Annotated in this window: 48 protein-coding genes (2 of these 48 running past the window's edge); 23 read left to right on the top strand and 25 right to left on the bottom strand. The window is 72.5% G+C overall.

Going from position 1 to position 57,671, the window contains the following annotated elements:
* The 3 genes in view from MF672_RS47660 to MF672_RS47650 are tightly spaced (at most 48 nt apart) and all read left to right on the top strand, a layout consistent with a single transcriptional unit that may run on beyond the window.
* Positions 1-1,340 carry the 3' portion of a glycosyltransferase family 2 protein gene (locus MF672_RS47660; RefSeq protein ID WP_242371970.1) on the top strand. It extends 106 nt beyond the left edge of the window, so the window shows 1,340 of its 1,446 coding nt (coding positions 107-1,446); the start codon falls outside the window, past its left edge; its stop codon occupies positions 1,338-1,340.
* A 48-nt stretch (positions 1,341-1,388) separates the two neighbouring features.
* Entirely contained in the window at positions 1,389-2,252 is an 864-nt protein-coding gene (locus tag MF672_RS47655) for a CDP-alcohol phosphatidyltransferase family protein (RefSeq protein ID WP_242371969.1), read from the top strand.
* A gap of 21 nt (positions 2,253-2,273) precedes the next feature.
* Positions 2,274-3,314: a sulfotransferase family protein gene (locus MF672_RS47650; protein WP_302893420.1), complete on the top strand. Its 1,041-nt coding sequence runs from the start codon at positions 2,274-2,276 to the stop codon at positions 3,312-3,314.
* Positions 3,315-3,333: 19 nt separating this feature from the next.
* On the opposite strand, the gene MF672_RS47645 is transcribed toward MF672_RS47650, so the two are convergent.
* From MF672_RS47645 to MF672_RS47605, 9 genes are all read right to left on the bottom strand, one after another.
* Positions 3,334-4,392, bottom strand: a complete 1,059-nt coding sequence (locus MF672_RS47645; RefSeq protein ID WP_242371967.1) for a glycosyltransferase — start codon at positions 4,390-4,392, stop codon at positions 3,334-3,336.
* Entirely contained in the window at positions 4,389-7,019 is a 2,631-nt protein-coding gene (locus MF672_RS47640) for a bifunctional glycosyltransferase/CDP-glycerol:glycerophosphate glycerophosphotransferase (protein ID WP_247815797.1), read from the bottom strand. Before MF672_RS47640 ends, MF672_RS47645 begins: the two co-directional genes overlap by 4 nt.
* A gap of 90 nt (positions 7,020-7,109) precedes the next feature.
* Positions 7,110-7,904 carry an SRPBCC family protein gene (locus MF672_RS47635; protein ID WP_242371964.1) on the bottom strand — a complete coding sequence of 265 codons (795 nt, stop codon included), beginning with the start codon at positions 7,902-7,904 and terminating at the stop codon, positions 7,110-7,112.
* Between the two features lie 81 nt (positions 7,905-7,985).
* Positions 7,986-8,840, bottom strand: coding sequence for an FAD binding domain-containing protein (locus MF672_RS47630; protein ID WP_242371962.1), 855 nt, complete (start codon positions 8,838-8,840; stop codon positions 7,986-7,988).
* The gene (locus MF672_RS47625; protein WP_407654830.1) at positions 8,837-11,182 is read right to left on the bottom strand and encodes a xanthine dehydrogenase family protein molybdopterin-binding subunit; all 2,346 of its coding nucleotides are present in this window, start codon (positions 11,180-11,182) and stop codon (positions 8,837-8,839) included. Before MF672_RS47625 ends, MF672_RS47630 begins: the two co-directional genes overlap by 4 nt.
* A gap of 53 nt (positions 11,183-11,235) precedes the next feature.
* Positions 11,236-11,718 (bottom strand): (2Fe-2S)-binding protein, encoded by a 483-nt coding sequence (locus MF672_RS47620; protein WP_242371959.1) that lies wholly within the window; start codon positions 11,716-11,718, stop codon positions 11,236-11,238.
* A 77-nt stretch (positions 11,719-11,795) separates the two neighbouring features.
* Entirely contained in the window at positions 11,796-12,014 is a 219-nt protein-coding gene (locus MF672_RS47615; RefSeq protein WP_242371957.1) for a hypothetical protein, read from the bottom strand.
* Complete coding sequence (locus MF672_RS47610; RefSeq protein ID WP_242371955.1) at positions 12,004-12,915, bottom strand: cell wall-active antibiotics response protein; 912 nt, start codon at positions 12,913-12,915, stop codon at positions 12,004-12,006. The genes MF672_RS47615 and MF672_RS47610 overlap by 11 nt, the downstream gene beginning before the upstream one ends.
* Before the next feature lie 4 nt (positions 12,916-12,919).
* Positions 12,920-13,759 carry a PspC domain-containing protein gene (locus MF672_RS47605; protein WP_302893419.1) on the bottom strand — a complete coding sequence of 280 codons (840 nt, stop codon included), beginning with the start codon at positions 13,757-13,759 and terminating at the stop codon, positions 12,920-12,922.
* A gap of 113 nt (positions 13,760-13,872) precedes the next feature.
* Here MF672_RS47605 and MF672_RS47600 point away from each other — a divergent pair, with 113 nt between their 5' ends.
* The 3 genes from MF672_RS47600 to MF672_RS47590 all read left to right on the top strand — a co-directional run bounded on the left by MF672_RS47600 (position 13,873) and on the right by MF672_RS47590 (position 16,836).
* Positions 13,873-15,087: an ATP-binding protein gene (locus tag MF672_RS47600; RefSeq protein WP_242379041.1), complete on the top strand. Its 1,215-nt coding sequence runs from the start codon at positions 13,873-13,875 to the stop codon at positions 15,085-15,087.
* Positions 15,084-15,716 (top strand): response regulator, encoded by a 633-nt coding sequence (locus MF672_RS47595; RefSeq protein WP_242379040.1) that lies wholly within the window; start codon positions 15,084-15,086, stop codon positions 15,714-15,716. Before MF672_RS47600 ends, MF672_RS47595 begins: the two co-directional genes overlap by 4 nt.
* Before the next feature lie 121 nt (positions 15,717-15,837).
* A complete protein-coding gene (locus MF672_RS47590) occupies positions 15,838-16,836 on the top strand; it encodes a L,D-transpeptidase (protein WP_242379039.1) in 999 nt (332 codons plus the stop codon).
* A gap of 63 nt (positions 16,837-16,899) precedes the next feature.
* Here the strand turns inward: MF672_RS47590 and pcrA are convergent, their stop codons facing one another.
* On the bottom strand, positions 16,900-19,137 hold the full coding sequence (gene pcrA / locus MF672_RS47585; protein WP_242379049.1) for a DNA helicase PcrA: 2,238 nt from the start codon (positions 19,135-19,137) through the stop codon (positions 16,900-16,902).
* A gap of 136 nt (positions 19,138-19,273) precedes the next feature.
* Here pcrA and MF672_RS47580 point away from each other — a divergent pair, with 136 nt between their 5' ends.
* Positions 19,274-19,993 (top strand): PIG-L deacetylase family protein, encoded by a 720-nt coding sequence (locus tag MF672_RS47580; RefSeq protein WP_242379037.1) that lies wholly within the window; start codon positions 19,274-19,276, stop codon positions 19,991-19,993.
* 16 nt (positions 19,994-20,009) lie between these two features.
* Here the strand turns inward: MF672_RS47580 and MF672_RS47575 are convergent, their stop codons facing one another.
* The 5 genes from MF672_RS47575 to MF672_RS47555 all read right to left on the bottom strand — a co-directional run bounded on the left by MF672_RS47575 (position 20,010) and on the right by MF672_RS47555 (position 24,293).
* Positions 20,010-20,714: a CPBP family intramembrane glutamic endopeptidase gene (locus MF672_RS47575; protein ID WP_242379036.1), complete on the bottom strand. Its 705-nt coding sequence runs from the start codon at positions 20,712-20,714 to the stop codon at positions 20,010-20,012.
* Between the two features lie 81 nt (positions 20,715-20,795).
* Positions 20,796-21,056 (bottom strand): WhiB family transcriptional regulator, encoded by a 261-nt coding sequence (locus MF672_RS47570; protein ID WP_242379029.1) that lies wholly within the window; start codon positions 21,054-21,056, stop codon positions 20,796-20,798.
* Between the two features lie 94 nt (positions 21,057-21,150).
* Positions 21,151-21,771, bottom strand: a complete 621-nt coding sequence (locus MF672_RS47565) for a neutral zinc metallopeptidase (protein ID WP_242379028.1) — start codon at positions 21,769-21,771, stop codon at positions 21,151-21,153.
* Between the two features lie 140 nt (positions 21,772-21,911).
* Positions 21,912-23,375, bottom strand: coding sequence for a glutamate-cysteine ligase family protein (locus MF672_RS47560; RefSeq protein WP_242379027.1), 1,464 nt, complete (start codon positions 23,373-23,375; stop codon positions 21,912-21,914).
* 120 nt (positions 23,376-23,495) lie between these two features.
* Positions 23,496-24,293 carry a hypothetical protein gene (locus tag MF672_RS47555; RefSeq protein WP_242379025.1) on the bottom strand — a complete coding sequence of 266 codons (798 nt, stop codon included), beginning with the start codon at positions 24,291-24,293 and terminating at the stop codon, positions 23,496-23,498.
* Positions 24,294-24,583: 290 nt separating this feature from the next.
* On the opposite strand from MF672_RS47555, the gene sucC reads away from it, so the two are divergent.
* The 3 genes from sucC (at position 24,584) to MF672_RS47540 (ending at position 28,549) form a co-directional block, all read left to right on the top strand.
* Positions 24,584-25,765, top strand: a complete 1,182-nt coding sequence (sucC, locus tag MF672_RS47550) for an ADP-forming succinate--CoA ligase subunit beta (RefSeq protein ID WP_242379021.1) — start codon at positions 24,584-24,586, stop codon at positions 25,763-25,765.
* A 3-nt stretch (positions 25,766-25,768) separates the two neighbouring features.
* A complete protein-coding gene (sucD, locus tag MF672_RS47545; protein ID WP_242379018.1) occupies positions 25,769-26,644 on the top strand; it encodes a succinate--CoA ligase subunit alpha in 876 nt (291 codons plus the stop codon).
* 267 nt (positions 26,645-26,911) lie between these two features.
* Positions 26,912-28,549, top strand: a complete 1,638-nt coding sequence (locus MF672_RS47540) for a cell division protein PerM (protein ID WP_242379016.1) — start codon at positions 26,912-26,914, stop codon at positions 28,547-28,549.
* Positions 28,550-28,561: 12 nt separating this feature from the next.
* Here MF672_RS47540 and MF672_RS47535 read toward each other — a convergent pair whose 3' ends face one another.
* Entirely contained in the window at positions 28,562-28,981 is a 420-nt protein-coding gene (locus MF672_RS47535) for a hypothetical protein (RefSeq protein ID WP_242379013.1), read from the bottom strand.
* Between the two features lie 75 nt (positions 28,982-29,056).
* Here MF672_RS47535 and purN point away from each other — a divergent pair, with 75 nt between their 5' ends.
* The 3 genes from purN (at position 29,057) to MF672_RS47520 (ending at position 31,552) form a co-directional block, all read left to right on the top strand.
* On the top strand, positions 29,057-29,686 hold the full coding sequence (purN, locus tag MF672_RS47530; RefSeq protein WP_242379011.1) for a phosphoribosylglycinamide formyltransferase: 630 nt from the start codon (positions 29,057-29,059) through the stop codon (positions 29,684-29,686).
* Positions 29,683-31,233, top strand: coding sequence for a bifunctional phosphoribosylaminoimidazolecarboxamide formyltransferase/IMP cyclohydrolase (gene purH / locus MF672_RS47525; RefSeq protein WP_242379009.1), 1,551 nt, complete (start codon positions 29,683-29,685; stop codon positions 31,231-31,233). Before purN ends, purH begins: the two co-directional genes overlap by 4 nt.
* Positions 31,234-31,375: 142 nt before the next feature.
* Entirely contained in the window at positions 31,376-31,552 is a 177-nt protein-coding gene (locus MF672_RS47520; RefSeq protein ID WP_242379007.1) for a hypothetical protein, read from the top strand.
* 682 nt (positions 31,553-32,234) lie between these two features.
* Here MF672_RS47520 and MF672_RS47515 read toward each other — a convergent pair.
* From MF672_RS47515 to MF672_RS47505, 3 genes are read right to left on the bottom strand one after another with little or no spacing between them, the layout of a single operon-like run.
* A complete protein-coding gene (locus tag MF672_RS47515; protein WP_242379005.1) occupies positions 32,235-33,146 on the bottom strand; it encodes an ROK family protein in 912 nt (303 codons plus the stop codon).
* The gene (locus tag MF672_RS47510) at positions 33,146-34,084 is read right to left on the bottom strand and encodes a DUF7158 domain-containing protein (RefSeq protein WP_242379003.1); all 939 of its coding nucleotides are present in this window, start codon (positions 34,082-34,084) and stop codon (positions 33,146-33,148) included. Before MF672_RS47510 ends, MF672_RS47515 begins: the two co-directional genes overlap by 1 nt.
* A complete protein-coding gene (locus MF672_RS47505) occupies positions 34,081-38,307 on the bottom strand; it encodes a glycoside hydrolase family 38 N-terminal domain-containing protein (RefSeq protein WP_242379002.1) in 4,227 nt (1,408 codons plus the stop codon). The genes MF672_RS47510 and MF672_RS47505 overlap by 4 nt, the downstream gene beginning before the upstream one ends.
* A 307-nt stretch (positions 38,308-38,614) precedes the next feature.
* Between MF672_RS47505 and MF672_RS47500 the strand changes: the two genes are divergently transcribed.
* A complete protein-coding gene (locus MF672_RS47500; RefSeq protein WP_242379001.1) occupies positions 38,615-39,478 on the top strand; it encodes a bifunctional methylenetetrahydrofolate dehydrogenase/methenyltetrahydrofolate cyclohydrolase in 864 nt (287 codons plus the stop codon).
* A 743-nt stretch (positions 39,479-40,221) separates the two neighbouring features.
* On the opposite strand, the gene MF672_RS47495 is transcribed toward MF672_RS47500, so the two are convergent.
* Both MF672_RS47495 and MF672_RS47490 read right to left on the bottom strand, forming a co-directional pair.
* Positions 40,222-41,097, bottom strand: a complete 876-nt coding sequence (locus tag MF672_RS47495) for a MurR/RpiR family transcriptional regulator (RefSeq protein ID WP_242378998.1) — start codon at positions 41,095-41,097, stop codon at positions 40,222-40,224.
* A complete protein-coding gene (locus MF672_RS47490; protein WP_242378995.1) occupies positions 41,082-42,524 on the bottom strand; it encodes a glycoside hydrolase family 3 protein in 1,443 nt (480 codons plus the stop codon). The genes MF672_RS47495 and MF672_RS47490 overlap by 16 nt, the downstream gene beginning before the upstream one ends.
* Before the next feature lie 87 nt (positions 42,525-42,611).
* Between MF672_RS47490 and MF672_RS47485 the strand changes: the two genes are divergently transcribed.
* Entirely contained in the window at positions 42,612-44,180 is a 1,569-nt protein-coding gene (locus MF672_RS47485; RefSeq protein ID WP_242378992.1) for a glycoside hydrolase family 10-like protein, read from the top strand.
* 220 nt (positions 44,181-44,400) lie between these two features.
* Here the strand turns inward: MF672_RS47485 and MF672_RS47480 are convergent, their stop codons facing one another.
* Entirely contained in the window at positions 44,401-45,048 is a 648-nt protein-coding gene (locus tag MF672_RS47480) for an FHA domain-containing protein (RefSeq protein WP_242378990.1), read from the bottom strand.
* Between the two features lie 181 nt (positions 45,049-45,229).
* On the opposite strand from MF672_RS47480, the gene MF672_RS47475 reads away from it, so the two are divergent.
* From MF672_RS47475 to MF672_RS47460, 4 genes are all read left to right on the top strand, one after another.
* A complete protein-coding gene (locus MF672_RS47475) occupies positions 45,230-46,351 on the top strand; it encodes a citrate/2-methylcitrate synthase (protein WP_242378977.1) in 1,122 nt (373 codons plus the stop codon).
* Positions 46,352-46,421: 70 nt separating this feature from the next.
* Complete coding sequence (locus tag MF672_RS47470; RefSeq protein ID WP_242378971.1) at positions 46,422-46,718, top strand: DUF3017 domain-containing protein; 297 nt, start codon at positions 46,422-46,424, stop codon at positions 46,716-46,718.
* A 53-nt stretch (positions 46,719-46,771) separates the two neighbouring features.
* A complete protein-coding gene (locus tag MF672_RS47465; protein WP_242378967.1) occupies positions 46,772-47,986 on the top strand; it encodes an NADP-dependent isocitrate dehydrogenase in 1,215 nt (404 codons plus the stop codon).
* 168 nt (positions 47,987-48,154) lie between these two features.
* Positions 48,155-49,159, top strand: a complete 1,005-nt coding sequence (locus tag MF672_RS47460; RefSeq protein WP_242378964.1) for a polysaccharide deacetylase family protein — start codon at positions 48,155-48,157, stop codon at positions 49,157-49,159.
* A gap of 14 nt (positions 49,160-49,173) precedes the next feature.
* On the opposite strand, the gene MF672_RS47455 is transcribed toward MF672_RS47460, so the two are convergent.
* Complete coding sequence (locus tag MF672_RS47455; RefSeq protein WP_242378961.1) at positions 49,174-50,844, bottom strand: hypothetical protein; 1,671 nt, start codon at positions 50,842-50,844, stop codon at positions 49,174-49,176.
* A 145-nt stretch (positions 50,845-50,989) separates the two neighbouring features.
* Between MF672_RS47455 and MF672_RS47450 the strand changes: the two genes are divergently transcribed.
* Positions 50,990-51,457, top strand: a complete 468-nt coding sequence (locus MF672_RS47450; protein WP_242378959.1) for a hypothetical protein — start codon at positions 50,990-50,992, stop codon at positions 51,455-51,457.
* Positions 51,458-51,470: 13 nt separating this feature from the next.
* On the opposite strand, the gene MF672_RS47445 is transcribed toward MF672_RS47450, so the two are convergent.
* Positions 51,471-52,598, bottom strand: coding sequence for a saccharopine dehydrogenase family protein (locus tag MF672_RS47445; protein WP_242378957.1), 1,128 nt, complete (start codon positions 52,596-52,598; stop codon positions 51,471-51,473).
* Positions 52,599-52,778: 180 nt separating this feature from the next.
* Here MF672_RS47445 and MF672_RS47440 point away from each other — a divergent pair, with 180 nt between their 5' ends.
* Both MF672_RS47440 and MF672_RS47435 read left to right on the top strand, forming a co-directional pair.
* Positions 52,779-54,938 carry a serine/threonine-protein kinase gene (locus MF672_RS47440; RefSeq protein ID WP_247815795.1) on the top strand — a complete coding sequence of 720 codons (2,160 nt, stop codon included), beginning with the start codon at positions 52,779-52,781 and terminating at the stop codon, positions 54,936-54,938.
* A gap of 59 nt (positions 54,939-54,997) precedes the next feature.
* Positions 54,998-55,984 (top strand): malate dehydrogenase, encoded by a 987-nt coding sequence (locus MF672_RS47435; RefSeq protein WP_242373830.1) that lies wholly within the window; start codon positions 54,998-55,000, stop codon positions 55,982-55,984.
* Positions 55,985-56,277: 293 nt separating this feature from the next.
* Here the strand turns inward: MF672_RS47435 and galE are convergent, their stop codons facing one another.
* Entirely contained in the window at positions 56,278-57,225 is a 948-nt protein-coding gene (gene galE / locus MF672_RS47430) for a UDP-glucose 4-epimerase GalE (RefSeq protein WP_242373829.1), read from the bottom strand.
* Positions 57,226-57,311: 86 nt separating this feature from the next.
* Between galE and MF672_RS47425 the strand changes: the two genes are divergently transcribed.
* Positions 57,312-57,671, top strand: partial view of a hemolysin family protein gene (locus tag MF672_RS47425; protein WP_242373828.1) — the start only. Its footprint extends 954 nt past the window's final position; the window shows 360 of its 1,314 coding nt (coding positions 1-360); it begins with the start codon at positions 57,312-57,314; the stop codon falls past the right edge of the window.

The raw sequence follows: 57,671 nt of genomic DNA, 5'->3' as shown, positions 1-57,671 counted from the left end.
TGCTGGTCGACGACGGCTCCGCCGACGGCAGCAGGCGGGTCGCGGCGGACTTCGCGGCCGCCGACCCGCGCTTCGTCCTGGTCGGGCAGCGCAACCAGGGGCCGGGCCCGGCCCGCAACGCCGGCGTCCGGCGGGCCAGGGGGACGTACCTGGCCTTCGCCGACGCCGACGACGTGGTGCCGCCCGAGGCGTACGAGCGGCTGGTCGCCAAGCTGGCCGAGACCGGCTCCGACCTCGCCTGCGGCGCCGTGGGCCGGCTCGTGGACGGCGTGCTGGAGGAGTCGACGCTGCACGAGAAGGTGTTCCGGCGGCCGGAGCTGTGCACGCACATCACCGACAAGCCGGTGCTGGTGCGCGACCGCACGGTGTGGAACAAGGTCTACCGGCGCGACTTCTGGGAGCGCGCCGGGCTGCAGTTCCCGGCCGGCATCTACGAGGACGTGCCGGTCGCCATGCAGGCGCACGTCCTCGCCACCAGCGTCGACATGCTGGGCGAGGTGGTCTACCACTGGCGGCGGCGCGAGGAGGGCGAGAACTCGATCACCCAGCGCCGCAACGAGCTGCCCAACCTCAACGAGCGGCTGACGGCCATCCGCGCCGTGCGCGCCTTCCTCGACGAGCGGGCCCCTGAGCTGCTGGACGGCTTCGACGCGCTGGTGCTGGAGAAGGACGTCCTCTTCCTGTTCCAGGCTTTGGAGGCGAGCGAGGAGCCGGAGCCGCTGCTCGACCTGGCCCGCGCCTGGCTGGCCGAGCTGGGGCCGCGGGCGCTGGCCGGCGCGCCGTCGCTGCGCCGCCTGGAGCTGCACCTGATGGCCCGCGGGCTGGTCGCGGAGCTGCGGGAGGTGCGCGACTTCCGCCGCTCCCGCGCCGCGACCGGCACCCGCGTGGTGCCGCGCGGCTGGCGCAACCCCGGCTGGTACGGCGACTACCCGTTCTTCCGCGACCGCCGGCTGCGCGTCCCCGACGAGGTCTTCGACGCCCGCGAGGAGCTCAAGCTGGTCGCCCGGGTGGACGCGGGCGAGTGGGCGGGCACGGAGTACCGCCTGCGCGGCCAGGTCGCCATCCACCGCGTGGACCGCCGCGTCGGCCGGGTGGACCTGTGGCTGAGCGACGGCCGCCGCAAGGTGCCGCTGGAGGTGCGCCGCTCCGGCCGCCACGGCGTCTCGGCCGTCATCGACCCGGCCCGGCTGGCGGGCGGCGGGCCGGTGTGGCGGCTGCAGGCCCGTACGGAGACCCGCGGCCTGGTGCTCAAGGGCTGGTTCAGGGACGGCGAGGCCGGCGGCACGTGGCGTTTCACGGTGCCGCCTTGGTCAAGAACCGGCATGGACATCCCCCAGTAGTTCCAGACAGTAATCACGATGGCGCGGCCCGTGTTCATGCTGGTTTGCATGAGGACCTATTCGCTGGATGACGTCCACGAGACACGCAAGCGGAGAGACTCCTGGTGGACCGTTTATTTCGTGGACCCGGTCGCCTGCCGGGTCGCCCTGCCCGTCGCCAACCGCACCCGGATCACGCCCAACGCGCTCACCGTGCTCTCGCTGGTCCTCGGCGCGGTCTCGGCCGCCTGTCTCGCGATGAACCAGCTCGTGGCGGGCGCGGTGGTCTTCTACCTCAGCTTCATGATCGACTGCGTGGACGGCAAAGTCGCCCGGCTCAAGGGCACGGGGACGCCCTTCGGCCTCTGGCTCGACTACGTGGGGGACCGGATCCGGGTCGTCCTGTGCGCCGGAGGGCTGGCCTACGGCCAGTACGCGCTGACCGGCGAGGTCGCCTACGTGGTCCTGGGCGCGGCGGTGGCGGTGCTGGACCTGTTCAGGTACGTCAACGCGCCGCAGATGAAGCGGGTGCGCGAGGCGGTGCGGGAGGAGCGCCAGGGGGCGGCCGGGCCCGCCGCGGCCCCGGACGACGGGCCGCTGGGGCCGGCTCTGGAGCCGTGCGGCCCGCCCGAGCTGGAGGAGGACACCCAGCCGCTGGAGCGGGTGCCGCGCGCGCCCGGCTTCTTCCGCCGTCTCAACAGGTTCCTGGCCCGGCACCGGGTCCGCTCGCATCTGATCAGCGGCATCGAGTTCCATGCGGCGGTGTTCGTGATCGCGCCCCTCGCGGGGGCATGGGCGCTGATCCCGCTCGCCACGGCCGCGGGGGCGCTGCTGCTGGCCAACGAGGTCTTTCTTGTCTACCGGATGTGGCGCTTCACGCGCAGGCACGCCGTCGCCTCCTCTCGGGAGAGCCGAGAGCACGTTCTCGTCTAAGTTTTCGGGGGTTAGTACGAAATGTCCGACAGGCCAGTCTTCGTTATCGGATGCCCGCGCTCCGGCACCACGATGCTCCAGCTCATGCTGCACTCGCACCCGCGCATGGCGGTGCCGCCGGAGACGCGCTTCCTCGTTCCCGCTTATTACCGCCGCCGCACCTGGGGCGACCTGCGCATCGAGTCGCGCCGCAAGGCCCTCGCGCAGTGGATCGCGACCGACCGCAGCACCAAGTTCCGCGAGCTGAAGATCGACAAGGACGCGTTCGTCCAGCAGGCCGTCGAGGGCCCCGGCTCGCTCGGCTCGGTGATCGGCACGGCCTTCCGCATGTACGCCGACCGCTTCGACAAGGCCCGCTGGGGCGACAAGCGGCCGAGCTACGTCAAGCAGGTCGACCTGCTGCTGCGGCTCTTCCCCGACGCCCAGTTCATCCACCTCATCAGGGACGGCCGCGACTGCGTGGCCTCGCTGAAGGAGATGCCCTGGTACACGCTGGACTCCTTCCACGCCGTCTCCACCTGGGCCGAGGCCATCGACGCCGGCTCCAGGCTCAAGCGCACCCTGCCCGCCGACACCTACTTCGAGCTGCGCTACGAGGACCTCACCGACGACCCGGCGACCGAGCTGAAGAAGCTCTGCCACTTCCTGGAAGAGGACTTCTCCCCCTCCATGATCTCCCCGCGCGAGGCGGCCAGCGTCGCCGTGCCGCAGCACAAGGTCTGGCACAGCAACACGCACGGCGAGGTCATCCGCAGCCGCGTCGGGAGCTGGGCCGGCCGCCTGGACGACTGGGAGATCGCCCTGTGCGAGCACATGCTCGGCGACCGCCTGGAGTCCATGGGCTACGAGCTGACCGGCGCCCCCAAGCCGGCCAAGGAGCACGTCGTGGCCGCCCAGAAGACCATGCAGAAGCGCAAGGCCAGCCGCATGCGCAAGCACATGCGCGACCGCTTCAACCGGCTGCGCGAGCCCAGCCCGGTGGGCGCCCTGCTCACCAGCCGCCAGCGCTCGCTGGCCGGCGTCCCGCGCCAGCGCGCCGAGGTCGCCGAGCCCGCCGTCTGAGCAGCCCGTCCCGTCCGGCTCACCGGGACACGTGGGCGAACAGCCGCTCCCAGCCGTCCAGCACGTGGTCGAGGCGGAAGGCCTCGGCCCGTGCGCGGGCGTCGGCCCCCAGCCGGCGCCGTTCCTCCACCGCGTCCACCAGGCGGCGCAGCTCGGCGGCGAAGGCGTCCACGTCGCCGGGCGGCACCAGCACCTGCCCCGCCGCGCGCACGCCCCCCGAGACGTCGAACGCCACCGACGGCACCCCGTGGGCCGCCGACTCCAGCAGCACGACGGGCAGCCCCTCATGCTCACTGGTCAGCCCCAGCACCGACGCCCCCAGGTACTCGGCGGGCAGCTCCGCGGCCGGGACCGGGCCGCGGAGGACCACCCGGCCGGCCACCCCCTCCCGCTCGGCGTGCGCGCGCAGCCGCTCCCGCTCCGCCCCGTCGCCGATCAGGTGCAGCTCCCACGGCTCCGGCGCGCCCGAGCGGGCGAACGCGCTGATCAGCCGGTCGAACCGCTTGACCCCCTCCAGCCGGCCCACCCCCAGCACCCGGGGCGCGTCCAGCGCGGACATCGTCTCCGGCCACCGGGCCAGCGGGTTCGGCAGCGCGCGGGCGTTCGGCAGGAGGGCGTGCTCGGCGAAGCGCCAGGCGTCGTCCTCGCTGAGGAAGACCGCCTGGTCCAGCTCGGGATAGTGCTTCCTGATCGAGGCGAGGTGCCAGCAGCCGCGGGCGTGGTCGTAGGAGCCGTGGTACTGCCCGATCGGCCGCAGCCGGGCGGGCAGCAGCCCCCGCACCCGGATCACCGCCGACGGCGAGGTCATGACCGCGTAGCCGGGGCCGAGCTCGCCGAGCAGCCGGCGCAGCCGCCGGTCGGCGCGGGCGCGGGCCAGGCGGTTCGCGGGCTCGCCGCGGCTGATCACGTGGTGGTGGTAGCGGGGGCGGTCCACGTAGCGGAACGGGGAGCGGGCCCGGCGCAGGCCGACGACGTGCACCTCGTGGCCGCGCTCGGCGAGGCCCTGGGCCAGGGTGTGGGTGACCTGCTGGACGCCGCCGAGCGTGTCGGCGTCCACGCAGGCGAAGACGACCGTCACGGCGCCACCCCGAAGAAGTCGTCCACGATCCGCGCCGCCGCCTCGCCGCGCTCGTCGGCGCACCACAGCTCGCGGAAGGCCGCGTAGCGGGCGGCGTGGGCCGCGTGCGTCTCCTCCAGCCGCCTGAGCACGTCCACCAGCTCCTCCGTCGTCGTGACGCACGGGCCGGGGGCGATGGCGGGCAGGTCGTGGTAGACGCCGCGCTCGGAGAGCCGGTAGTCGTCCCAGTCGTCGATGTAGAACACCATCGGCTTGCCGGTGATCGCGTAGTCGCACATCACCGACGAGTAGTCCGTGAGCAGCGCGTCGGAGGCCAGCATCAGGTCGTTGACGTCGGGGTACGACCCTGCCGCGCGGACGAAGTGCCGCAGGTGCTCGGGCGGCTCGTACCGTTCCACCGGGTGGGTGCGCAGCACCAGCACCCACTCGCCGGCCAGCTCCTCCGCCAGCAGCTCCAGGTCGGCGCGCACCGACTGCCCGCTGCCCATGGCCCGGTCGCGGTAGGTGGGGGCGTAGAGCAGGATGCGCCGGTCCGGCGGGATGTCCAGCCGCCCGCGCACGTCGCCGCTGGGCTCGCCGCGCACCAGGGCGTCGCAGCGGGGCGTGCCGTGCCGGTAGACCTTGCCGGTGTAGCCGTTGGACGGCACGAAGATGCGCGAGAACTCGGCGCTCGGCGACACCAGCGCGTCCCACCGGGCCACCGCGGCCCGCCACTCGGCGCGCGGCGCGTCGAAGTCGGAGCGCAGGTCGGGCGCGTCGAAGCCGATCGACTTGATGCCCTGGCCGTGCCAGGTCTGCAGGTAGCGGGTGCCGCGCGGCTTCGGGTAGTCGAGGGGGAAGCCGTGGCTGTCCACCCAGACGCCGGCGCGGGCCATCGTCCAGACGTGCCGCCAGCTTCCGCGCCGCACCCGGCGGGCCCCGCGCGGGGCGCCCTTGCGGCCCTTGGCCAGCGACCAGACCACCTCGATCGGCAGCTCGCGGCGGCGCAGCTCCTCGTACAGGGCGCGCGGGCTGCCGCAGCAGCCCTTGCCGACGTCGGACTCGAACAGGGCGAGGTCGGGACGCGGCCGCACCACCTTGATGAGCAGCTTGTACGCCCGCAGCTTGGCCCGCGGCGTGCTGACCCGCTTCCACAGCCGGCGCCGCAGCCGCCGCCACCGCGAGCGCGCGGCCGGGACCGCGCGCACGCACAGGTACGCCGCGTACCCCTCGGCCTGCACCCGGCCGCCGGGCAGCTCGATCGGCGGCAGGTGCGGGTCCACCAGGACGCGGTCGGTGGTGGTGTGGCCGTCGGCGGTGCGGGTGAAGCCGATCCTGGGCTCGCACCGGCCCGAGGGGGTGAAGGCGACCTCGGTGACGTAGCCGCCCCCGCCGGACGGCTGCGGGCTGATCGGCACCCGTTCCTTGCCGAGCTGCAGGAACGCCGTCCAGCCCGCGGGCAGCACGCCGAACGGGTCGTAGGTCCGCACCGTCATCCGCACCCGGTCGCCGTCGCGGGCCAGCTCGGTGGCCTCGTGCCGCAGCCGGGCGGCGGCGAAGGGCAGCTCGGCGAGGCGCAGCGCGGTGATGTCCAGGCCGGGGGAGACCGTCGTGCCCCAGTACGTGCGCCCGTCCTGGCGCACCGCCGCCCGGGGGGCGGCCCGCGCCCCGGTCAGCGAGCCGGCCGCGACGCGCAGGTCCTCGACGCGGTCGTCCAGGATGAGCCGGCAGCACACCCGCTCCATCGGCGCGGCCGCCGCCAGCACCTCGGGCGCGACCTCCTCCAGGTAGGGACGCACGATCGAGGCGAACTCCTTGACCCACACCAGGTCGCGGGCGGGCAACGGGTTGAGGTAGACCCGCAGGTCCTGCCGGACGAAGCGGCGCTGCCGGTGCGGCACCAGGTCGCCGGCCCCGTGGGCGCGCAGCCGCTCGTCGCTGAGCCGGGCGGCGAGGACCCGCTGGCGGACGTTGTCCAGGTCGTCGACGCTGAGCGAGATCGAGGTGCCGCCCCGCGCCCGGTGCCAGTGGTAGACCGTCCACGGGACGATCGCGAAGCGGCCGGCCAGGCCGTACAGGTCGGCGGCGAAGACGTGGTCCTCGTAGTGCAGGTCCTCGGGGAAGCGCAGGCCCCGCGCGCGCAGCCAGGCCACGTCGTAGAGCTTGTTGGTGCTGAAGGAGTCGAGGAACAGCTCGGGGTCCTCGCGGATGCCGGTGACCACGCGGCGGCGGGCGAACAGCGACGGGTAGTACGGCTGGAGCCGGCCGCTGGGCTCGTACAGGCGGGAGATCTGCCCCGAGACGAACTCCGCGCCGGTGCGCTCGATCTCGTCGAGCAGGCTCTTGCAGGCGTGCCTCGGCAGCTCGTCGTCGCTGTCGAGGAACATGACGTACGGGGCCGCCGCCGCGTCGATCCCGTCGTTGCGCGGCGCGCCGCAGTGGCCGCTGTTGGCCGGTCTGCGCAGGTAGCGCACCCGCCGGTCCTCGGCCATCAGGCGGGCGGCCACCTCGGGGGTGCCGTCCGTGCTCGCGTCGTCGGCGATGATCACTTCGAGGTCGCGCAACGACTGGCCGAGCACGGATCTCACGGCCCTGGGCAGGCGGGCGGCGTCGTTATACGTGATGACGACAACGCTGCAGTCCGGCATCCCAAGTCCCCCCGCTGGTCGAACCACCTGCGGGAAGGGTTCCCCCGGGCCGAGGGAAGTGTCCGGACTTGATGGAGTATTTGCCGAAAATCACCGCCTAAGGCGACGAATCACCCAGACGAGGATCAGCAGCGCCACGACCGCGCCCGCGACCGGCGCGAGCCGCTTGAGCACCGGCTGCCCGGCGATCTCCAGCAGGTCGAGCGCCTCCTCGTCGGGCGAGCGCGAGGTGCGGACGGTGCCCTGCGCGCGGGCCGGCGCCGCCGCCGGCTCGGGCTCGGGCGAGGGGACGGCGGTCAGATGCCGCTCCTCCCTGCCTTCCTCCCGGCCCTCCTCCCGGCTCTCCGCCTGCTCCTCCACGACGGCCTGCTCCGCCTCCACCTGCTCGGGCTGCTCCTTCAGTTGCTCCTTGGGCTGCTCCCTGGGCTGCTCCTTGGGCTCGGACAGCAGCTCCGCCAGGTTGCCGGCGAACCTGTCCAGCAGCCGCGCCCCCACCTCGGAGATCACCCCGCGCCCGAACTGCGCGGGCCGCCCCGTCACGTGGAACGTCGTCTCCACGGCCACGGCCGTGACGTCCTCGCGCGGCGACATGCGGGCCCGGACCGTGGCCGAGGCCGTGCCGGAGCCGCGGGCCTCCTTGCCGGAGGCCGCGATGGTGAGCGAGTAGGAGTCCTTGTCCACGTCCTCGAACCTGGCCGAGCCGCGATAGGTGACGGTGATCGGGCCGACCTTGACCTTCATCCTGCCGGTGAACTCGTCGCCCTCGTGGACGTCGAGCGTCGCCCCCGGCAGGCACGGCGCCACCCGCTCGACGTCGAGCAGCACGGCCCACGCCTGCTCGACCGGAACCGGAACAGTGAACTCGTGCTCGAACCGCATCGCCATCGAATCTGCTCCTTCTGCCGATGGTTCCCGACACTACGACGGGGCGGGGGCGCCCCGGAAGAGGCGCCCCCGCCGCGGCCGTCAGGGCGCGCCCGTGGCGGCGCGCACCGCCCGGTGGGTCAGCACCCTCGCCAGATGCCGCCGGTAGTCCGGCTGCCCGTGCAGGTCCGCGGGCGGCTCGGTGTCGGCCGCCGCCTCCTCGCACGCCTGCCGCGTCTGGTCGCCGAGCTCCACGCCCGCCAGCGCCGCCTCGGCCGCGTGCGCCCGGAGCGGCGTCGGGCCCATGTTCGTCAGCCCGATCCTGGCCTCGGCGATCGAGCCGTTCGACCGCTTGACCGCCGCCGCCACGCCGACGATGGCCCACGCCTGCGCCGTCCGGTGGAACTTCTCGTAGTGGAAGCCCCAGCCCGCGCCCAGCTTCGGGATGCGGACGCCGGTCAGGATCTCCCCGGCGTCCAGCGCGGTCTCCAGGTAGTCGACGAAGAACGTGGCCGCCGGCAGCTCCCGCTCGCCCCGCGCCGACCTCGCCACGAACACGCCGTCCAGCGCCAGCACCACCGCCGGCAGGTCGCCCGCCGGGTCGGCGTGCGCCAGCGAGCCGCCGAACGTGCCGCGGTGCCGGATCGCCGGGTCGGCCACCTGCGCGGTCGCCATCGCCACCAGCGGGCAGCCGGACCTCACCACCTCCGAGCGGACGACCTCGTCGTGCGTGGTCATCGCGCCGATCCAGACGTGGTCGCCCTCGTCGCGCACGCCGCGCAGCTCGGGCAGCCGCCCGATGTCCACCAGCCGCGACGGGTACGCCAGCCGCAGCCGCAGCAGCGGCAGCAGCGACTGCCCGCCGGCGAGGACCTTGGCGTCCTCGTCCGCGGCGAGCGCCTGCGAGGCCTCGGCGAGCGAGCCGGGCCGCACGTAGTCGAACTGCGCGGGGATCATCGGCGTGCTCCTTCCAGGGCCCGCCACACGCGCTCAGGCGTGCAGGGCATCTCGACGTCGCGCACGCCGGACGGGCGCAGCGCGTCCACGACGGCGTTCACCACGGCCGGGGTGGAGGCGATCGTGCCGGCCTCGCCGACGCCCTTGACGCCGAGCGGGTTGCTGGTGGCCGGGGTCTCGGTCCGGTCGAGCTGGAACGCCGGCAGGTCGGCCGCCGACGGCAGCAGGTAGTCGGCCATCGTCGTGGTGAGCAGGTTGCCGTCGGCGTCGTAGGCGGCCTCCTCGTACAGGGCCTGGGCGATGCCCTGGGCGATGCCGCCGTGCACCTGGCCCTCGACGATGAGCGGGTTCACCACCGTGCCGACGTCGTCCACCGCCACGTACGAGCGGATCCGCGTCATGCCCGTCTCGGTGTCCACCTCCACCGCGCACAGGTGGGTGCCGTGCGGGAAGGAGTAGTTCTCCGGGTCGAACGTGGCGTCGGAGTCGAGCCGCGCCTCCACCCCGTGGGGCAGGTCATGACCGGTGAACGCGGCGTAGGCCAGCTCCTGGATGGTGCGCTGCGCGTCCGTGCCCCGCACCTTGAACGCCCCCGCCTCGAACTCCAGGTCCTCGGGCGAGCACTCCAGCAGGTGCGCGGCCAGCGTGCGGGCCTTGTCCTTGACCTTCTCGCACGCCCTCAGCACCGCCATCCCGCCCACCACGAGCGAGCGCGAGCCGTAGGTGTCCATGCCCTTGTGCGCGATCGCGGTGTCGCCGTGCAGCACGGTGACGTCCTCGAACGGCACGCCGAGCGAGTCGGCCACGATCTGGCTCCACGACGTCACGTGGCCCTGCCCGTGCGGGCTGGTGCCGGTGATCACCTCGACCTTGCCCGTCGGCAGCATGCGGATCGAGCCGTGCTCCCAGCCGCCCGCGCCGTAGTTGGACTCGCCGAGCAGCCGCGACGGCGCGAGGCCGCACATCTCGGTGTACGTGCTGACCCCGATGCCGAGCTGCACCGGGTCGCCCCGGTCCCGCCGGTCGGCCTGTTCGGCGCGCAGCTTGTCGTAGCCGAACATGGACAGCGCCTTGTCGGTCGCCGCCTCGTAGTTGCCCGAGTCGTAGGTGAGCCCCGAGATCGTGGTGTACGGGAACTCCTCGTGCCTGATCCAGTTGCGCCGGCGCACCTCCAGCGGGTCCATGCGCAGCTCGGCGGCGAGCTCGTCCATCATGCGCTCGATGCCGAACGTCGCCTCCGGGCGGCCCGCGCCCCGGTAGGCGTCGGTGGGCATCTTCGTGGTGAACACGCCCGTGCAGCCGAACTCGTAGGCGTCCATCTTGTAGATCGCGTTGAACATCGACGCGCCGAGCAGCGGGATGCCGGGCGTGACCAGCATCAGGTACGCCCCCATGTCGGCCAGCAGGTCGACCGTCAGCCCGCGCAGCCGCCCGTCGGCGTCGGCGGCCAGCCGGATGCGCTGGAGCTGGTCGCGGCCGTGGTGCACGGTCAGGTTGCCCTCCGAGCGCGACTCGGTCCACTTGACCGGCCGGCCCAGCCTGCGGGCCATCAGCAGGCACAGCACCTCCTCGGCGGTGACCTGCAGCTTCGAGCCGAAGCCGCCGCCCACGTCGGGGGCGATCACGCGCAGCTTGTGCTCGGGGATGCCGGTCACCACCGCCAGCATCACCCGCAGGACGTGCGGGATCTGCGTGCTGGACCACACCGTGTACGAGTCGCCGTCGGTGTCGGCCAGCACCGCCCGCGGCTCCATCGCGCTCGGGATGAGCCGCTGCTGGCGGAAGGTGCGCTCGATGACGACCGGGGCGTCGCGAAAGGCCGCCTCGACGTCGCCCGAGGTCATCTTCATGCTGTACGCCTTGTTGCCCGCCTCGTGCACCTTCGGGCCGCCGCCGGCCAGCGCCTCCTCCATGTCCAGCACCGCGGGAAGGGGCTCGTAGTCGACCTCGATCGCCTCCAGGGCGTCGGCCGCCCGGTACCGGTCGGTCGCGACCACGCAGGCCACGGCCTCGCCGACGTAGCGCACCTCCGACACGGCCATCGGCGGGTGGTCGGGGATGACGATGTCCTCGCTGACCGCCCACGCGCACGGCAGGCTGCCCTGCTCCTCGGCGAAGTCCTGGCCGCCGAAGGCCGCCACGACCCCGGGCAGGCCGCGCGCCCCCGACACGTCCACCCGGGTGATCCTGGCGTGCGCCATCGGGCTGCGCAGGAACGCCACGTGCAACATCCCAGGACGCGTCAGGTTGTCCGTCCACCGGGTGCGGCCCGTCAGGAGCCGCGCGTCCTCTTTGCGCCGCCTCGGCCGGCCCACCTCGGGCGTCGCCGACGGGCCGCTGATCTGCTCGCTGTGGTGCGCTATCTGCTCGCCCAGCGCCTCGGCGTCCAGCTCGCTCACGGGGTGCTCACCGTCCGTCCCATCTCCTGGGCGCCGCGGCGCACGGCCCGGACGATGTTGCAGTAGCCGGTGCACCGGCACAGGTTGCCCTCAAGGCCCTGCCTGATCGTCTCCTCCGACGGGTCGGGATCGTCCCGCAGCAGGTCGATCGCGGCCATGACCATGCCGGGCGTGCAGTAGCCGCACTGCAGCGCGTGCTCCTCGTGGAAGGCCCGCTGCATCGGGTGCATCGAGCCGTTGACGCCGAGGCCCTCGATGGTGACGACCTCGCAGCCGTCGGCCTGGACGGCCAGCACCGAGCAGCTCTTCACGCTCCTGCCGTCCAGCATGACCGTGCAGGCGCCGCAGTTGCTGGTGTCGCAGCCGACCGGGGTGCCGGTCCTGCCGAGGCGGTCTCGTAGTAGGTGGACGAGGAGGAGCCGCGGCTCGACGTCCTCCTCGTAGGCGATCCCGTCCACGGTGACGGAGATTCGGGGCATACGTCCTCCCTCTCTGAAAGGAGCAGGGGAAAGGCGGACACACCCGAAATTACGCTCGTGTTTCGCCCGGTCAAGGGTTACTTACCGCGGACCGCCCGCGCGATGATCGCGATCAGGCCCGCGAAGGCCAGGCCGAGCACCAGCACACCGAGCAGGACCAGCGCGTCCGCGATCGCCCGGGTCACCACCAGGATCCCGAGGACGACGAAGAGCACGCCGCTGAGCAGCGCCATCCAGTCGGTGCGGTGGACCCGGCGCGGCCGCCCCTCCTCGCGGGAGCTCATCTCACGCGGCACGCCGCACCTCCATGTCGCCGAGCCCGCCCCGCAGGTTGAGCACGAGCGTCGAGACCTTGCCGGCCGGCTCGGTCTCCGGCTCCAGCACCTTGTCCAGCCGGACGTCCACGCCGCCCCTGATCGACTGGTCGACCTTGATGTCGCCGATCCGGTTGCTGGCGTGCACCTCCAGCCGCACCGTGGGCGGCACCAGGACCTCCAGCGTGCCGACCGAGACCCGGGCCTCGACCGTCGCGACCGTCCCCGGTGACAGTTTCAGCTCCGACAGGTCGAGGCGGCCGTCGCCGACGCCGACGTCGTACACGGGGGTCGCGGCCAGCTCGGTCAGCGTGCCCGGCGCCCACTCGGACGGGCCGACGTTGCGGGGCATGCCGCCCAGCACGAACCCGGCGCTCACCGCGAGCGCCACCACGACGCCCGCGGCCACGAGCCCGGCGCCGCGCCCCCACCAGGCCGCGACGAGGAGGCCGGCGCCGATGGTGATGAGCATCGCGCCGCCGACGATGGTGGGGCTCACCCCGGCGGCGGACCTGGTCTGGACCGCCACGACGATCCCTCCGATGATGATGGCCAGCAGCAGGGTGATGGCGCCGATGAACGACTTGGGGCGGCGCCGGGGCTGCGGGCGCCGGGTGACGACGGGGCGGCCGTACAGGGCCGGGTCGTACGGCGAGTAGCCGCCGGGACCGGACAGGCCGGGGTCGCCGGCAGGGTGGCCGACAGGGTGGCTGACAGGGTGGCTGACAGGGTGGCCGGCTGGAGGGCCGCCGGGGCGCCTGGCGGGGTCGAGCGGGCGGTAGGGGCCCTGGGGGGCGAACGGCTCGCCGTAGGCGACGGCGGTCCTGGGGCGGGGCTCGTACGCGCGGGGGCGCTGCGGCGGGACGGGGTGCTCGGCCGTCACGGCGTCACCGCCGCCCGCCTCGCCCTCGCCGCCCGGCTCGCCCTCGCCGCCCTCGCCGCCCGGCTCGCCGCGGCCCGTTGCCCCGGCCTGGCCGGGCGCTCCCCCTGAGCGGGGCTCCTGCCTGACCGGGCGCTCCTGCCTGACCGGGCGCTCCCGCCTGGGCTGCGGCCTGGGTCGCGGGCCCGGTCGCGCCCGCCGCCGCGGCCGCCTCGTCCGCCGGCGCCTCGTTGACGCGGGTCCGCGCCGCCGGCTCCGGCGCGCCGGCCGCCTCCGGCACCGGCTGCACGCGTGTCCCGGCCGGCGACACCGGGGGCGTCGCGTACGCGGCCGGGTGCACCGAGGGAGCCGGCTCGTGGCTCGCGTAGGAGGGGGCGGGCCGCTCGCCCGTGGCCCGGCGGCTCAGCCGCTCGGGCATCGACCGGGCCAGCCCCAGCAGGTCGATCCCGTTGGCGTGCGCCGCCAGCAGCGACACCGCCAGGAACACGCCCACCACCAGCGTCCCGGCGTCGATCCAGACCGTGGCCAGGTTGAGGCCCAGCCCGAACCCGAGCACCGCCGTCAGCAGCGCCATCACGGTCTCGGCGTCGAAGTCGCGCCGGGTCCACTGCTCGATGAGGCCCGGGCTCCCGTCGGGCTCCTTCATCAGCAGGAAGGCCGCGATATACAGGAAGAGCCCCACCCCGGACCCGAGGAGCAGCACGGCGAACGCCACCCGGAACACCACCGGGTCGATGCCCGTGTGCCGCCCGAGGCCCGCGCACACTCCCATGAGAATGCGCCCCTCGCCGCTGCGTCGCAGTACGGTGGGGGGAGCGGCCGGTTCCCTGGGCGGAGCTTCTGTCATGTCACCATCGTGGCCCCACCGGCCCGCCGCCCGCATCCGGGACACCCCTGACCCGACCCGGGGGTCGTTCCCTGATGCCCGGTTCGCCCCCGGCGTGTGACGATGACGGTGTTATGGCTGACCAGAAGACACTCGCCGAGCCGGGCACCGGCGGGGACGCGCCGTACCGGCGGATGATGCGCCCGATGGAGGGCCGCCTGCTCGGCGGGGTGGCCCAGGGGCTGGCCGCGCAGCTCAAGCTCGATCCCGTGGTGATCAGGCTGATGTTCGTGCTGCTCAGCGTGGTGGACGGGGTCGGCATGGTCGCCTACGCCGTGCTGTGGATGATCACGCCGCGGCAGCCGTACGAGGGGCAGCCGCCGCAGCGCGACTGGAGCCAGCTCGCCGCGTTCACCGCGATCGGGGTGGCGCTGGCCGCGTTCGGCTGGCTGACGGGGGCCTCGGCGGGCGGCATCGGCATGTTGCCGTTCGCGGTGGGCGGCATCGGCGCGCTGATCCTGTGGCAGCAGGCCGACCCGGAGCGCCGCAGGAGCTGGATGAGCGGGGCGGCGCTCAGCATCAGGAAGAACCGCGTGCGCACGCTGCTCGGCGTCGGGCTGGTGGTGATCGGCGCGGCCGGGTTCCTGTATTCGCAGGGCGAGCTGGCGCAGGCGCGGCCGGGGCTGCTGTTCACCGTGGTGGTGGTCGGCGGCCTGGCGGTCATCGCCGCGCCGTGGCTGGCCGGCCTGTGGAAGGAGCTCCAGCTCGAACGGCGGGAGCGCATCAGGCAGGAGGAGCGCGCCGAGGTCGCGGCCATGGTGCACGACTCGGTGCTGCACACCCTGACGCTGATCCAGCGGGTCGCGCACGATTCGCGCGAGGTGACCCGCCTGGCCCGCTCGCAGGAGCGCGAGCTGCGCAACTGGCTCTACCAGCCGGCCCAGGACGCCGACGCGACGGTGGCGGCGGCCGTGCGCCGGATCGCGGCCGAGGAGGAGGACGCGCACGGCGTGCCGATCGAGGTGGTGTGCGTCGGCGACGTGCCCTTCGACTCGGGCGGCCGTCTCGGTGCCATGATGAAGGCGGCCCGCCAGGCGATGGTCAACGCGGCGAAGTACTCCGAGAGCGCGTCGATATCCGTATATGCAGAAGTGGAGGGTGAAGAAGTCACGGTTTTCGTGAAGGATCGTGGCAAGGGCTTCGACCTCGACGCGGTGCCACTCGACCGGATGGGCATCAGGGAGTCCATCATCGGCAGAATGGAACGGCACGGGGGCTCGGCCCGGATCCGTACGGAGCCGGGCGAGGGCACCGAAGTGATGTTGACGATGAAGGTGGAGAAAGAATGACGCGCGTGCTGATCGTCGACGATCACCGGCTCTTCCGCTCCGGCGTGCGGGCCGAGCTGGGCGACTCGATCGAGGTCGTGGGCGAGGCCGAGGACGTCGAGTCGGCCGTCAAGGCCATCTCCGAGCTCCAGCCGGACGTCGTCCTGCTGGACGTGCACATGCCGGGCGGCGGCGGCCAGGAGGTCCTGCGCCGGGTGCTCGGCGCCGGGTCGCAGGTGCGCTTCCTCGCGCTGTCGGTCTCCGACGCCGCCGAGGACGTCATCGGCGTCATCCGCGGCGGCGCGCGCGGCTACGTCACCAAGAACATCAGCGGCAAGGAGCTGACCGACGCCATCCGGCGGGTGGCCGACGGCGACGCGGTGTTCTCGCCGCGGCTGGCGGGGTTCGTGCTGGACGCGTTCGCCTCCTCCGAGGCGCCCTCGATCGACCCCGAGCTCGACTCGCTGACGCAGCGCGAGCGGGAGGTGCTGCGGCTGATCGCGCGCGGGTACGCGTACAAGGAGATCGCCAAGGAGCTGTTCATCTCGGTGAAGACGGTGGAGACGCACGTGTCGTCCGTCCTGCGCAAGCTGCAGCTCTCCAACCGCCACGAGCTGTCCCGCTGGGCCACCGCGCGCCGCCTGGTCTGAGGCCGATTCGGCCCCATTTGGACCGTTACAGGATAGTTATCGTCAGGCTGCCTACGAATCACCCTTCTCAGTTGTCACACAGAGAGGTAGTAGATGAGCACTTAGTCCAGGAGTAACCCCCTTGAAGCGCGTCACCCGGATGATTCCGGCGTTGCTCGCACTGGTCGTGGCGACGGCCTGTGCGGCGGAAATCGCCCCCATCCCGCAAGGCCAGGCCATGGCCGCCCCTCAGACCCAGGCCGCCGTCCCCGTCGCGGCCACCACCACCCCGGCCGCCACCCCGGCCGCCGCGGCCAAGGCCCCGCGGAAGGTCAAGCTGGAGATCGCGGACATCACCCCCATGGGGGAGAAGACCGAGAAGGTGGGCGTCGGTTTCCCGATCATCGTCACGTTCGACCGTGACGTGAAGACCAAGGACCGCGCGACGGTCGAGGCCCTGCTGCAGGTGGAGTCCGACAAGCCCAACGAGGGCGCCTGGCGGTGGGTCTCGGCGCGCAAGGTCATCTACCGGACGAAGGCGTACTGGAAGCCGTACCAGAAGGTGCTGTTCACGGCGCGGCTGTCGGAGCTGCCCGGCAACACCGGCGGCAAGGACGTCTCCCGTCGCTTCGCCGTCGGCGCGCAGAACATCTCGCTCGTCGACACCAAGAAGCACGTGATGAAGGTCTACCGCAACGGCAAGCTGGCCAAGAAGATCCCGATCAGCGCCGGTCGCGGCGGGCTCATGCGCGGCGGCGTGGACGTCTACCTCACCACCAGCGGCACCCACCTCACCATGGGCAAGAAGTCCGTGGAGACCATGACCTCGTCCTGGATGGGCGTGACGGACCCGAAGGACCCCCGCTACTACAAGGAGGAGATCCCGTGGGCCGTGCGGATCTCCGACAGCGGCGAGTACGTCCACCAGAGCGCCGGCTACTACCAGTACCTCGGGCGCTCCAACCAGAGCCACGGCTGCGTCCGCGCCACCCCCGCCGGCGCCAAGTGGTTCTACAACCTCGCCCAGCGCGGCGACGTCGTCAAGATCACCGGCACCAAGCGCAAGCTGCAGTGGAACAACGGCTGGAGCTACTGGCAGCTCAGCTACAGCCAGTGGAAGAAGGGCAGCGCCCTCTCCTGACCCGGTGAGCGGTGAGGGGCGCGCCGTCGGCAGCTCCTGGACGCCGGCGGCGCGCCCCTTTCGTCACAGCTTCTCCAGCGGCGCGTACGCCAGCAGCAACGTCTTCTCCCCGCCGCTGCCGAAGTCGACCTTGACCTTGGTCCGCTCGGCCACGCCGTCCACCGACACCACCGTGCCCAGCCCGAACTGGTCGTGCGTCACCCGGTCGCCCGGCGACAACGACGGCACCTTGCGCCCGCCGGCCCCGCCGGCCCCGCCGCTCCTGGCCGGCGCCGGTCGCGCGGGCTCCCTGCGGGTGGCGGCGCTCCACGCCGACTTCTCCGGGTCCGTACGCCAGTCGATGAGCGCGCCCGGCACCTCGTTGACGAAGCGCGAGGCGGGATTGAACGACGGCGACCCCCACGAGCTGCGCACCGCCGCCCGCGTCAGGTAGAGCCGCTTCTGCGCCCGCGTGATGCCGACGTAGGCCAGCCGCCGCTCCTCCTCCAGCTCCTTCGGCTCGCCGAGCGAGCGGACGTGCGGGAACACGCCGTCCTCCATCGCCGTCAGGAACACCACCGGGAACTCCAGCCCCTTGGCGGTGTGCAGCGTCATCAGCGTGACGACGCCCTGGCCGCCGTCGGAGTCGGGGATCTGGTCGGCGTCGGCCACCAGCGACACCTGCTCCAGGAACTCCACCAGCGTGCCCTCCGGGTTGGCCTCCTCGAATTCCGAGGCCACCGAGATCAGCTCGTTGAGGTTCTCCAGGCGGGACTCGTCCTGCGGGTCCTCCGACGCCTCCAGCTCGGCGCGGTAGCCGGTGGCCACCAGCACCTCCTCGGCCAGCGCCGACGGCGGCACGCCCGCCGCCTTGGCCATCAGCTCCTCCAGCATCGCGACGAACTCGCGCACCGCGTTGAGCGAGCGCGTGGCCATGCCGTACGCCTCGTCGGCCCGGCGCAGCGCCTCCCAGTACGTGATGCGCTCGCGCGAGGCCAGCGCCTCCACCATCGCCTCGGCCCGCTCGCCGATGCCCCGCTTGGGCACGTTGAGGATGCGCCGCAGCGAGACCACGTCGCCCGGGTTGGCCAGCACCCGCAGGTAGGCCAGCAGGTCCTTGACCTCCTTGCGCTCGTAGAAGCGCACGCCCCCGACCACCTTGTACGGCAGCCCGGTGCGGATGAAGATCTCCTCGAACACCCGGGAGGCCGCGTTGGTGCGGTAGAAGACCGCCACCTCGCCCGGCTTGACGTCCTCCTCGTCGCTCAGCCGGTCGACCTCCTGGGCCACGAACATGGCCTCGTCGTGCTCGTTGTCGGCGACGTAGCCGACGATCTTGGGGCCGTCGCCCTGGTCGGACCAGAGGTTCTTCGGCTTGCGCGACTCGTTGCGGGCGATGACGGCGTTGGCCGCGGCCAGGATGTTCTGGGTGGAGCGGTAGTTCTGCTCCAGCAGGATCGTGCGGGCGTCGGGGTAGTCGCGCTCGAACTCCAGGATGTTGCGGATCGTCGCGCCGCGGAAGGCGTAGATGGACTGGTCGGCGTCGCCCACCACGCACAGCTCGGACTGGTCGGCCCCGGAGCGCACCTGCTCGCCGTCGGCCGTGCGCAGCTCGGGATGCCCCACCAGCTCCCTGATCAGGACGTACTGGGCGTGGTTGGTGTCCTGGTACTCGTCGACCAGCACGTGCCGGAAGCGCATCCGGTAGTGCTCGGCGACCTCCGGGAAGAGCTGGAACAACGTCACCGTGTTCATGATGATGTCGTCGAAGTCCATCGCGCCGGCCTCGGTCAGCTTCAGCTGGTACGACTTGTAGGCCTGCGCGAGCGTCTTCTCCAGGTGCGAGCCCGCCTTGTCGAGCGCCGTCTCGTAGTCGATCAGCTCGTTCTTGAAGTTGCTGACCTGCGCCGAGAACGAGCGCGGCGGGTAGCGCTTGGGGTCGAGGTCCATCTCGCGGCAGACCATCGCCATCAGCCGCTGCGAGTCGGCCTGGTCGTAGATCGAGAAGCTGGAGGGGAACCCGAGCCGCTTGGCCTCGCGCCGCAGGATGCGCATGCACGCGCTGTGGAACGTCATCACCCACATGGCCCGCGAGCGCGGCCCGATGAGCTTGTCGATGCGCTCCTTCATCTCCTTGGCGGCCTTGTTGGTGAACGTGATCGCCAGGATCTCGCCCGGGTGCACGTCGCGCTCGGCCAGCAGGTAGGCGATGCGGTGGGTGAGCACCCTAGTCTTGCCCGACCCCGCTCCCGCCACGATGAGCAGCGGGCTGCCATGATGGATCACGGCCTCGCGCTGCTGCGGGTTGAGGCCGTCGAGCAAGGGGTGGTCAACAGAGACTTGGGTCGGCACCCACCTAGGTTAAGACGCTCCACCGACAAACGGCGCCCGGAATGCCGTCCGCCGGGTGCCGGTTCTCCTCCTCAGGAGAACGATTGTCGAGCTCGGAAGGAGAGCCATGCTGCCGGAGGCCGAGATCAACCGGGTGCTCGTCGTCACCGCGCATCCCGACGACGTCGACTTCGGCTCGGCGGGGAGCGTGGCGCTCTTCGCGGACCGGGGCGTGGAGGTCACGTACCTGCTGGTCACGGACGGCGACGCGGGCGGCAACGAGCGCACCCTGGACAACACGGGCATGGCCGAGCTGCGCCGCGCCGAGCAGCGCGCCGCCGCCAAGGCGGTGGGCGTGACGGACGTGCGCTTCCTCGGCTACCCCGACGGTCAGGTGGTGCAGTCGCTGGAGCTGCGGCGCTCCATCGCCCGCGTGATCCGCCAGGTGCGTCCCGACCTCGTGCTCACCCACCACCCCGACCGCAACTACCGCTTCATCGCCCCGAGCCACCCCGACCACCGCGCCGTCGGCGGCGCCACCCTGGACGCCGTCTACCCCGACGCCCGCAACCCGTACGCCTACCCCGAGCTGCTGCTGGAGGAGGGCCTGGAGGCGTGGACCGTCCGCGAGGTCTGGCTGACCGGCGGCTCGTCCCCCGACCACTGGGTGGACATCACGGACGTCATCGACCGCAAGCTCGCCGCCCTTCAGGCGCACGTGAGCCAGGTGGCGCACGTGGAGGGGTTCGCCGAGAACGTCAAGAGCCGCTTCGCCGCCTGGGCCGAGCAGGCCGGCCTCGGCCCCGGCCGCTACGCCGAGGCCTTCCAGGTGGTCTCCACGGCGTGACCGCGCCGGACTGCGCTCACGCCGCTCCTGTGACCTCCTTCTTCTTCTTCCCGGCAATCCTGGCGAACAGGTAACCCAGGGAGTTCGTCGACAGATGCAGCATCACGGGCGTCAGCAGGCCGCGGCGCCGCCGCAGCTCGCAGAACAGCACGCCCGCCGCCGCCGTCGACACCACGCTGCCCGCCACCACCCGCGCCGTGTCCAGGCGCCCGGGCGCCTCGCCCGCGGTCAGGGCGCCGAGCGCGGGGTTGGCCCGGGCCATGTCAACGGCCGGCAGGATGTGCCACAGCCCGAACAGCGCCGAGGACGTGGCCGTGGCCGCCACCGTGCCGTGCCGGCGGCGCAGCATGGCGTACAGGGCGCCCCGGAAGCCGACCTCCTCCAGCAGCACCGTGCCGAGCGGCACCTGGACCAGCGCCTCCTCCAGCACGCGGGCCCGCGACAACGACAGGGCGCGCTCGTCGTGGAACAGCGGCCGCGTCCGGGGCAGCGCGACCCCGGCCGCGTAGACGGCGGCCACCGCCGCCGCCAGCGCGCCGCCCGCGATCGCGCCGCGGCGGCCGTGCTCGAACCCCATCTCCTGCCACGACAGGCCGGACCTGCGCGCCATCGCGACGAGCGCGGCCGTGGCGAGCGTGGACGTCAGGGGGCCCAGGCGGGGGGCGACCTTGTTGTTCAGGATGTTGGCGGCGGCGAGCACGGCTACCGAAGGGAGGATCACCCCTGCAGGCTACGTCGCCCGCCGTGCCGGACGCCGCCGTGCCGGACGCCCGCTCTGCCGGACGTGTGGGCAGGGGAAGGGTCAGGAGGCGGCGGCGGAGTCGCGCCAGCCGGCCGGGAAGCGGGACCGGCGCCGCTCCTGTGGCGTGAGCCCGCCCCAGATGCCCTCCGACTCGCCGGCCCGTAACGCGTACGAGCGGCACTCCTCCAGCACCTGGCAGCCCGCGCAGACCGCTTTGGCGCGCGCTTCCTGCAACGGCGAGGGGGCGAGGGGGAAGAAGAGGTCAGGGTCGCTGGACCTGCACGCCCCCCGGCGCAGCCAGCCGATCTCCTCCAGTGGCATGGGTCAACGGTACGGCCCAAGCATGATCGACCACATCATCCTCTGGGTTGACGGCCCTGTACACCCTGGGGCGACGACAGCGGCCCCGCGGTCATCAGCAGGCGTCCACCCCGCTCCGGTACCCCCGCGCGAACGACGACTGCCGCTGCTCGCCGGTCCCGTGCGCGGCCGGGTTGAGCCAGTCGTCAGAGGGGTCGCCGGCCGCCGCCAGGCTGAGCAGCAGCTCGTCCTCGTCGCCTTCCTGGGCGCGCAGCGCGCCCGAGCCGACCAGGGCGGACAGGGTGCCGCCCGCGTAGCAGTCGGCCTGCAGCTCGGCCTGGACGTTCAGCTCGAAGCCGGAGCGGAGCTGGGCCTGGATCGAGTGCCCGAACTCGTGCGGGATGACCACGTACACCGACCCGTCGCCCATCTCGCTCCACAGCCCTTCCAGCCAGTCGCGGTCGAAGGCGATGAAGTGGCCGGCGGGGCAGTAGAAGGCGTTGTTCGGGACGGCGGGCTGGCCGTCGCAGCTCGGCCCCGAGGAGCCGGAGTAGGGGATGAAGTCGTTGATCGGCTGATATGTCCGGCCGAGCTGGTCGAACTGCTGCTTCCAGAACTGCTCGGTCAGCGTCCGCGCGGCGCGGAGGTCGTCGTCGAAGGAGTCGTCCCCCTGCGGATCCATGGACGGCGCCCGGGACACGCCGCAGGACAGCAGGGACGACGCCAGCGCGAGCACGGCGAGCAGGACGAGCGGGAGGCGGCGGGCCCGAGCGAGGCGGGCCCGAGCGAGGCGGGCCCGAGCGAGGCGGGCACGAGCGAGGCGGGCACGAGCGGGGCGGGCAGGAGCGGGGCGGAGGGAAGGGCGGGTCACGCGCTTCAGACTTCCCAGGTGTGCACGGGCTCATTCGTATGCATCCGCCCGAGGTAGTCGAGCGTCATCGCCCGCAGCGCCTCGTGCCGGTCACCGCCCTCCGCGCGCACCCGCCGCACCTGCCAGCCGGCCCCCGTCATCCCGGTGAGGCAGCGTTGCTCGATGATGCCGAGCAGCCGGTCGGCGACGGGACGGTGCACGCCCCACCGGTCCAGCCCCTCGTACGCCAGCGGCAGCAGCCGGCGCAGGATCAGCTCGGAGGCGGGCACCTCGCCGAGCCCCGGCCAGTAAAGGCGCGCGTCAAGGCCGAGCCGGGCGGCGGCGGCCAGGTTGTCCTCGGCGGCGCGGAAGGACATGCGGCTCCAGACCGGCCGCTCGTCGTACGGCAGCATGCGCATCAGGCCGTAGTAGAAGGCGGCGTTCGCGGCGATGTCGGCGACGGTGGGCCCGGCGGGCAGGACGCGGTTCTCCACGCGCAGGTGCGGCATGCCGTCCACGACCGCGTACACGGGCCGGTTCCAGCGGTAGATCGTGCCGTTGTGCAGGGTCAGCTCGTGGAGCTGCGGGATGCGGCCCCGTTCCAGCTCGGCGCGCGGGTCCTCGTCCTCGCAGAGGGGGAGCAGCGCGGGATAGTAGGTGACGTTCTCCTCGAACAGGTCGAAGACGCTGGTGATCCACCGCTCCCCGAACCACACGCGGGGCCGTACGCCCTGCGCCTTCAGCTCGGCCGGCCGCGTGTCCGTGGCCTGCTCGAACAGCGCGATCCTGGTCTCCTCGTGCAGCTCCTTGCCGAACAGGTAGGGGGAGTTGGCCGCGACGGCGACCTGCGCGCCCGCGATCGCCTGCGCGGCGTTCCAGTGCGCGGCGAACGCCTCGGGGCTGACCTGCAGGTGGAGCTGGACGCTGGTGCAGGCGGCCTCCGGCGTGATGCTGTCGGCGTGGGTGTCGAGGCGTTCGACGCCCTCGATGCACAGGTGCAGGTCCTCGCCGCGGGCGGCGAAGATCTGCTCGTTGAGCAGCCGGTAGCGGGGGTTGGCCGACAGCGAGCCTTCCTCGACGTCGCGCTCGCGCAGGGTGGGGAGGATGCCGACCAGCATCAGGTGCCCGCCCTGGGAGCTCGCGCGCTCCTCGGCGTGGTTCAGCCGGGCGCGTACGTCGTCCTCCAGCCGCAGCGGCCCGTCGCCGCCCAGCTCCTGGGGCTCGATGTTGATCTCGATGTTGAACTGGCCCAGCTCGGTCGCCCAGTCGGGCCGCTCGATGGCGGCCAGCACCTCGGCGTTGCACATGGCGGCCTCGCCGCGCTCGTTGACGAGGTTGAGCTCGATCTCCAGGCCGGCGAGGGGCCGCTCGACCTCGAAGCGGGACTCGCGCAACATCTGGGCGAAGACGTCGAGACACCGCCGCACCTTCTCGCGGTACTTCCGGCGGTCCTCGCGGCTGAACACAACGACGGGTACGTCCCTGCCCATATCATGCAATGTCGCACGCCGGTGCCCGTAAGGCCAGGCCATACGCGCCGATTCGCGGGACCGCGCACCGCCCTCCCCCATGGGGCGAGGGAGAGGACGGCAGCGACCGGGCCGGGCGGCTCAGTGCGCGAAGACGTGCAGGTTGTCCTGCGGGACCTGCTCCGGCACGTCGCTGTCCTCGCCGAGGCTCTTGGCGTCCACCCACGTGTCCTGCGCCGGGGCCTTGATGGTGACGCGGGAGCCCCAGCCGATGTACCGGGTGTCGGTGGTGCCGGTGGTCTTGCCGAGCACGCCGAAGTCCAGCGTCCAGCTCGTCCGGAGCCGGTTGACCAGCCCCTTGCTGTTCAGGCCGAGGGCGTACGTCACCTTGATCTTGCTGACCGCGCCCTTCAGCGTCTCGCCGTACAGCTTGGCGATCTCCTTGTAGGTGATCTCACCCTTGTACGTGCCGCCCTTGACGCTCCTGGCCTTGGACACGAGCGCCTTCAGGATCTTCGGCTCGAAGATGTCGAGCGGCTGGTTCAGCGTCGTGCCGCCGGCCGGCTGCTCGTAACGCACCCACTTCTTGCCCTCGGGCAGCCCTTCTTCGTAAACGCCGCCCTGGAAGTAGGCGTGCCCGCCCACGCTGATCATCCGGTCCGGGCTGAGGGACGTGCCGCGCCGGCCGTGCGTGGAAATGTCGCTGGCGACGACGCCGTTCTTTCCGAACGCGAGCCGGCCGGTCGCCTTCTCCGCGGACATGGTCTTGCCGCCGACGGAGGTGTGGGCGCTTTCCACGAAACGCACTCCGTGACCGGGCGCGTACTGCTGCTTCAGCGCCTTGACCGGGTCCACCGGCGCGGCCTGGGCGGCGGTGGGCGTGACGGCCACGAGCGTCGCGGCGCAGGCCGTGGCCAGGCCCGCGAGAATTCTCTTCACTAGATTCCCTTGAATAGTCGAATGAGGGGAGCAGGAATCCTGCCAATAGAAGATCACGACCATATATCGGAGGTCCGTGGTGACGTTGTCTTTTCCGTGCACATTTCGCGCAGCCCGCCCATCGGGGCCCTCCCGCCGGAAGTGAGATGACCGTCACATAGCGGGAGAACCGCGACCCGATGACCTGGGGAGGTCGAGCTTCGGGCTAGGCTTCACTGGCGGAAACGCCCGGCACGCACGGGGTTGCCCGGGCCGTCGAACAACAGTCGGATAAGCAAGGACGGACCCTCGTGGACCTGTTCGAACATCAGGCGAAGGAACTCTTCGCTGACTACGGCATCCCGGTGCCGCGCGGCATCGTCGCCAACACCGTGGAGGAGGTGCGGGCGGCCGCCGAGGAGCTGACCGGCCGCGTCGTCGTCAAGGCCCAGGTCAAGACCGGTGGCCGCGGCAAGGCCGGCGGCGTGAAGGTGGCCGACGACGCCGCCGACGCCGTCGAGAAGGCCACCGCCATCCTCGGCATGGACATCAAGGGCCACACGGTCCACAAGGTGCTCGTGGAGGAGGCCAGCGCGATCGCGGAGGAGTACTACTTCTCCTTCCTGCTCGACCGGGCGAACCGTACCTTCCTCGCGATCTGCTCCGCCGCCGGCGGCATGGACATCGAAGAGGTCGCCCACACCACCCCGGAGAAGGTCGCCAAGGTGCCGGTCTCGGCACTCGACGGCGTCGGCCGCGACAAGGCCCGCGAGATCGCGCAGGCCGGCGGCCTGCCGGAGAAGGCGCTCGACGGGGCCGCCGAGCTCATCGAGAAGCTCTGGCACTGCTTCGTCGACGAGGACGCCACCCTCGTCGAGGTCAACCCCATGATCCTCGCCGCCGACGGCCAGGTGAAGGCGCTCGACGGCAAGGTCACGCTCGACGACAACGCCGCCTTCCGCCAGCCCGACCACGAGGCCCTGGCCGACAAGGCCGCCGAGGACCCGCTGGAGGCGCGGGCCAAGGAGAAGGACCTCAACTACGTCAAGCTCGACGGCGACGTCGGCATCATCGGCAACGGCGCGGGCCTGGTCATGTCCACCCTCGACGTCGTCGCCTACGCCGGTCAGGAGTTCCCCGGCAAGCCGTCCCCGGCCAACTTCCTCGACATCGGCGGCGGCGCGTCCGCCGAGGTCATGGCGGCCGGCCTGGAGATCATCCTCTCCGACCCCGACGTCAAGTCGATCTTCGTGAACGTCTTCGGCGGCATCACCGCCTGCGACGCCGTCGCCAACGGCATCGTCGCGGCGTTCAAGCTGCTCGAGAGCCGCGGCGAGGCCGTGACCCACCCGCTGGTGGTCCGCCTCGACGGCAACAACGCCCAGCTCGGGCGGCAGATCCTGGCCGACGCCGCGCTCCCGCGGGTCGAGCTGGTCGACACGATGGACGAGGCGGCCAAGCGCGCCGCCGAGCTCGCTGCGGTAGGTGCGTGACTTATGGCCATCTGGCTGACGGAGAACAGCAAGATCATCGTCCAGGGCATGACCGGCGGCGAGGGCACCAAGCACACCCGCCGCATGCTCGCCTCGGGCGCCAAGGTCGTCGGCGGCGTCAACGCCCGCAAGGCCGGCATCACCCACGAGGGCCTGCCGGTGTTCGGCACGGTCAAGGAGGCCATGGAGCAGACCGGCGCCGACGTGTCGGTCGTCTTCGTGCCCCCGGCCCACGCCAAGGCCGCCGTCAAGGAGGCCGTGGACGCCGAGATCCCGCTCTGCGTGGTCATCACCGAGGGCATCCCGGTGCACGACTCCACCGAGTTCTGGGCCTACGCCGTCGCCAAGGGCGGCAAGACCCGCATCATCGGCCCCAACTGCCCCGGCATCGCCTCGCCCGGCGCCTCCAACGCCGGCATCATCCCCGCCGACATCACCACCGCCGGCCGCATCGGCCTGGTCTCGAAGTCCGGCACGCTGACCTACCAGCTCATGTACGAGCTGCGCGACATCGGCTTCTCCACCTGCGTCGGCATCGGCGGCGATCCGGTCATCGGCACCACGCACATCGACGCGCTCCAGGCGTTCCAGGACGACCCCGACACCGACGCCATCGTCATGATCGGCGAGATCGGCGGCGACGCCGAGGAGCGGGCCGCGGCCTACATCGAGCAGCACGTCACCAAGCCCGTCGTCGCCTACGTGGCCGGCTTCACCGCGCCCGAGGGCAAGACCATGGGCCACGCCGGGGCCATCGTGTCCGGCTCGGCCGGCACCGCCCAGGCCAAGAAGGAAGCCCTGGAGAAGGTCGGCGTCCGCGTCGGCAAGACCCCTTCGGAGACCGCCCGCCTCATGCGCGAGGTCATGCAGTCCCGCTGATCGCGGCTCCCGCCGCTTCCCGACAAGCCCCGCCCGGTCCACGCCCGTGCGGGGCTTGCGCGGATGCTCCGCCGTCCCCTGAGAAAGCCCCGCCCGCTCCACGCCCGCGCGGGGCTTGCGAGGGTGCTTCGCCGTCTCCTGACAAAGCCCCGCCCGGTTGACGCCCGTGCGGGGCTTGCGTGTGCACGGGGTGTTCGGCAGAGGAAATGGGGCAAGGCGGCGCGTCAACCAAGCGTTGGTCGGGAAAGATTGAGAAAATCGCCTACTGTGACGGCGATTCTCGAGCAGTTGCGGACTGCCCCCCGCTCGGTGCTCGGCAAGCTCCCCGGAGTCACGGGCGACGACGACGAGAGCCGGCGCCCGCTGCCCGTGTCGGGAATGCTGGCCGCGGCCTGCACCCTCGGTGTCGGCCTGGCCGCCCTCACCACTCTCACCCTGGTCGGCTGGATCGCCGCGCCGCGCGGCACGCTCGGCGCGGGCCTGCCCGGCGTCTTCCGCACGGCCGCGCAGCTCTGGCTGGCCGCGCACCACGCCGGGTTCGCCATCCCCGGCGGCCGGGTCGGGCTGCTGCCGCTCGGGCTGACCATCCTGCCCGCGGTGCTGCTGTACCGGGCCGGGCGGTGGATGGCCCGCGACGCCGACCTGCGGCTGCGCCTGCCCGCCCGGCTGCCCAAGAACAGCCCGCGCGAGCTGTCCCGCGCCCGCCGCCGGGCGCAGCTCGTGCTGGTGGCGCAGGCCGGGGTGTCGCTCGCGGCGCCGTACGCGCTGCTGGCCGGGCTGATCGCGCTCGTGGCGAGCAACGAGATCACCCAGCCGTTCATCGGCGAGGCGCTGCTCAGCCACTTCGTGCTGGCGTTCCTGGCGGGGGCGCTGGCCACCGCGCGCATGATCGGGCCGTGGCGGGTCATGCTGCGCCTGCTGCCCGAACGGGTCCGCGCGCTCACCGTCGGCACCGCGGTCGCCACGGCGCTGCTGCTGGTGGGCGGGCTGGTGCTGGTGCTGGTCGCCGTCGTGCTCAACCTCGACCAGGTCAAGCAGCTCTCGGACGTCCTGTCGCCCGGCTTCGTGGGCGGCGTGCTGCTCGCGCTGCTCCAGCTTCTCTACCTGCTGAACGCCGTCATCTGGGCCTCGTCCTACATCTCCGGCCCCGGCTTCGCGATCGGCGCCGACACCCTGGTCGCGCCCACCGGCGTGCAGCTCGGCACCGTGCCCAGCCTGCCGCTGCTGGGCGCGCTGCCGGAGAGCGGGCCGGTGCCCGCGGTGATGATGACGGTGATCGCGCTGCCGTTCGCGGCGGGGGCGGTGGCCGGGGTGTTCGTGGCGCGCATCTCGCCGTCGCCGTCGTACGAGGCCGCGCCGCTCTGGGGATTCCTCACCGGCGTCAGCGCGGGCGTCGTGGCCGGGGTGCTGGCGGCGCTGTCCGGCGGCCCGATCGGCGGCGGGCGGCTCGCCACCATGGGCCCCTCGCCGTGGGAGGTGGCGCTGTCGGTCGCGCTGGAGGTCGGCGTCGCGGCCGGCATCTCCGCCGGCGTGACGAACCTGCTGCTGCTCAACAAGCGCGCCCGCACGCCGCTCGACAAGGCCGCCGCCCCCGTGCGCAAGGCCGGGGCGGCGATCGCCAAGGCGGCCAGCAGGGTCGGCCTCGCCGAGTCGGACCCGCGCCCGCTGCCCGGCCACTGGCTGGACGCCACCGAGGCCGACACCCAGGAGATCCCGGTCATCAGGGACGACTGGCAGGACGAGCACGCCTCGGCCGAGGCCGAGACGCTGGCCCAGGCCCGCCCGCGCGGGCCCGAGGCCCACTCCGGCCCCGGCCGGCCGCCGCGCAAGGACATCGTGGACGAGTCCGACGACCGCGGCGGCAAGGTCATCTACCTCGACCCGTACGCCTGGGACCGCGACTGACGGGCCCCGACGTCACGGCTGCATGGCTCCCAGGAGCTCCAGCACGTCGGACGGCAGCTTGCGCTGCGCCGCGTCCCTGAACTGGGTGAAGCACTCGCCCTGCGACGCGACCGTTCCCGCGCCCTTCATGCACTCCTGGTAGGCGGAGTACTCGTCCATCAGGTAGAGCTGCATGCCCGTGGCCAGGGCCGACAGCGCCAAGGCGATGGAGGACACGGTGATGCCGCCCACGGCCATGCCCGTGGGCCTGCCCGCCCCCCTCAGCAGCGGCAGCGCCCGGATGCCCGCCACGAGCGCGAACAGCGCCATGACCAGGCCGGCGAGCGGCAACATGAACGTCATGGCGAGCGCCGCGATCGACAACCAGATCGCGCGGCGTCCCGCCGACTCGGCGGGCTGCTGGCCTGCCGGTGCCTGCACCGGTGTCGACACCTGACCTCCTCTGCGTCGCCGGACCAGTAACAGATACCCTGGCACCCCCACCCTGTTTCCTCTTTTGGAGTGTGTGTGTCTAAGGCTGGGCGGCTCGTCGTCCTCGTCTCCGGCTCTGGAACCAACCTACAGGCCCTTCTGGACGCTTCCGCCGACCCGGCGTACGGTGCTCGCGTGGTAGCGGTCGGTGCCGACAGGGAGGGGATCGAGGGGCTGGCCAGGGCTACCAAGGCGCAAGTGCCGACTTTTGTCGAAAAAGTGGGCGATCACGCGACGAGGGCGGATTGGGACGCGGCGATCGCGGCCAGGATCGCCGCGTACGAGCCCGACCTGGTGGTGTCGGCGGGCTTCATGAAGATTCTGGGCACACCCACGCTCCAGGCGTTCCCTGTGCTCAACACGCATCCGGCGCTGCTGCCGTCGTTCCCCGGGGCCCACGGCGTGCGCGACGCGCTGGCCCACGGGGTCAAGGTCACCGGCTGTACGGTCATGCTGGCCGACGAGGGCGTCGACACCGGCCCCATCGTCGCCCAGGAGGCGGTGCCCGTGCTCCCGGACGACGACGAGGCGGTCCTGCACGAGCGCATCAAGGTCGTCGAGCGCCGCCTGCTCGTCGAGATCGTCGGCCGGATGGCCCGCGAGGGCTGGACGGTCAGCGGACGCATCGTCCGCATCGGCAACCAATCAGAAGGGGAAACCACGTGACTCGCATCGCCATCCGGCGCGCGCTGATCGCCGTCTACGACAAGTCCGGGCTCGAGGAACTGGCCAGGGCCCTCGACGGCGCCGGAGTGGAGATCGTCTCGACCGGTGGCACGGCCGCCGCGATCTCGTCGTTCGGGATCCCGGTGACCAAGGTCGAGCAGCTGACCGGGTTCCCCGAGTGCCTGGACGGCCGGGTTAAGACGCTGCACCCGCGCGTGCACGCCGGCCTGCTGGCCGACCTGACCAAGCCCCACCACGTCGCCCAGCTCGAAGAGCTGGAGATCGACCCGTTCCAGCTCGTCGTGGTCAACCTCTACCCGTTCCAGCAGACGGTGGCCTCCGGCGCCTCCGACGAGGAGTGCGTCGAGCAGATCGACATCGGCGGGCCCGCCATGATCCGCGGCGCGGCCAAGAACCACAGCACCTGCGCCGTCGTGGTCGACCCCGGTTACTACGGCGAGGTGCTGAAGGCGCTGGACGAGGGCGGTTTCTCCCTCACGCAGCGGCGGCGGCTGGCGGGCATCGCCTACGCGCACACGGCCTCGTACGACGTGGCCGTCGCCAACTGGTTCGGGCAGACGGGCGGCGAAGGGACGGGCGAGGAGTTCCCGGCGTTCACCGGCGTCGCCTACGACCGCAAGGCCACCCTCCGCTACGGCGAGAACCCGCACCAGCGCGCCGCCCTCTACGCCGACGGCGCGGGCGGCGGCCTCGCGGGCGCCGAGCAGCTGCACGGCAAGGAGATGTCCTACAACAACTACCTCGACTCCGACGCCGCCTGGCGGGCCGCCTGGGACTTCTCCGACCCGTGCGTGGCCATCATCAAGCACCAGAACCCGTGCGGCATCGCGATCGGGGCCGACGTGGCCGAGGCGCACCGCAAGGCGCACGCCTGCGACCCGGTGTCGGCGTACGGTGGCGTGATCGCCGTCAACCGGCCGGTCACCGCCGAGCTGGCCCGCCAGATCGCCGAGGTGTTCACCGAGGTCGTCATCGCGCCCGCCTACGACGCCGAGGCCCTCGACGTGCTGCGCGAGAAGAAGAACCTGCGCCTGCTGCGCTGCCCGGAGGGCCCGTCCGCGCCGACGGAGTTCCGCCGCATCGACGGCGGGCTGCTCGTGCAGACCGTGGACCGCGTGGACGCGCTCGGCGACGCCGCGTCCACCTGGGAGCTCAAGGCGGGCGCGGCCGTGGCGCCCGAGGTGCTGGCCGACCTGGAGTTCGCCTGGCGGGCCTGCCGCTCGGTGAAGTCCAACGCCATCCTGCTGGCCGGCGACGGGGCCACGGTCGGCGTGGGCATGGGCCAGGTCAACCGCGTCGACTCCTGCCGGCTGGCCGTCACCCGCGCCGGTGAGCGCGCGGCCGGCTCGGTGGCCGCCTCCGACGCCTTCTTCCCGTTCCCGGACGGGCTGGAGGTGCTGGCGGAGGCCGGGGTCAAGGCGATCGTCGAGCCCGGCGGCTCCATCCGGGACGACCTGGTGATCGAGGCCGCCCAGAAGGCCGGCATCACCCTCTATTTCACCGGCACCCGCCACTTCTTCCACTGATCGTCCCCGTTCGGGGCGCATGATCCACAAAGGGCGGCATGAGCAAATCGTGCCGCCCTTTGGCAATTCTGGCGTCAAGCATCGGTCATGACCGGTTAGCCTGAAACCCCTCCTCCTTCCCTCTGAGCCGCCGGAGTAACCCTTGCTCGACACGATGCTGCAGGCCTTCATCACCTTGAACGGCATGGCCACCAGCCCCTTCGTCCTGCTGGTGCTCGCCTTCATCGGCGCTTACCTGGGCATGCGCGTGGTGGAGGTCGTCCCGTTCACCCGCCGCATCATCGAGCGCCGCGAGGCCCGCTTCGCCGAGCGCGACTGACCGCGATCTCGCGAGGGGAGCGGCGACCGGTCGCCGCGACCAAACAACCGGAACGACCGCCCCGCTGCATGCGACGGCGACCAGCTCCCGCGCTAGGGAGTGACCGCCGCACCACCCGCCCTTCATGAGACGAGGAGCGGCGATCGGCGGGTCCCATCCCCTCGTCCCTGCCTGTGCGCGCGTGGGGCTGTGGGGCGGCCGGGAGACGTCGCTGCCTCCGCCTGCGCGTAGCGGGCCGTTGAGCGGCAGGTGTCTCTCTCGCTCCTTACGCCTGCCTGCATGTGACCGTCGGGCGGAAGGCGGCCCCTCCCTACGGTTCGAAGTGCTCGTCGAGCGGTCGGCGTCGGCCCTCGGCTCGGGAACGGCCGTCGGACGGAGGGCCCTGACTCCTCCGCGGATGCCGCCGGTCACCGGCCCTCCCGCCCCATCCGGCGAGGGTCGGGCGGCGCTCGCCCCACTTGGCGACGGTCCGGCGGCCCCGCCCAAGCTCGTAGCGGCCGGCCGCTGCCCCCGCCTCACCTGGTAGCGGTCGGGCTTCACCAGCTCACCTGGTAGCGCTCGGGCTGCACCGCTTCGCCTGGTAGCGGTGCAGCGTCACCCCTCCACCTGGCGGTGGTCGAACGGCGGTGCCTGGCGCCCGGGTTCGGGGCGGCCGGCGTTGTGCCGGGGCGGGAGCCTGCCGTCAGGCGGTGGTGGCTTGCCAGGCCAGGTTGGCCGCTCCTGCCAGGGAGGCGCGGACGCCGAGGGTGCTCTGCTTGATCTCAACCGCCCGGACGAAGGCGAACCCCGCGATGTCGTCGAGCGCCCTCGCCAGCGGCTCGAACAACACCTTGCCCGCCGCCGACACACCTCCCCCCACGACCACCGTGGTGACCTCGACCGCCGCCACCGTGGAGGCGATCATCCCGGCCAGGGCCCGGCCACCGCGTTCGAACGCCGCCACCGCCACCGGCTCGCCGGCGGCGGCGGCCTCGGCGAGCAGGCGGGCGTCCGCCTTGTCCGCTCCGGCGGCCGGGGACCAGCCGTTCTCCAGTGCCCAGCGCGTGAGGTTGGGGCCGCTGGCGTAGTGCTCGACGCAGCCGCGTCCGCCGCAGGTGCAGCGTTCGCCGTTCACGTCGATGCTCATGTGCCCGACATGACCGGCGTTTCCGGTGGGTCCGAGGAGCGGGGCGCCGTCGATCACCAGGCCGCCGCCGATCCCGGTCGAGACGACGATCCCGAGCAACGACGTGCTGCCGCGTCCCGCTCCGAGCCAGTGCTCGCCGAGCGCGAAGCACTGCGCGTCGCCCGCCAGCACGGTGGGCAGCTCGGTCAGCTTCTGCACCTCGTCGCGCACCGGGAAGCCGCGCCAGCTCGGCATGTTGACCGGGCTCACGGTGCCGGTGGCCAGGTCGAGCGGCCCGGCGCAGCCGATGCCGACGGCCTGCGCGGGCGGCCCGCCGTCGGTCACCTCCTCGATGAGCGACGCCAGGGCGGCCATGACGTCCGTACGCGGCGTGGGCCGGGTGCCGGAGCGCGACGCGGACCCTTCCTCGTCCACCAGGGCGGCGGCGAGCTTGGTCCCTCCGATGTCGATGGCGAGTACGTGGTTCATCAGTGTTTGTGGTGGTTGTCGGGCTGACGGGGGTCGCCAGGGTGTTCCAGTCCGGGCACGAGGTCGAGCTTCGCGGCACGCAGCTCGTCGAGCCGGCGGGCGAACGTCCGCCTGCGCGCGGCCTGCAGAAGGTCGGTGGGCGAGGGTCGAGCAGCGGCATGTGGTCGCTGTGGTCGGTTCGACATCGGCTGGGCGGCTTCTCCTTCTTTTTCTTGAGCTGAGGGGTGGGTGGCCGGGGGCGACTCGGTGGTGCGTGGGGAACGGGGTTGGCGGCTTCGGGTGGCGGCGGCCACGTGCCAGCCCAGGGCGTCCTGGACGGGGCCGATGAGGGCGCCTTCGGGGTGGTGGGCGATCGCCTCGGCCAGCGCGGTCGGGAGTGAGGCGAGGTCCACGTCGCCGAGGGGAGCGAGGTCGTGGAGGGTCGCGCGGGCGGCGGACGTCCGGTCGGGGAACAGGCGGTGACGGACGAAGTGGGTGGCTGTGCTGGGGCGGGACGACTGGCGGGGCCGCCACTCCGCGGGGATGGTGGCTTCCGCGGCGAGGTGCTCGAACAGGGCCCGCACCCACGGGCTGCCGTTGTAGGCGGCGGCGTTGATCGAGCCCAGCTCGACGGCCGCCAGGCGGTCCAGCGGCGGACCGTCGACGGGGGACAGGCCCAGGGCCTTGGCGGTCGTCTCGCAGAGGACTTCCGTGAGGATGACCTGGGTCTGCCACCTGGCCAGCTGGCGGGCCTCGGCGGTGCCGGGTCTGGGCAGGGCGGCGCTGAGCGGGCCCTTCCGGAGGCCGGCGACGCGCTGCTCAAGAAGCGCGTACGGGACGGGCCGGCCGTCGACCCAGCCGATCACCGGGCCGAGACCGGGCGCGAAGGCCGCGCCTGCGCGGGTGCGGTCGCCGGCCGCGGAAGGGTGCGGGCCGGTGGTGGTGCGGTGGGAGGTCATCGGGTCACCTCCAGACGGACCGCCGGGGTGTACTGGCAGCGGCCGAACCACATGACCTTGGCCAGGGCCCAGGCGTGACCGGCCGGTGCGTCCTCCGGGACCTCGACCGGGAACGACACCTCGACGGCCTCGCCGGACGCCACCGTGAAGCCCTGCACGACCTGTGGGAGGAGGGACCAGGTGCCCCAGGGCGAGGCGAGCTGGGCCTCGCCGCGGATCTCGTCGGCGGTGGAGTTGCGCAGCCGGAGGGTGAGGGCGGTGCGATCGCCGGGTCGCAGGCGCAGGCTGTCCGCGGGAAGGGTGACGGACAGGCCCGTGGGGCGTGCCTCGCCGGCGGTGGTGCCGCGGACGGCGATGCCCGTGGCGGGCGGCGGCCCCGGAACGGGGAGTTCGGGGAGGTTCGCGCCGATCGCGACGGTGGTGACGTCCTCGATGGTCTGGCCGCCGGCGGTGGTCCGGGCGGCGACGAAGTGCAGACCGGTGGCGGGGGACGGCGGCGGCGTGACGGTGACCGGGAAGCGGACATGGCCGCAGGGGGCGAGGCGGAACGGGCGCTGGGACGGGACGGCGGTCCAGCCGTCCGGGACGCGGACGTCCACCACGCCCTCGTGGGCGTCGGCGGTCAGGTGGGAGGAGACGACCACCTCCACCTCGAACGGCTCGGCGGGGTCGGGGACGAGGCCAGGGGTGAGCGTGACGGAGATCGGCAGGTAGCCGAGAGGGGCCGGGCCCTTGTTGTGCAGCCAGTAGCGGCTGTAGACGGGCTGGGCCTGCTCGACCGTGGTGCCGAGTTCCGGCAGCAGGTCGAGGGCGGTCGGGTCGGGGGGTGGGGCGGGGGTCAGGTAGGTGGCGATCTCGAAGCCGGTCAGGGTCAGGTCGTCCGCGGGGGATCGGGGGTGTTCGAGCAGGTCGGCGTGGGTGAGAGAAGTGAGGGGGAGGACGGGGGAGTCGAGCTCGACGCGGGTGCCGAGGCCCGTGGACTCGGTCAGGCGGAGGGTGAGGCCGGAGGGCGGGGCCGTGGGGGCGGTGCGGCCGTGGGCGTGCGGGTTGCCGGTGGCCTTGAGGGTGTTCAGGAGGACGTCGCGCGCTGGAGCGATCGTCAGGAGGGAGTGGGTGGCGGGGAAGGGGCCGGGCTGCGGCGGGAGGAGACGGGGGAGCAGGGGGGTGATGTGCTCCTGAGCCTGGGCGGGCAGGTGCAGGGCGCGCCAGTCGCCGTCGCCCGCCACCAGCGCGTACGAGAACTCGTGCGTCCAGTGCTGGAGCTGGAAGCCGGAGCCGTCGGGCGCGGTGCGGCGCGGCGGGTCGAGCCAGATGCCCGAGGGCCAGCCGGTGCAGGACCGCATCAGCGACAGGTGCAGCGCCCCCGACGGGTCCACGGCGAAGCCGGGCAGGCCGTAGGCGAGGAGGGCCACCGTGCGCGGGTCGAGGTGTTCGGCGCCCAGCGGGCACACGGCCTCGATCGTGGCGTCGGCGAGGTCGGCCACCAGGTCCTCGACCGGGCCGGCGACGATCAGGGCGGGCAGGGCACGCAGGTCGCGCAGGTCGGCGCTGGGCCGCCAGACCTCGGTGAGCGGCCGCTCGGCCGGGACCCAGACGCGGGACGCCCCGGACTTGAGCGCGTCGAGGTAGACCGGGTCGGCCGCGGCGAGGAGTTCGGCGGCCAGCGGGTTGGTGTCGGGGCCGCCCAGGACGATGCGCACGTCGGGCAGGTTGGAGTCGACGTCCAGCCAGCCGTACCGGGTGCCGGCGGCAGCGGACGTCGTCGCCGTCACGCCCGCCCGCGCCAGGGCCACCACCAGGTCGCGGGCCCCCGGCGCGTCGGCGGGTGCGGGCACCACGACCTCGGCCACGCCGAGCGCCCGCGCCCCTGCCTCACCCAGGTCGACCTTGGCCGTGGCGGACAGGCCGAACCAGGTGTTGGCCGGGTTGTCGAGCGTCCACGGGTGCTCGGCCGCGTCGACGTCGGGCAGCGCGAAGCCGCGGCCCACCACCGCGCCCGACACGTCCGACACCGGCAGCGCGCCCTCCACCCGGGCCGGGAACCGCACCCGCAGCAGCCGGTCGGCGCCCGTGTGGTCGAGGACGCGGGTGGTGAACTCGATGCGGTCGGAGCCGGCGAGCAGGGTGACGACCTGCTCGTAGGCGACCTCGCCGACCTGGCCGGTGACGACGAGGCGGCTGCCGAGCGGGCTCTCCTCGGCGCGTACGGCCACCGCGGCCCCGTCGCCGGAGCCGGTGACCTCGCCGGTGGGGATGAGGTGCCAAGGGCCCTCCCCCATGTCGGGATGTGTCGGATATTCGTGGTAGAGGCGCAGCTCGTTGCCCAGGCCGGTGAGCAGCTCGCGGCCGGTGACCCGGTCGAGGATCGAGGTCAGGGCGCCGCCGCGGGCCGGGTCGGCCGTCACGCTCCAGCGTTCGTTGCGGACGACGGTGTCGCCCGAGGACCGCGCGGGACGCCAGCCGGCGGGCGAGCCCTCGACCACCGCGTACGCCCGCCAGCCCAGCGACGGGACGTCCCGCGCCAGGAAGGTCAGCGTGCCGTGCTCGGCGACGGCGGGCGGCTCGGCCCCCGTCACCGGATCGGCCACCGTGTGCCCCGGCGGCAGGGACACCCGCACCAGGCCGTCACGGGCGAACGACAAGGTGTTGGTCACCACGACGCTCGGCTCCCGCAGCCCGATCCGGCCGGTGAGGGCGTCGAGGGCGGCGTCGCGGGCCGCCGCGGCCAGGTCGTACGCCTCCCGCCACCCCGTCAGCAGGTCGATGTAGACCTGGTCGGACTCGGACCCGGTGATCGCGTCGTGGTGCGCCCCGTAGGCGAGCTGCCGCCACACCTTGTCGAGGGCGGTGTGCGGGTAGCGGCCGAGGCCGAGCGCCGCCGCGAGCGCCGACAGCCGCTCGGCGTCGAGCGCGGCCACCTCGGCCGCCCGCTGGGCCTGCTTGGTGTCGATGTAGGAGACGTCCTTGCCGGTGTAGACCGGGTTCATGTCGCGGGTCTGCGGGCTGAGGTGGGTCAGCTCGGCGCGCACGGCGTCCAGGAAGTCGCGGGGCGTGGCGCAGACGAACCTGGGCCAGACATAGCGGGCGGCCCAGGCGCGGTGCACGTCGGTCACCCACTTGTTGGGCGGGGTGTAGTCGGTGCCGACCGGCAGCAGGACGTGCTTGGTCGCGGCCACCGGCCGCAGCGCGCGGTAGAGGTCGTAGACCGCCTGGCAGGCGTCCTCGAGGGTGGGCGCGGAGTCCATCCACCAGCCCGCCGAGTAGTGGGCGGGCATGTAGTGGGTGAGCACGCCCCGGCCGGACGGCGAGATCCACTCGAACTCGCTCGGGAACTGCATGAGGGCGGCGTCCTTCTTCGCCTCCCGGAAGTTCTTGCTGATCGGCCCCCATTGGTGGAACGGGCCGCGCGCCCACGCGCTGCCGGTCAGCCCGGCCGCCGCGAGCTGGCCGGGGAACTGCGGGTCGTGCCCGAACACGTCGAGCTGCCAGGCGGTGCGCGGGTCGCCGCCCAGGATGTCGCGCTGGTAGCCGATGCCGAGGACGAGGTTGCGGATCGTGGTCTCGGCGCCGGTGAGGTTGGTGTTGGGCTCGTTGTAGGTGCCGCCGACCAGCTCGGCGCGGCCCTCGGCCAGCAGGGCGCGAAGGTCGGCGCGGCGCTCGGGACGGGTGTCGAAGAACGGCTTGAGATAGTCGACCTCGGCCAGCACGAAGCGGTAGTCGGGGTCGCGCAGGGCCAGCTCGATGTGCGCCTCCACCAGCGCGAACGCGTTGTGCTCCCAGAGCGGGCGGGTGGTGGCGTCGGCGGACAGCAGCTCCCACGGGCCGGTGTAGGCGGCCTGGGTGTTCCACCACACGGGGTCGTAGTGGAAGTGGGAGATCAGGTGCATGGTCCAGCCCGGCTCCTCGGCCGTGACCGTGACCTCCAGGGACTCGGGCTCCGCGCCGCCGTCGCCGTCGCCGTCGTCGCCGCTCAGTGTGAGCAGGCAGGGAACGGCCGTGCCGGGCGGGACGGCGACCTCCAGCGGCACCTCCAGGACGCCGGCGGCGTCGGCGGGGACGGCGACCGGCTCGGCGGCCAGGCGGACGCCGTCGCCGCGCAGCTCAAGGCGGGCCTCGCGGCCGGCCTGGGCGGCGAGGGTGACGCGCAGGACCTGGCGAGGAGTCTCCGGTGAGCCCACGAACAGGTCGGTCGACTCGGCGGACAGCAGGCGGCGGGAAGGCAAGGGGGACCTCCGGGTGGAGCGTGGACCTCCGGGTGGCGGCGCCCGTAACACTAGGCCCTCGGCGAAGGCATGACAACGATGTCATCCCCCGCCTGTGGACAACGCGATGCGACTGCCTGCGATCTGTGGATAACCGGCCGGGAGCGCTTCGAGAAGGAGGAGAAGCGGTTCCCGGCCCGGCGGAAGGGCCGCGCAAGGCCGCGCAAGGGCCGCGCAAGGCCGCGCAAGGGCCGCGGAAGGATCAGGGCGCGGGCGTCGAGGGGAGCGGATGTGCCCGGGGCGGGAGCCGGCATGGAAGGATTGCCGCATGAGCGCAGTGAAACTCGACGGCAAGGCGACCGCCGCCAAGATCAAGGCAGACCTCACGGCACGGGTGGCCGCGCTCAAGGAACGCGGCGTCACGCCGGGCCTCGGCACCATCCTGGTCGGCGACGACCCCGGCAGCCAGATCTATGTGGCGGGCAAGCACCGCGACTGTGCCGAGGTGGGCATCGCCTCCATCCGCGTCGACCTGCCGGCCACCGCCACCCAGGCCGAGGTCGAGTCGGCCATCGACGAGCTGAACGCCTCCCCCGAGTGCACCGGCTACATCGTCCAGCTCCCCCTCCCGAAGCAGCTCGACACGATGGCCCTGCTGGAGCGCATGGACCCGGCCAAGGACGCCGACGGCCTCCACCCGGTCAACCTCGGCCGTCTCGTCCACATGGTCGAGGCCCCGCTCCCGTGCACCCCGCACGGCATCGTGCTGCTGCTGCAGGAGTACGGCGTCCCGATCAAGGGCGCGGAGGTCGTCGTGGTGGGCCGCGGCATCACCGTGGGCCGCTCGCTGGGCCTCCTGCTGACCCGCCGCAGCGAGAACGCCACCGTCACCCTCTGCCACACCGGCACCCACGACCTCGCCGCGCACACCCGCCGGGCCGACATCGTCGTGGCGGCGGCCGGGGTGCCCGAGCTGATCAAGGCCGACATGGTCAAGCCGGGCGCGGCCGTGCTCGACGTCGGGGTCTCCCGGGTCGACGGCAAGATCGCCGGTGACGTGGCGCCGGACGTCGAGGAGGTCGCCGGGTTCCTCACGCCCAACCCGGGCGGAGTCGGGCCGATGACCCGCGCGCTGCTGCTGTCCAACGTCGTCGAGGCCGCCGAGAAGGCCGTCCTGGACGCCGCGCGGTAAACCGGTCCGCAACGGGGCGCCGCTCAGCACGGGCGCGCGGATCCGCCGGCCAGGACGGGCCGTCGGCCGCTCCCCGCGCCCCCGTCCCCCCGCCCCCCGGGACCCCGTCCCCCGGGACTTCGGGACCCCGTCCCCCGGGACCCCGTGCCCCGGGACCCCGTCCCCCCGTGCCCCCGGGCCCGCTGGGTCTGCCGGTAGACGTACTGGACGAGCCTCGCGCGGGCGGGGCGGGAACTGCGGCCGGCGCTGTTGGCGACGGCCGCCCGGATCGGGGCCACCTCGCCTCCTTGTCCCCACCCCGGACCGCGCCAGGGCGGGCGCGCGAGGGAGTGGCCGCCGCATCCCGCTGCCCGCCCTCAGGCAGGAAGAGGGCCGGCTGCCGCTCTTCAGACGGCAGGGGTGGTCGTCCCTTCGGCTGCCCGTCCTCAGGTCGGGGGAGGGGGCCGTCCCCTCCGGCTGCCTGTCTTCAGGCGGGGGTGGGAGCGGCCGTTCCGCTGGCTGCTCGTCCTCAGGTGGCGGAGAAGGGGTGTCCGTCTTCGGGCGGAGGTGGGAGCGGCCGTTCGGCTGGCTGCCCGTCCTCAGGTGGCGGAAGGGGTGTCCGTCTTCGGGCGAGGGCGGGAGCGGCCGTCCCGTCGGCTGCCCGTCCTCAGGTGGCCGAACGGGGGGTCAGTCTTCGGGTGGGGGCTGGGTGGCGTGCGAGGGGGACGGCTCTTCCGGGTGGACGGGAAGCCCTGGTGGGAGGGTCAGCGGGCGCGGTAGCGGTCGGTGGCGTCGCGGGTGGCGCGGATGGCGGCGTCCGCCGTGTCGTACGTCCGCTGCGCCAGCCCCACGAAGATGCAGTCCACGATCAGCAGCTGGCTGATCCGGCTAGCCAGCGCCCCCGGCCGGAAGGCGGTCTCGCGTCCCGCCGACACCAGCGTGTGATCGGCCAGCTCGGCCAGCGACGACCGCGGGTTGTTGGTGATCCCGACGACCATCGCCCCCGCCTCGGAGGCGGTGCGGGCGGGCACGAGCACGTCCGGCGTCTCCCCGCTGCAGCTGATCGCGACCGCCACGTCCCCGTCCTTGAGCAGGGCGGCGCTGGTCAGCGCCAGGTGGGCGTCGCTGAAGGGGTGGCTGGACAGCCCGATGCGCAGCAGCTTCTGCGACATGTCCGCGGCGACCAGCCCGGAGGCCGCCACCCCGTACACGTCCACCCGCCGGGCCGCCGCGATCGCCGAGACGACCTCGCCGAGCCGGTCGGGGTCGAGCTGGGCGGCGGTGTCGGCGAGCGCTTCGGACTCGGCCCGCGCGACCTTGGCGATCACGTCGGTCAGCGGGTCGTCGGGCGCGAGGTCGCCGGGGACGAGGCGTTCCGGCTCCTTGGCGACGGCGGCGGCGAGGGCGAAGCGCATCTGGGAGTACCCGCCGAACCCCAGCGCCCGCGCGGTCCGCACGATCGTGGCCTCGCTGGTGCCCGACACCGCGCTGAACTCGGTGATCGTGCTGCGCACGACGAGCCCGGGGTCGTCGAGGATGATGCGCGCGATGGCCTGCGCCGCCGGGGTGAGCGAGGGCAGCACGGCCCGGACGGCGGCGACGGGGTTGGCCTGCTCGGCGCCGTTCACCGGGTCAGCCATTCCGCCGCCGCCTGCGCGGAGACGCGGGAGATGCCGTGCGTGGCGACGTGCGCGGCCCCGGCCGGCGGCCCGGGGATGCCGGTGTCGACGACGATCGTGTCCGGCCGGGCGGCGACCGCCTTCTCGACGGTGTCCCGTACCCAGGCGTGCCGGGCGGCGTCGTGGACGACCAGCACGAGCGGCCGGTCGGCGCGCGGCCCGCCGAGGTCGGGCAGCTCGCCGCCGGGCTCCATGCGGACCAGGTCGGTGTTGGGCAGCAGGGCGGCCAGGGCGGCGGTGATGCCGGTCGGCGTGCCGGGGTCGACGGCCTGGCTGAGGCGGGTGTTGACCTCGACGACCAGCGGCGCCCGGTCGAGCGCGGCGGTGCCGGTCGTGGTGAGCGCGGCGCGGGCGGCCTCCAGGCCGGCGCCGGGGTCGAGGTCGGCGCGTGCCCGCTCGCGCAGGCCGGCGCGGGCGGCGTACCAGTCGGACAGTGCTCGCACCCGTCCGGCGGCCTCGGCCAGCCGGTCCTCGGGCAGGACGCCGTCGCGCACGGCCGCCACCACGGCGCCGGTGAGCTCGCGCAGGCCGTCCTCGGTGACGACGCCGACGCAGATCGCGTCCGCGCCGGCGGCGAGCGCCCGCACCGCGATCTCGCCGGGGGAGGCCATCGCGGCCACCGCCCGCATCTCGATGGCGTCGGTGACGACCATGCCGCCGAAGCCGAGCTCGTCCCTGAGGAGATCGGTCAGCGCGGCGCGGCTGAGCGTCGCCGGCGCGTCCGGGTCGAGCGCGGGCACGAGCAGGTGGCCGGTCATGACGGCCCGCACCCCGGCGTCGATCACGGCCCGGAACGGCGGGAGGTCGCGGGCCAGCAGCTCCTCACGGGAGGCGGCCACGGTCGGCAGCGCCAGGTGGGAGTCGGTGACGGTGTCGCCGTGGCCGGGGAAGTGCTTGGCGCAGGCGGCCACGCCCGCGCCCTGCACCCCGCGGACGAACGCGGCCCCGTGCCGGGCGACCAGGTCCGGTTCCGGGCCGAACGAGCGGACCCCGATGACCGGGTTGGCGGGGTTCGCGTTGACATCGACGGAGGGCGCGTAGTCGAGGGTGATGTCCAGCTCCGCGAGCATCCTGCCGATCTGCCGGCCCACCCGCTCGGTAAGATCGGCGTCGTCCACCACGCCCAGCGCCCTGTTGCCGGGAAAGGAGCTGCCGGAGCGGACTTCCAGCCGGGTGACCGTGCCGCCCTCCTCGTCGATGGCGACGACGACGCCGGGGTTCTCCGCGCGGAGCTCCCGGACGAGCTCCGCCCCGATGGCGTTGCGGGCGAACAGCACGACGCCGCCGAGACCCTCGCCCAGCGCGCGGCGCAGCCAGTCGGGGGCGGAGGTCCCCTCGAACCCCGGATGCAGCACCGCAAGCGCCAGTCTGTACAGGTCACGGCTCATCGGCATTTTCCTTCACACTTGTTGATCTGAAGGTAATTTTCTGTCATCGTCGCCTCTGATACAACCACTTCCGAGAGGCCACCCCCCATGCCGAGCAGAAGGACTCTCCTGAAGGGTCTCGCTCTCGCGGCCGCCGCCACGGCGGTGCCGATGCCCGCGTTCGCCGAGACCGAGACCGAGCCCGAGACCGGGCCCGAGACCGCAGCCGCGTACGTCCCCCCGCTGCACGAGATGCGCGGCATGTGGATCGCGTCCGTCGTCAACATCAACTGGCCCTCCAAGCCCGGCCTGACCGCCGAGCAGCAGAAGGCCGAGTACCTGGCCTGGCTGGACGTGGCGCAGCAGCGCAAGCTGAACTCGGTGTTCGTGCAGATCAGGCCCACGGCCGACGCCTTCTGGCCGTCCCCGTTCGAGCCGTGGTCGCAGTACCTCACCGGCACCCAGGGCCAGGACCCCGGCTACGACCCGCTCGGCTTCGCCGTCGAGGAGACGCACAAGCGCGGCCTGGCCTTCCACGCCTGGTTCAACCCCTACCGGGTCTCCATGCAGGCCGACCCCGCCAAGCTGCACCCCGACCACCCCGGCCGCAAGCACCCCGAGTGGATCCTGCCGTTCGGCGGCAAGCTCTACTACAACCCCGGCCTGCCCGAGGTCCGCAAGTTCTGCCAGGACGCCATGATGGACGCGGTCACCCGCTACGACATCGACGGCCTGCACTTCGACGACTACTTCTACCCGACCAACACCACGGCCTTCGACGACAGCGCCGCCTTCGCCCAGTACGGCGCCGGCTTCCCCGACCTCGCCTCCTGGCGGCGCAACAACGTCGACCTGATGGTGCAGGAGATGCAGCAGCGCGTGCTGGCGGCCAAGCCGGAGATCGCCTGGGGCATCAGCCCGTCCGGCATCTGGCGCAACAAGGCCACCGACCCGCTCGGCTCGGAGACCAACGGCGGCCAGTCCTACGACAACCTGCACGCCGACACCCGCGGCTGGGTCAAGAAGGGCTGGCTCGACTACATCGCGCCGCAGCTCTACTGGTACATCGGCCAGCCGCCCGCCGACTACTCCAAGCTCGTCCCCTGGTGGTCGGACGTGGCGAGCGGCACCAGGACGCTGCTGTGGATCGGGCAGGCCGCGTACAAGGCGGGCGACCCCGCGCAGGCCGCCGAGTGGCAGGTGCCGAACGAGCTGTCCAGGCACCTGACGCTCAACCGCGAGCACCCCGAGATCAGCGGCGACATCTGGTACAACGCCAACGACGTCAAGGTCGACCGCATCGGCTCGATCTCGACCGCGGTCAACGACCACTACCAGCGGCCCGCGCTCGCGCCCGTGCTGCCCCGGCTGGCCGGCGGCGAGCCGCCGCGCCGCCCGGTGGTCGCCTACGCGCTGCGCCGCCCGGGCGGCGGCGTCGAGGTGCGGGCCGTGGCCACGGGCCGCGACGAGCCGTTCCTGTTCGCGCTGTTCCGCTTCGCCGGGCACGCTTCCGCGGACGACTTCGCCGACGCCAGCAACCTGGTCGCGGTCGTGCCGGGAGACCGGCAGATCCGGTGGACCGACCCGGACGGCAAGCGCGGCGACCACTACTACGCGGTCGCGGTGGACCGGGCCAACAGGACCAGCCGGCCCAGCAACGGATTCCGGGTCATCTGAGAACGTACGGGCGACGCGTCCGCGAGCGTGCTGCGCTCACGCGCGTCGCCGGCCCGTTTCCTGACCTGCGACGAGCGCGGTGGGCGGCCGTCACCGGATCTCACCGAGATCCGGTGCGCGGCGCTCGCCGCTGCTCTGATCCGCGCTGTTCCGCACGGTGTTGTCCAGGCTCCGACGCTGCCGGAACCCCTCGCCGTAGCCCCGGTCGCGATCCGGCCGGTTACGAAGCCCTGCGCCCCGCCGCCGAAGGCTGCTCGGCGGGAGCTCCCGAGGACCGCTGTGGGGGAACCACGGGGGTCGGGCGGACCAGCCCGAGCGCCACGACCTCGTTGGCGAGGCGGGTGCGCCGGTTGGTGCCCTCCGGGATGCGGAACTTCTGGTACAGCCGCAGCAGATGCTGCTTGACCGCGGCTTCGGTCACGACCAGGTCGTCGGCGATCTCGCGTGCGGTCGCCGGGGCGACGAACGCCTCGTCGGACAGCGCCGGCCGGCAGAGCGAGGTCAGCACGTCGACCTCGCGCCTGGTCAGCTCGGGCGCCGCCGCCCTGCGCAGCTCGACCTCGGGGGTGAAGTCCTCACGGGGGACTCCACCGATGCGACCCCGCGCCGCGCCGAACGAGACGACGTCACCGTCGTCAAGGACCCTCCGGGCGATCGGCCTGCCGTTCACCCGCGTGCCGTTCCTGGACAAGCCCAGGTCCACGACGTACAGGTAGGGTCCTCGTCTGACGAACTCGGCATGGAGTCGAGACACGCTGGGATCGGTGAGCCGGATGTCGACACCCCGCCCTCTTCCGACCGTCGTGATCTCGGGGCGCAACGGGATCACCTCACCGGTGTCCTCGATGCGTATGAACGGCCCCTCCACGGCAGTTCCTCCCCAGGTAGCCCGCCGTAACTATTACTACAGCTCCGGCTTACCCAAACGAGGGGATGCGGAATCTCCTTTGCCGAAAGGAGAATCGCCGGTGAAATTGGTCTGGACCTTCGCGGACGGTTTTACCTGCTCACGGGTAGACTTCGGAGGAAGATAAGCGGAGGAAGCACTCATGGCGGACAAGCCCACGAAAGGTCTGGCCGATGTCGTAGCCGCGTCCACAGCGCTGAGCGACATTGACGGAAAGGCCGGTCGCCTCTTCTATCGCGGATACGACATCCACGATCTGGCCGGCCGCGCCACGTTCGAAGAGACCGCGCACCTGCTCCAACGCGGCAAGCTGCCCACCCGCGCCGAGCTCGCCGCCTACGGCGAGGAGCTGGCGGCAGGGCGTGAGCTCGGGCCGCTGGTCGCGGCGAACATCGCCGAGATCGCCGAGAAGCAGAAACCCATGGAGGCGCTGCGCTCCCTCGTCTCGCTGTCGGCCGCCGACGACCCCGACAAGGACTCCATCGCCCCCGACGCCAACCTGCGCAAGGCCGCCCGGCTCACCGCGCAGCAGCCCGTGCTCGTCGCCCGCTACCACGCCGCCCGCACCGGCGGCAGCGTCCCCGACGCCGACCCCGAGCTGAGCATCGCGGCCAACTTCCTGCTCCAGGTCACCGGCCGCCGGCCCGGCCCGCGCGAGGTCGAGATCTTCGACGAGTGCCTGGTGCTGCACGCCGACCACACCATGAACGCCTCCACGTTCGCCGCCCGGGTGTGCGCCGCGACGCTGTCGGACATGCACTCCGCCATCGTCGCCGCCATCGGCACCCTCAAGGGCCCGCTGCACGGCGGCGCGAACGAGCAGGTCATGAAGACGCTGGAGTCGATCCCGCCGGACGGCGTGGCGCAGGCCGTCCGCGACAAGCTCGCCAAGGGCGAGAAGATCATGGGCTTCGGCCACCGCGTCTACAAGACCGAGGACCCGCGCGCCACCCACCTGCGCAGGATGTCCGCCGAGCTGGCCGAGGCCACCGGCGACGACACGTACTACCGGATGTCCAAGGAGATGGAAGAGGTCGTCCTCGACACCAAGGGCCTCTACCCGAACGTCGACTTCTACGCCGCTTCGGTCTACCACTACCTCGGCATCCCGACCGACCTGTTCACGCCGGTCTTCTCGATCAGCCGCATGTCCGGCTGGACGGCGCATGTCATCGAGCAGCACGCCGACAACCGCCTCATCCGCCCGGACAGCGAGTACATCGGCGAGACCGACCAAAAGTGGAAGCCGATCGACGAGCGATGAGCCTGGGCCGGAGAGCGCGAGGAACGATGCCAACGCAGGCCCGTAGCGAATGCGACAGTGAGCACGAGCGTTGAGTGACAAAGGAACCGAGAGCTGGGGGCCGTACCCGCTGATCCTGGCGGGTGCGGCCGTCGGCGTGTCCGTGATCTTCGTGGTGGATCCGCGCTGGGGCGGATTCGCGCTGGGGGCGGTCATCATGATCGCCGCCGCGCTGCGTTTCGCCGGCTACGCCGGCCAGCTCGCGATCAGGAGCAAGAGGACCGACGTCACCACGCTGGCCGTCTTCGGCTTCGTGCTGGTCCTGACCTCGCTGCTGCTGGACAACGACCAGCTCAAGGCAACGATCCTGTCCCTTTTCGCCCGATGACCTGGCCGTCCGATAGCCTCAACGCATCCATTCATCGAAGGGGAACCATTCGCATGCCCAAGATCAAGGTGGAGGGTCCGGTCGTCGAGCTTGACGGCGACGAGATGACCCGGATCATCTGGCAGTTCATCAAGGACCAGCTGATCCTTCCCTACCTCGACGTCGACCTGAAGTACTACGACCTCGGCATCGAGCACCGAGACGCGACGGACGACCAGGTCACCATCGACGCCGCCAACGCGATCAAGCAGTACGGCGTCGGTGTGAAGTGCGCCACCATCACCCCGGACGAGGCGCGGGTCGAGGAGTTCGGTCTCAAGAAGATGTGGAAGTCCCCCAACGGGACCATCCGCAACATCCTCGGCGGCGTGATCTTCCGCGAGCCCATCATCATGTCGAACGTGCCGCGGCTCGTCCCGGGCTGGACCAAGCCGATCGTGGTCGGCCGGCACGCCTTCGGCGACCAGTACCGCGCCACCGACCTGAAGATCCCTGGCGAGGGCACGCTGACGCTGACGTACACGCCGAAGGACGGCTCCGAGCCGATCGAGCTGGACGTCTACGACTTCCCCGGCGCCGGCGTCGCCCTGGCGATGTACAACCTGGACGAGTCGATCCGCGACTTCGCCCGCGCGTCCTTCCGCTACGGCCTCTCGCGCAACTTCCCCGTCTACCTCTCGACGAAGAACACCATCCTCAAGGCCTACGACGGCCGCTTCAAGGACATCTTCGCCGAGGTCTTCGAGAGCGAGTTCAAGGCCGACTTCGAGCAGGCCGGCCTCACCTACGAGCACCGTCTCATCGACGACATGGTCGCCGCGGCGCTCAAGTGGGAGGGCGGCTACGTCTGGGCCGCCAAGAACTACGACGGCGACGTGCAGTCCGACACGGTCGCGCAGGGCTTCGGCTCGCTCGGCCTGATGACCTCGGTGCTCATGACCCCCGACGGCCGCACCGTCGAGGCCGAGGCCGCGCACGGCACGGTCACCCGCCACTACCGCCAGCACCAGCAGGGCAAGCCGACCTCCACCAACCCGATCGCCTCGATCTTCGCGTGGACCCGCGGCCTGGCCCACCGCGGCAAGCTGGACAACACGCCCGCGGTCACCGAGTTCGCCAACACCCTGGAGCGGGTCTGCGTCGAGACCGTCGAGGGCGGCCAGATGACCAAGGACCTGGCGCTGCTGGTCGGCGGCGACGCCGAGTGGCTGACCACCCAGGACTTCCTGGGCGCGCTGGACGAGAACCTCAAGAAGAAGATGGGCTGAAGACCTCATCCCTCATCCGGCGAGGGGCCGCCCGCGGGCGGCCCCTTTCCCATGTCTTGACGGTCACGCGGCGTGGCGCAGTTGATCAGTTGGGTAAGAGCCCCCTCGTAACAGTCGTACGCGTCTCGGGGGGTTCGAATGCGACTGCGTGTTCTAGGGGGATTGGGGGTGCTTGCCGCCGCGACGATCCTGACGACGGGGTGCGACTCGCAGCCCGCCAACACCGTCAAGATGGCGGACAGCAAGAGCGACGCGGCCGCCAAGGCCAAGGCGAGCAAGGCCGCCAAGATCCAGCGCGCCGCCAGGGCCAAGGCCAACGAGCTCGGCCAGATCCCGGTGCTGATGTTCCACCGCATCGTGGTCAAGCCGGCCACGACCGACGACCGCTCGCCGGCGCAGTTCCGCGCCGACCTGGAGCGGCTGGTCAAGGAGAACTACGTGCCGATCACCGCCGCCGAGATGGTGGCCGGCAAGATCGACATTCCGGCGGGCAAGCATCCCGTGGTCCTGACCTTCGACGACTCCTCGCCCTCGCAGCTCACGCTCAACGAGGTCGGCGTGCCGCAGAAGGACACGGCGGTGGCCATACTCAAGGAGGTCGCCGCGCGGCACCCGGGCTTCCGCCCGGTCGCCACGATGTACGTCACGCGCGACATGTTCGGCAAGATCGGCCGCGAGGAGCAGGCGCAGACGCTGCAGTGGCTGAAGGACAACGGCTTCGACCTCGGCAACCACACCCGCGACCACATCAACCTGCGGGGCCGTTCGCAGAAGGAGGTCGAGGAGCAGATCGGCTCGATCGGCAGGGAGATCACCTCGCTGTCGTCGGTGAAGCCCACCACCATCGCGCTGCCGTACGGCAACCAGCCGAAGAAGCCGGAGTGGGCGCTGCGCGGCAAGGGCTACAACCACACGGGCGCGTTCCTCGCCGGCTACACGCCCGCGCCGGCGCCGTTCAGCAAGGCCTTCAACGCGAGCGGCATCCCGCGCATCAAGGTGATGGAGAAGAAGGGCGACTGCGCCCAGTTCTGCTCGGACGCCTGGCTGGACTGGCTCAACAAGAACCCGGACATGCGCTACACCTCCGACGGCGACGCCGGCACGGTGGCGTACCCGAAGTTCAAGAACCCGTACCTGCGCAAGACCTTCGCCACCTGGGCCCTGCCCTACTGACGGCCCCGCCGGAGTCAGCGGGACACGCCGAACGCCAGGCCGAGCGGCTCCCCTGGCAGCACGTCGCCCAGCGGGCGGGCCCGGCCCGTCCGCGGGTCGACCAGGTGGTAGGAGTCGTCGGAGCCGGAGATCCGCACCAGCAGCCGGCCATCGGCGTGCCAGCCCAGGGCCTCGGCGGCGCCGTCGTGCTCCGGCAGGCGCAGCCCGGCCCGCCGGCGCACCTTGCCGTCGCGCGGGTCCAGCGTCAGCACCTCGTCCTCGCTGAGCGCGACCAGGTCGCGTCCGTCGGGGGTGAGCAGCGCCTCCAGCGCGGGGTCGAACGGCGCCCGCGCCCGCACCGATCCCCGCAGGTCGAACGTGAGCAGCTCGGCACGGGCCGGGCGGCTGCCGGGGAGCGCGCGCGGAGCGGTGGCGGCCACCACGCCGCCGGGGCCGACGCCGAGCACCCGCCGCGCGCCGGGCAGGGGCACGCGGGCGCCGGTGGCGGTGTCGATCAGCTCCATGCCGGTCGGCGCCGTGTCGATCAGCTTCGTGCCGATCAGCTTCGCGCCGGTCGGCTTCGTGCCGACGACCGCTTGCCGGCCGTCGCGTGACAGCATCACCTCGGGCGGGGCGAGGCCGGTCAGCGGGCCGGTGAGCGCGCGCGGCGGTTCGGGCGTCGCCAGGCCGTGCACGACCAGGCTGTGGGTGGCGTCGTCCAGGTAGACGACGGTGCGCCCGTCGCCGCTGAAGGCGAAGGGCGCGCGATGGTGCGCGCCGGGCACGGCGTTGGCCGCCCGGTTCATCCGGAACGCCTGGCCGCCGGTGATCAGGGTCCATCTGCCGTTCAGCACGCGGGCGAAGGGGACGGCCTGCGCGAGGTGCGCGGCGGGGCGCGGCCCGGCGACGCGGGGGAGGGCGTCCAGCGGGCCGAAGGCCAGGGTGGTGGCCAGCGCGGCGCCGCCCAGCGCCAGGCCCGTGGCGACGGGCCGCCACGCCGACCTCCTGGCCGACGTCCGTACCTGGTGAGGGACCGCGCTCATGATCCAGCCGAGGACCGGCAGCAGGCCGCCGGCCAGCAGCCAGAGCTCCGGGGGCGTCCGGTCAGGGCTCGCGTACGCCGAGGTCCACACGGCCACGGCCGACCCCGCCGCGACCATCGAGCGCGCGGACCTGGACCGCGTGCCCAGCTCGGCCCCGACCAGGTCCGCCGGCCCCTGCGGCACCGGCCACCTGTGAAGGCCGCGCACGGTCGCCTGCACGGCGGCCACGACGACGAGCGCCGCCACCGCCGCCGGCCAGGACCCCGGCGCCGCCACAAGGGCGCTCACGGCGGTGCCGCAGGCGAAGAGGGCGCAGCTCGTCCAGGTCACGGTGAGCACCGGAGGGAGGATCCGCAGGCCCAGCGGCCTCCGCCGCCCCGAGCGGTGCCGGCCGAGCGCGAGCTCGCCGGCCAGGGCGCCGAGCAGCCAGCCCGTGAGCGGGAGGTAGGGGCCCAGGGACGACGACCCGGGGGCGCCGGCGAGCGGCAGCAGCGCCAGGCCCCCGGCGGCGCCCATCCACCGCCATCGCCGGGTGACCTGGAGGTAGCGCAGAATGGCGGTGCCGTTGGCGGGGGTGATGAGCGCCGATTGGCGGCGGGCGTACCGCTCGGCGTCCTTGCGGTGCAGCGGGGAGTTCGCCGACGCGCCCGCTATCGGGATCACGACCCCGCAAAGAATGACTAATCCGACTAACACCGATAAATGTCTTTCGCCACGCCCGGAAAAGTAGCAGAATGCCGCTTCGCTGAGCGGAGGGGCTGGTGTGATTTCCGACGATGTGTGGTTGCGGCTGGATCACGGCGCGGGAATGACGCGTGGATTCGCCTATGGTCGCTGGTTCCTGGCCGGGCTCGCGCTGGCGCTGGTGGCCGCGGTCTGGGTGAGCGGCGCGGTCACGCCCCGCCTGCGGGTGGACCGCGACGGCATCCCCGGCACGGACGTGATCAGGGACGCGTTCGGCCGGCCCGAGGCGCTGCGGCTCACCGTCACCCGCGTCGTCGTCAACGACGGCTGGCTCCCCCTCACGGTCACCGGCGTCGCCGTGCCGCGCGACGACGCCTACGAGCTGGAGAGCGCCGGCGCGCCGGGCCGGCTCCCGGAGACCGTCGGCCCCGGCTCCTCGCTGACGCTGGAGGTCACGCTGTCGGTCGTGGACTGCCCGGCGGTCGCGGAGCGCGGAGTGACGCTGGTGGTCGAGGCGGAGACCTGGCTCGGGCCCACGGAGGCGGAGCTGCCGGCCGCCCCGGAGGAGCGGCAGCGGCTGCCGTGCGGGTGACGCCAGGCCCTCGTCAGGACCGGGTGCTGAAGGTGATGCCCGCGCGCACCAGGCGGTCGATGAGGGCCTGGCCCATCGCGGCAGCCGTGGTGAGCTGGCCCGCGCGGTCCGGCAGGTCGTCGAAGGCCAGGCAGAGGGCCGACTCGCCGAGCATCTTGGCGGTCTCGTCGTAGCCGGGGTCGCCGCCCGCGACCTCCGTGACCACGCGCTCGCCCCCGCCCTCGCCGAGGAACGTCACCCGGAACCAGCTCCTGGCCCGCTGCTCCGGCGACGGGCCCGCGCCGGGACGCAGCCGGCCGCGGAGGAGGCCGCGGACCGGCGGGAGCGTCGCCGCGGCCGCGAGGGCCCCCGCGCCGCCCGCCACCGCCAGGGCCCGCGGCAGGGTGCGGACCGCGAAGTGCTGGCGGTAGGTGAAGTCCGGGCCGTAGCGGTCGAGCAGGCGGGCCGAGCGGCCGACGATGAGCGGGTCGAGCGTGGGCATCGGTAGCGCCCAGCCGCCCACGTACCGCGGCCCGCCGGGACGGGAGCTGATCCGGCGGCCCTTGGGGCGCGGCTCGACGGCCCGGCGGCGTGCCGCGGCCTCGGCCGCCTGCCTGGCCCGGCCCGCGACGGTGAGGACGGTGGACAGCGTGCCGCCGGACGGCCGGCCGTTCACCCGCAGGAAGCCGCTGACGGTCAGCGGGACGCCCTCGGGCAGCTTGCCGACCGTGTGCAGCACGCCGAGGTCCCACGGGACGGAGTCGAAGCCGCAGGCGTGCACGAGCTTGGCCCCGGTGCGGGCCGCCAGGTCGTGGTGCAGCAGGTACGTGCGGTCGACGAACTCGGGCTCGCCGGTCAGGTCCACGTAGTGGGTGCCGGCCTCGGCGCAGGCGGCCACCAGGGGCCCGCCGTGCGTGATGTACGGGCCGACCGTGGTGGCGAGGACACGGGTGCGCGCCGCGAGGTCGGCGAGCGCGGCGCGGTCGGCCGCGTCGGCGAGCAGGACGGGCACGCCGAGCCCCAGTCGCTCCAGCTTGGCCCGGTCGCGCCCGGCCACCGCCCAGCGCGTGCCGGGCGGCGCGGCCGAGGCCAGGTACGCGGCGGTCAGCGCCCCGGTGAAGCCGGTGGCGCCGAAGAGCACGATGTCGTAGGGACGCTCCATGATCCCGAGCCTGGCCGGGAAGTGGCCTCGATGCAAGGGTTTGCTTACTCGGTAGAATGCCCGTTTTTGTGACAAGCTGCGGCAAACCGTGACGTCACGAACGGTTAACGCTTCCCTGTGAAGTTGCCGGGCGTCGTAAAGTTTGCCTCGTTGGGCTTGAGTCAACGTGGGGACAGACGAATGCCGCAGATCGCGCCGCTGATGGCCGGCGATCCCACTCAGCTGGGGTCGTTCCGGCTGTCCGGACGCGTCGGCGAAGGCGGCCAAGGCATCGTCTACCTGGGCGTCAACGACGAGGGCGAGCGAGCCGCGATCAAGCTGCTGCACGTGAAGTTCTCCGGCGACACGATCGCCCGCTCGCGTTTCGCCCGCGAGCTGAAGGCGGCGCAGCGGGTGGCGTCGTTCTGCACGGCGCGGGTGATGGAGGCCGATCTCGACGGCGACACGCCGTACATCGCCAGCGAGTACATCGACGGCCGGTCACTGCGCGAGGTCGTCGAGACCGACGGGCCGCTGTCCGGCACGCCGCTCGACCGGCTGGCGATCGGCACCGCCACCGCGCTCACCGCCATCCACCACGCCCAGATCGTGCACCGCGACTTCAAACCGGACAACGTGCTCATCGCCGCCGACGGCCCGCGCGTGGTCGACTTCGGCATCGCCCGCATCATCGACTCCACCGGCACGATCACCAGCCGGGCCATCGGCACGCCCGCCTACATGGCCCCCGAGCAGATCGCCGGCGACGACATCGGCCCCTACACCGACGTCTTCTCGTGGGGCGCGACCATCGCCTTCGCGGCGACCGGCAAGACCGCCTTCGAGGGCAAGTCCATCGCGACGGTGCTCAACCGCATCCTCAACCACGAGGTGGACGTCGGCATGCTGCCGGAGCCGCTGCGCGGGGTGGTGGCCGCCGCGCTGTCCAAGGCGGCCGCCGAGCGGCCCTCGGCCGACCAGATCCTGCTGCGGCTGCTCGGGCAGTCCACCAACGTGGGCGCCTCCACCGCGGTGCTCACGCGCGGCGCGCAGGTCGCCACCGACGACACCACGCCGTTCAGCCGGGTGTCGGCGAAGTCCGTCACCGACCTGCCGACCCACCAGGGCGGCACGGCCTCCTCCCTCGCCCAGGCCGAGCGGGGGACGTCCGCCGAGCACGACCGGGCGGGGCAGCTCGGGCCGGCGGCCGAGGACGCGCGCGACACCACCGGCGGGCGGGCCCACGCCACCGCCGCCTCCGGCTCCCACTCGACCACCGGCCCGGGCGCTCACTCCACCACCGGCCCGGGCGCTCACTCCACCACCGGCCCGGGCTCCCGCTCCACCACCGGCCAGGGCGCGCGGGGCGGCGCCGGGCAGGGGCCGCTGGCGATCTCGGCCGCGCCGGGCGCGGAGCCGGTCGACGGCGGCCCGGCCGAGTCCGCGCCGTCCCCGTACCCCGTGCCCGGCGAGCCCGCGCCGCCGCGCCGCCGCCGGCTGCGGCTCTGGCTGGCCTTCGGCGCGGTGCTGACGCTGGTCGCCGCCGCCGCGATGACCGCCGCCATGAACGGCTGGCCGCTGGCCTTCCGGCAGCCGGTCACGCCGACGAGGACGCCGGTCGAGGGGCCGTCGTTCGCCTCGGTGGTGGACAAGGTCGCCACCACCGGCAAGATCGTCATCGGCGTCAAGGGCGACCTGCCGGGCGTCGGGCTGCAGAACGGCGACGCCTTCGACGGCTTCGACATCGAGCTGGCCAGGCGGCTCGCGGCCGGGCTCGGCGCCAAGGAGACCTCGTTCGTCCGGGTCAGCAGGGACGACCGGCCGACCGGGCTGGCCCAGGGCAAGCTCGACCTGGTCGTGGCGACGTACGTGATCGAACGAGACCGCGGCGCCTTCGCCGGCCCCTACTACCTGGCGCACCGCGACATCCTGGTCCGGTCGGGCAGCGGCATCGACAAGCTCGGCGACCTGACGGGCAAGCGGGTGTGCGCCCCCAACAGCCCGTCCGTGGGCGAGGTCCAGGACCGCGTGAAGGTCAAGCCCGTCGTGGCGGACAACTACGCCGAGTGCATGGACTACCTGCGCTCCGACAAGGTGGACGCGGTGCCGGGCGAGGACCTGATCCTGGCCGGCTTCGCCGACCGGGAGCCCCAGCGCTACAAGATCCTGGGCGCCAAGCTCAGCAACGAGCGCTACGGCGTCGGCATCCGCCCCGGCGACGCCGCCACCTGCAAGGCGGTCAACGGCATCATCGCCGACCTCTACCGCACCGGCGCGATGAAGGACCTCCTGACCCGCTATTTCGGCAAGGTGGACTTCGAACCCGAGCTTGGGCAACCCGCGATGGAAGCCTGCGGATGACGAGCGGGTAACATCCCGAACGTCAGACAAACATTCCGCTGCGAGTTAGGGGATAGGCCATGGCGTCGTCAGCCACTGCGCCCGTCAAGGTGACCGTCACCGGAGCCGCCGGCCAGATCGGCTACGCACTGCTGTTCCGCATCGCGTCGGGGCAGCTGCTCGGCGCCGACGTGCCGGTCAAGCTCAGCCTGCTGGAGATCCCGGCCGCCGTGAAGGCCGCCGAGGGCACCGCGATGGAGCTGGACGACTGCGCGTTCCCGCTGCTGTCCGGGATCGAGATCACCGACAGCCCCGACGTCGCGTTCGACGGGGCCAACGTCGCGCTGCTGGTCGGCGCCATGCCGCGCAAGGCCGGCATGGAGCGCGGCGACCTGCTCGGCGCCAACGGCGGCATCTTCGGCCCGCAGGGCAAGGCGATCAACGACCACGCCGCCGACGACATCCGCGTCCTGGTGGTGGGCAACCCGGCCAACACCAACGCGCTCATCGCCCAGCAGCACGCCCCCGACGTGCCGGCCGAGCGGTTCACCGCGATGACCCGCCTCGACCACAACCGCGCGCTGTCGCAGCTCGCGGCCAAGCTCCAGGTGCCGGTCACCGAGATCAGGAAGATGACGATCTGGGGCAACCACTCCGCCACCCAGTACCCCGACCTGTTCCACGCCGAGGTCGGCGGCAAGATCGCGGCCGAGCAGGTCGACCAGGAGTGGCTGAAGGACACCTTCATCCCGACCGTCGCCAAGCGCGGCGCGGCCATCATCGAGGCGCGCGGCGCCTCCTCGGCCGCCTCGGCCGCCAACGCCGCGATCGACCACGTGTACGACTGGGTCAACGGCACCGACTGGACCTCCGCCGCGGTCGTCTCCGACGGCTCCTACGGCGTGCCCGAGGGTCTCATCTCGTCGTTCCCGGTCCGCGCGGCCGGCGGCCGGTTCGAGATCATCCAGGGGCTGGAGATCGACGCCTTCTCGCGCGAGCGCATCGACGCCAGCGTGCGCGAGCTGGAGGAGGAGCGCTCCGCCGTCAAGGAGCTCGGCCTCATCTGAGCCGGGCCGGACGGCCGGTCCCGGTCGGGCCGGGGAACGTCACGCCCCTCGCCGTTCGCGGCGGGGGGCGTTCCCGCGCCGGGAGCGTCCCTAGCGCGGGATCGCGCCGCCGCTCTGCGCGGGACAGGTCGCCCGCGGGCCGCCCGGCGTCGCCTTCGGGGTGGCGAACACCACCCCGGCGGCGGCGAGCAGGCTGGCTCCCACGATGAGAGCGCCAAAGATCAGCTTCGTGACCCTTGGTGAAAAGCTCTTCACGTTTGGGTACTACAGCACAGATCCCGTACCCATGTGGGTCATTCGGTGGAAAGCGCCGCCCAGGCGTCGGAGACGATGTCGCGCAGCGCCGGCCGGTCGGCCTTCCAGCCCAGCTCGCGCTGGATCTTCGCGGACGAGGCCACCAGCACGGCCGGGTCGCCCGCCCGCCGCTCCGCGACGACCGCCGGGATCTCGTGCCCCGTGACCTCGCGGCAGACCGAGATCACCTCCCGCACGCTGAAGCCGGACCCGCTGCCTAGGTTGTAGATCTTGTGCTCGCCGGGCGTGATCGCCTCCAGCGCCAGCAGGTGGGCCCGCGACAGGTCGGTGACGTGCACGTAGTCGCGGACGCAGGTGCCGTCGGGAGTCGGGTAGTCGGTGCCGAAGACGTTCACCGCGTCGCGCTCGCCGGTGGCGACCTTGAGCACGTTCGGGATGAGGTGGGTCTCGACCGTGTGGCGCTCGCGGAAGCGGCCGTAGGCGCCGGCCACGTTGAAGTAGCGCAGGCTGACCGCGCCGAGGCCGCGCAGGCGCGCGAAGGCGGTCAGCGCGGTGTCGACGGCGAGCTTGGTGGCGCCGTAGGGGTTGGTCGGGCGCGTCGGGTCGCTCTCCTCGATGGGTGAGCGCTCCGGCTCCCCGTACGTCGCCGCCGTCGAGGAGAACACGATCCGGCCGACGCCCTTGTCCCGCATGGCCTCCAGCAGCGCCAGCGTGCCGCCGAGGTTGTTCGCCCAGTAGAGGTCCGGCTTCTCCACCGACTCGCCGACCAGCGACTTGGCCGCGAAGTGCAGCACCGCGTCCATGCCGTCGAGCGCGTCGCCGGCCTCGGCGATGTCCGCGCGCACGAAGCGGGCGCCCTCCGGCACCGCGTCCTGATGCCCGGTCGACAGGTCGTCGAGTACGGTCACCTCGTGTCCCGCCTCGACGAGTTGGGCCGCGACAACGCTGCCGACATACCCCGCTCCACCGGTGACCAGCAATCTCATGTGGACTCCTGTTCAAATATGTTTGATTTTGTAAGGCTTGCCGTTCAGCATACGCGGGAAAGCTGCCGTATACGCTGCCAACCACCATGTTTGACACCGTCGCGGCCAACATCGCCCTGGTCCTGCTGTTCATTCTGATCGGGGGGTTCTTCGCCGCCGCCGAGCTGGCGATGGTCTCCCTGCGCGAGAGTCAGATCCGCAAGCTCGCCGAGCGCGGCCGGCGCGGCGAGCGCGTGGCCAAGCTCGCCCGCGATCCCAACCGGTTCCTGTCCGCCGTGCAGATCGGCGTGACCGTGGCCACCATGTTGTCGGCCGCGTTCGGCGCCGACCGGCTCGGCGCGCAGCTCACGCCCGTGCTCGAAGGCTGGGGCGTGCCGCGGGCCATCGCGCCCGTCCTCGGGCTCGTCCTGGTCACACTGGCCATCTCGTACTTCTCGCTGGTGCTC

It is taken from the genome of Actinomadura luzonensis (assembly GCF_022664455.2).
Taxonomy (GTDB): domain Bacteria; phylum Actinomycetota; class Actinomycetes; order Streptosporangiales; family Streptosporangiaceae; genus Nonomuraea; species Nonomuraea luzonensis.
The sequence above is the reverse complement of the archived record's forward strand: the minus strand, read 5'-3'. Positions and strand labels throughout refer to the sequence as shown.

Excerpts from the sequence above, each read along its gene's own strand:
- MF672_RS47655 (WP_242371969.1), top strand. The coding sequence starts at position 1,389 with ATGAGGACCTATTCGCTGGATGACGTCCACGAGACACGCAAGCGGAGA.
- MF672_RS47650 (WP_302893420.1), top strand. The coding sequence starts at position 2,274 with ATGTCCGACAGGCCAGTCTTCGTTATCGGATGCCCGCGCTCCGGCACC.
- MF672_RS47640 (WP_247815797.1), bottom strand. The coding sequence starts at position 7,019 with ATGCCGGACTGCAGCGTTGTCGTCATCACGTATAACGACGCCGCCCGC.
- MF672_RS47635 (WP_242371964.1), bottom strand. The coding sequence starts at position 7,904 with ATGGCGATGCGGTTCGAGCACGAGTTCACTGTTCCGGTTCCGGTCGAG.
- MF672_RS47630 (WP_242371962.1), bottom strand. The coding sequence starts at position 8,840 with ATGATCCCCGCGCAGTTCGACTACGTGCGGCCCGGCTCGCTCGCCGAG.
- MF672_RS47620 (WP_242371959.1), bottom strand. The coding sequence starts at position 11,718 with ATGCCCCGAATCTCCGTCACCGTGGACGGGATCGCCTACGAGGAGGAC.
- MF672_RS47605 (WP_302893419.1), bottom strand. The coding sequence starts at position 13,759 with ATGACAGAAGCTCCGCCCAGGGAACCGGCCGCTCCCCCCACCGTACTG.
- MF672_RS47600 (WP_242379041.1), top strand. The coding sequence starts at position 13,873 with ATGGCTGACCAGAAGACACTCGCCGAGCCGGGCACCGGCGGGGACGCG.
- MF672_RS47595 (WP_242379040.1), top strand. The coding sequence starts at position 15,084 with ATGACGCGCGTGCTGATCGTCGACGATCACCGGCTCTTCCGCTCCGGC.
- MF672_RS47580 (WP_242379037.1), top strand. The coding sequence starts at position 19,274 with ATGCTGCCGGAGGCCGAGATCAACCGGGTGCTCGTCGTCACCGCGCAT.
- MF672_RS47570 (WP_242379029.1), bottom strand. The coding sequence starts at position 21,056 with ATGCCACTGGAGGAGATCGGCTGGCTGCGCCGGGGGGCGTGCAGGTCC.
- MF672_RS47560 (WP_242379027.1), bottom strand. The coding sequence starts at position 23,375 with ATGGGCAGGGACGTACCCGTCGTTGTGTTCAGCCGCGAGGACCGCCGG.
- sucD (WP_242379018.1), top strand. The coding sequence starts at position 25,769 with ATGGCCATCTGGCTGACGGAGAACAGCAAGATCATCGTCCAGGGCATG.
- MF672_RS47515 (WP_242379005.1), bottom strand. The coding sequence starts at position 33,146 with ATGAACCACGTACTCGCCATCGACATCGGAGGGACCAAGCTCGCCGCC.
- MF672_RS47510 (WP_242379003.1), bottom strand. The coding sequence starts at position 34,084 with ATGACCTCCCACCGCACCACCACCGGCCCGCACCCTTCCGCGGCCGGC.
- MF672_RS47500 (WP_242379001.1), top strand. The coding sequence starts at position 38,615 with ATGAGCGCAGTGAAACTCGACGGCAAGGCGACCGCCGCCAAGATCAAG.
- MF672_RS47495 (WP_242378998.1), bottom strand. The coding sequence starts at position 41,097 with ATGGCTGACCCGGTGAACGGCGCCGAGCAGGCCAACCCCGTCGCCGCC.
- MF672_RS47490 (WP_242378995.1), bottom strand. The coding sequence starts at position 42,524 with ATGAGCCGTGACCTGTACAGACTGGCGCTTGCGGTGCTGCATCCGGGG.
- MF672_RS47485 (WP_242378992.1), top strand. The coding sequence starts at position 42,612 with ATGCCGAGCAGAAGGACTCTCCTGAAGGGTCTCGCTCTCGCGGCCGCC.
- MF672_RS47475 (WP_242378977.1), top strand. The coding sequence starts at position 45,230 with ATGGCGGACAAGCCCACGAAAGGTCTGGCCGATGTCGTAGCCGCGTCC.
- MF672_RS47465 (WP_242378967.1), top strand. The coding sequence starts at position 46,772 with ATGCCCAAGATCAAGGTGGAGGGTCCGGTCGTCGAGCTTGACGGCGAC.
- MF672_RS47450 (WP_242378959.1), top strand. The coding sequence starts at position 50,990 with ATGACGCGTGGATTCGCCTATGGTCGCTGGTTCCTGGCCGGGCTCGCG.
- MF672_RS47445 (WP_242378957.1), bottom strand. The coding sequence starts at position 52,598 with ATGGAGCGTCCCTACGACATCGTGCTCTTCGGCGCCACCGGCTTCACC.
- MF672_RS47440 (WP_247815795.1), top strand. The coding sequence starts at position 52,779 with ATGCCGCAGATCGCGCCGCTGATGGCCGGCGATCCCACTCAGCTGGGG.
- MF672_RS47435 (WP_242373830.1), top strand. The coding sequence starts at position 54,998 with ATGGCGTCGTCAGCCACTGCGCCCGTCAAGGTGACCGTCACCGGAGCC.
- galE (WP_242373829.1), bottom strand. The coding sequence starts at position 57,225 with ATGAGATTGCTGGTCACCGGTGGAGCGGGGTATGTCGGCAGCGTTGTC.